The 55,736-nt window shown below is 71.7% G+C and carries 55 protein-coding genes, 5 tRNA genes and 1 pseudogene (1 of these 61 running past the window's edge); 51 read left to right on the forward strand and 10 right to left on the reverse strand.

What is annotated here, in order from left to right:
- Positions 1-149 precede the first annotated feature (149 nt).
- From ACFCZ1_RS19890 to ACFCZ1_RS19915, 6 genes are all read left to right on the forward strand, one after another.
- Positions 150-878: an HAD family hydrolase gene (locus ACFCZ1_RS19890; protein WP_376679590.1), complete on the forward strand. Its 729-nt coding sequence runs from the start codon at positions 150-152 to the stop codon at positions 876-878.
- Positions 879-965: 87 nt separating this feature from the next.
- Positions 966-1,037: transfer RNA gene (locus ACFCZ1_RS19895), tRNA-Gln, on the forward strand.
- 27 nt (positions 1,038-1,064) lie between these two features.
- Positions 1,065-1,137: transfer RNA gene (locus tag ACFCZ1_RS19900), tRNA-Glu, on the forward strand.
- A gap of 61 nt (positions 1,138-1,198) precedes the next feature.
- A tRNA-Glu gene (locus tag ACFCZ1_RS19905) sits at positions 1,199-1,271 on the forward strand.
- 24 nt (positions 1,272-1,295) lie between these two features.
- Positions 1,296-1,367, forward strand: a tRNA-Gln gene (locus tag ACFCZ1_RS19910).
- Between the two features lie 23 nt (positions 1,368-1,390).
- A tRNA-Glu gene (locus ACFCZ1_RS19915) sits at positions 1,391-1,463 on the forward strand.
- Between the two features lie 178 nt (positions 1,464-1,641).
- On the opposite strand, the gene ndgR is transcribed toward ACFCZ1_RS19915, so the two are convergent.
- On the reverse strand, positions 1,642-2,358 hold the full coding sequence (ndgR, locus tag ACFCZ1_RS19920) for an IclR family transcriptional regulator NdgR (protein ID WP_007266782.1): 717 nt from the start codon (positions 2,356-2,358) through the stop codon (positions 1,642-1,644).
- A 119-nt stretch (positions 2,359-2,477) separates the two neighbouring features.
- Here ndgR and leuC point away from each other — a divergent pair, with 119 nt between their 5' ends.
- From leuC to ACFCZ1_RS19940, 4 genes are all read left to right on the forward strand, one after another.
- Positions 2,478-3,902, forward strand: coding sequence for a 3-isopropylmalate dehydratase large subunit (leuC, locus tag ACFCZ1_RS19925; RefSeq protein ID WP_376679591.1), 1,425 nt, complete (start codon positions 2,478-2,480; stop codon positions 3,900-3,902).
- A gap of 5 nt (positions 3,903-3,907) precedes the next feature.
- Entirely contained in the window at positions 3,908-4,501 is a 594-nt protein-coding gene (gene leuD / locus ACFCZ1_RS19930; RefSeq protein WP_376679592.1) for a 3-isopropylmalate dehydratase small subunit, read from the forward strand.
- A 137-nt stretch (positions 4,502-4,638) separates the two neighbouring features.
- A complete protein-coding gene (locus ACFCZ1_RS19935) occupies positions 4,639-4,866 on the forward strand; it encodes a hypothetical protein (protein WP_030009267.1) in 228 nt (75 codons plus the stop codon).
- 145 nt (positions 4,867-5,011) lie between these two features.
- Complete coding sequence (locus ACFCZ1_RS19940) at positions 5,012-5,689, forward strand: HU family DNA-binding protein (protein ID WP_376679593.1); 678 nt, start codon at positions 5,012-5,014, stop codon at positions 5,687-5,689.
- Between the two features lie 269 nt (positions 5,690-5,958).
- On the opposite strand, the pseudogene cofC reads toward ACFCZ1_RS19940, so the two are convergent.
- Positions 5,959-6,621 (reverse strand): annotated as a pseudogene (gene cofC, locus ACFCZ1_RS19945) (2-phospho-L-lactate guanylyltransferase); the annotation flags it as partial.
- 210 nt (positions 6,622-6,831) lie between these two features.
- Between cofC and ACFCZ1_RS19950 the strand changes: the two are divergent.
- From ACFCZ1_RS19950 to ACFCZ1_RS19960, 3 genes are read left to right on the forward strand one after another with little or no spacing between them, the layout of a single operon-like run.
- A complete protein-coding gene (locus ACFCZ1_RS19950) occupies positions 6,832-7,584 on the forward strand; it encodes a lysophospholipid acyltransferase family protein (RefSeq protein WP_376679594.1) in 753 nt (250 codons plus the stop codon).
- Positions 7,581-8,591, forward strand: a complete 1,011-nt coding sequence (locus tag ACFCZ1_RS19955) for an NAD(P)H-dependent glycerol-3-phosphate dehydrogenase (protein ID WP_376679595.1) — start codon at positions 7,581-7,583, stop codon at positions 8,589-8,591. The genes ACFCZ1_RS19950 and ACFCZ1_RS19955 overlap by 4 nt, the downstream gene beginning before the upstream one ends.
- Positions 8,592-8,630: 39 nt before the next feature.
- Positions 8,631-9,788: a D-alanine--D-alanine ligase family protein gene (locus ACFCZ1_RS19960; protein ID WP_376679596.1), complete on the forward strand. Its 1,158-nt coding sequence runs from the start codon at positions 8,631-8,633 to the stop codon at positions 9,786-9,788.
- 74 nt (positions 9,789-9,862) lie between these two features.
- On the opposite strand, the gene ACFCZ1_RS19965 is transcribed toward ACFCZ1_RS19960, so the two are convergent.
- Both ACFCZ1_RS19965 and ACFCZ1_RS19970 read right to left on the reverse strand, forming a co-directional pair.
- Positions 9,863-10,372, reverse strand: coding sequence for a DUF3515 domain-containing protein (locus ACFCZ1_RS19965; RefSeq protein WP_376679704.1), 510 nt, complete (start codon positions 10,370-10,372; stop codon positions 9,863-9,865).
- A 23-nt stretch (positions 10,373-10,395) separates the two neighbouring features.
- Positions 10,396-10,629 (reverse strand): Lrp/AsnC family transcriptional regulator, encoded by a 234-nt coding sequence (locus ACFCZ1_RS19970; protein ID WP_215013032.1) that lies wholly within the window; start codon positions 10,627-10,629, stop codon positions 10,396-10,398.
- A gap of 245 nt (positions 10,630-10,874) precedes the next feature.
- On the opposite strand from ACFCZ1_RS19970, the gene ACFCZ1_RS19975 reads away from it, so the two are divergent.
- Entirely contained in the window at positions 10,875-11,858 is a 984-nt protein-coding gene (locus tag ACFCZ1_RS19975) for a thiamine-phosphate kinase (RefSeq protein WP_376679597.1), read from the forward strand.
- Positions 11,855-12,655 carry a bifunctional hydroxymethylpyrimidine kinase/phosphomethylpyrimidine kinase gene (thiD, locus tag ACFCZ1_RS19980; RefSeq protein ID WP_376679598.1) on the forward strand — a complete coding sequence of 267 codons (801 nt, stop codon included), beginning with the start codon at positions 11,855-11,857 and terminating at the stop codon, positions 12,653-12,655. Before ACFCZ1_RS19975 ends, thiD begins: the two co-directional genes overlap by 4 nt.
- Before the next feature lie 97 nt (positions 12,656-12,752).
- Here thiD and rpmB read toward each other — a convergent pair whose 3' ends face one another.
- Positions 12,753-12,938: a 50S ribosomal protein L28 gene (rpmB, locus tag ACFCZ1_RS19985; protein WP_007266795.1), complete on the reverse strand. Its 186-nt coding sequence runs from the start codon at positions 12,936-12,938 to the stop codon at positions 12,753-12,755.
- Positions 12,939-13,180: 242 nt separating this feature from the next.
- Here rpmB and ACFCZ1_RS19990 point away from each other — a divergent pair, with 242 nt between their 5' ends.
- The 9 genes from ACFCZ1_RS19990 (at position 13,181) to mutM (ending at position 22,217) form a co-directional block, all read left to right on the forward strand.
- Positions 13,181-14,836: a DAK2 domain-containing protein gene (locus ACFCZ1_RS19990; protein WP_376679599.1), complete on the forward strand. Its 1,656-nt coding sequence runs from the start codon at positions 13,181-13,183 to the stop codon at positions 14,834-14,836.
- Between the two features lie 37 nt (positions 14,837-14,873).
- Positions 14,874-17,069: an ATP-dependent DNA helicase RecG gene (recG, locus tag ACFCZ1_RS19995; protein WP_376679600.1), complete on the forward strand. Its 2,196-nt coding sequence runs from the start codon at positions 14,874-14,876 to the stop codon at positions 17,067-17,069.
- Between the two features lie 44 nt (positions 17,070-17,113).
- Positions 17,114-17,692, forward strand: a complete 579-nt coding sequence (gene rsmD / locus ACFCZ1_RS20000) for a 16S rRNA (guanine(966)-N(2))-methyltransferase RsmD (RefSeq protein ID WP_376679601.1) — start codon at positions 17,114-17,116, stop codon at positions 17,690-17,692.
- Positions 17,693-17,706: 14 nt separating this feature from the next.
- Positions 17,707-18,186, forward strand: a complete 480-nt coding sequence (gene coaD, locus ACFCZ1_RS20005; RefSeq protein ID WP_328930438.1) for a pantetheine-phosphate adenylyltransferase — start codon at positions 17,707-17,709, stop codon at positions 18,184-18,186.
- 103 nt (positions 18,187-18,289) lie between these two features.
- On the forward strand, positions 18,290-19,390 hold the full coding sequence (locus ACFCZ1_RS20010) for a DivIVA domain-containing protein (protein WP_376679602.1): 1,101 nt from the start codon (positions 18,290-18,292) through the stop codon (positions 19,388-19,390).
- Between the two features lie 111 nt (positions 19,391-19,501).
- On the forward strand, positions 19,502-20,170 hold the full coding sequence (locus ACFCZ1_RS20015; RefSeq protein WP_376679603.1) for a DUF177 domain-containing protein: 669 nt from the start codon (positions 19,502-19,504) through the stop codon (positions 20,168-20,170).
- 2 nt (positions 20,171-20,172) lie between these two features.
- Positions 20,173-20,346 carry a 50S ribosomal protein L32 gene (gene rpmF / locus ACFCZ1_RS20020; RefSeq protein WP_003965982.1) on the forward strand — a complete coding sequence of 58 codons (174 nt, stop codon included), beginning with the start codon at positions 20,173-20,175 and terminating at the stop codon, positions 20,344-20,346.
- 19 nt (positions 20,347-20,365) lie between these two features.
- Positions 20,366-21,226, forward strand: a complete 861-nt coding sequence (rnc, locus tag ACFCZ1_RS20025) for a ribonuclease III (RefSeq protein ID WP_376679604.1) — start codon at positions 20,366-20,368, stop codon at positions 21,224-21,226.
- A 130-nt stretch (positions 21,227-21,356) separates the two neighbouring features.
- Positions 21,357-22,217, forward strand: a complete 861-nt coding sequence (mutM, locus tag ACFCZ1_RS20030) for a bifunctional DNA-formamidopyrimidine glycosylase/DNA-(apurinic or apyrimidinic site) lyase (protein WP_376679605.1) — start codon at positions 21,357-21,359, stop codon at positions 22,215-22,217.
- Here the strand turns inward: mutM and ACFCZ1_RS20035 are convergent.
- Positions 22,190-22,597, reverse strand: a complete 408-nt coding sequence (locus ACFCZ1_RS20035; RefSeq protein ID WP_376679606.1) for a winged helix-turn-helix transcriptional regulator — start codon at positions 22,595-22,597, stop codon at positions 22,190-22,192. The genes mutM and ACFCZ1_RS20035 overlap by 28 nt on opposite strands.
- Before the next feature lie 125 nt (positions 22,598-22,722).
- Between ACFCZ1_RS20035 and ACFCZ1_RS20040 the strand changes: the two genes are divergently transcribed.
- On the forward strand, positions 22,723-23,328 hold the full coding sequence (locus tag ACFCZ1_RS20040) for a flavodoxin family protein (protein WP_376679607.1): 606 nt from the start codon (positions 22,723-22,725) through the stop codon (positions 23,326-23,328).
- A 64-nt stretch (positions 23,329-23,392) separates the two neighbouring features.
- Here the strand turns inward: ACFCZ1_RS20040 and ACFCZ1_RS20045 are convergent, their stop codons facing one another.
- The gene (locus ACFCZ1_RS20045; RefSeq protein WP_376679608.1) at positions 23,393-24,343 is read right to left on the reverse strand and encodes a CAP domain-containing protein; all 951 of its coding nucleotides are present in this window, start codon (positions 24,341-24,343) and stop codon (positions 23,393-23,395) included.
- A 135-nt stretch (positions 24,344-24,478) separates the two neighbouring features.
- On the opposite strand from ACFCZ1_RS20045, the gene ACFCZ1_RS20050 reads away from it, so the two are divergent.
- The 4 genes from ACFCZ1_RS20050 to ACFCZ1_RS20065 all read left to right on the forward strand — a co-directional run bounded on the left by ACFCZ1_RS20050 (position 24,479) and on the right by ACFCZ1_RS20065 (position 30,948).
- On the forward strand, positions 24,479-24,760 hold the full coding sequence (locus tag ACFCZ1_RS20050; RefSeq protein WP_376679609.1) for an acylphosphatase: 282 nt from the start codon (positions 24,479-24,481) through the stop codon (positions 24,758-24,760).
- Positions 24,761-25,109: 349 nt separating this feature from the next.
- The gene (locus ACFCZ1_RS20055) at positions 25,110-25,328 is read left to right on the forward strand and encodes a hypothetical protein (RefSeq protein ID WP_073911092.1); all 219 of its coding nucleotides are present in this window, start codon (positions 25,110-25,112) and stop codon (positions 25,326-25,328) included.
- A 182-nt stretch (positions 25,329-25,510) separates the two neighbouring features.
- A complete protein-coding gene (locus tag ACFCZ1_RS20060) occupies positions 25,511-29,299 on the forward strand; it encodes an AAA family ATPase (protein WP_376679610.1) in 3,789 nt (1,262 codons plus the stop codon).
- A gap of 218 nt (positions 29,300-29,517) precedes the next feature.
- On the forward strand, positions 29,518-30,948 hold the full coding sequence (locus tag ACFCZ1_RS20065) for a sugar porter family MFS transporter (protein ID WP_376679611.1): 1,431 nt from the start codon (positions 29,518-29,520) through the stop codon (positions 30,946-30,948).
- Positions 30,949-30,989: 41 nt separating this feature from the next.
- On the opposite strand, the gene ACFCZ1_RS20070 is transcribed toward ACFCZ1_RS20065, so the two are convergent.
- Positions 30,990-31,976, reverse strand: a complete 987-nt coding sequence (locus ACFCZ1_RS20070; RefSeq protein WP_376679612.1) for an LLM class flavin-dependent oxidoreductase — start codon at positions 31,974-31,976, stop codon at positions 30,990-30,992.
- A 363-nt stretch (positions 31,977-32,339) separates the two neighbouring features.
- On the opposite strand from ACFCZ1_RS20070, the gene ftsY reads away from it, so the two are divergent.
- Entirely contained in the window at positions 32,340-33,563 is a 1,224-nt protein-coding gene (ftsY, locus tag ACFCZ1_RS20075; RefSeq protein WP_376679613.1) for a signal recognition particle-docking protein FtsY, read from the forward strand.
- Positions 33,564-33,653: 90 nt separating this feature from the next.
- Here the strand turns inward: ftsY and ACFCZ1_RS20080 are convergent, their stop codons facing one another.
- On the reverse strand, positions 33,654-34,322 hold the full coding sequence (locus tag ACFCZ1_RS20080; protein WP_376679614.1) for a bifunctional DNA primase/polymerase: 669 nt from the start codon (positions 34,320-34,322) through the stop codon (positions 33,654-33,656).
- Positions 34,323-34,729: 407 nt separating this feature from the next.
- On the opposite strand from ACFCZ1_RS20080, the gene ACFCZ1_RS20085 reads away from it, so the two are divergent.
- The 6 genes from ACFCZ1_RS20085 (at position 34,730) to ftsH (ending at position 44,589) form a co-directional block, all read left to right on the forward strand.
- On the forward strand, positions 34,730-36,247 hold the full coding sequence (locus tag ACFCZ1_RS20085) for a hypothetical protein (protein WP_376679615.1): 1,518 nt from the start codon (positions 34,730-34,732) through the stop codon (positions 36,245-36,247).
- Between the two features lie 407 nt (positions 36,248-36,654).
- Positions 36,655-37,995: an ammonium transporter gene (locus ACFCZ1_RS20090; protein ID WP_376679616.1), complete on the forward strand. Its 1,341-nt coding sequence runs from the start codon at positions 36,655-36,657 to the stop codon at positions 37,993-37,995.
- Entirely contained in the window at positions 37,992-38,330 is a 339-nt protein-coding gene (locus ACFCZ1_RS20095) for a P-II family nitrogen regulator (RefSeq protein ID WP_362394082.1), read from the forward strand. The genes ACFCZ1_RS20090 and ACFCZ1_RS20095 overlap by 4 nt, the downstream gene beginning before the upstream one ends.
- A 17-nt stretch (positions 38,331-38,347) precedes the next feature.
- The gene (locus tag ACFCZ1_RS20100) at positions 38,348-40,774 is read left to right on the forward strand and encodes a [protein-PII] uridylyltransferase (protein ID WP_376679617.1); all 2,427 of its coding nucleotides are present in this window, start codon (positions 38,348-38,350) and stop codon (positions 40,772-40,774) included.
- Positions 40,775-40,942: 168 nt separating this feature from the next.
- Complete coding sequence (ffh, locus tag ACFCZ1_RS20105; RefSeq protein WP_376679618.1) at positions 40,943-42,526, forward strand: signal recognition particle protein; 1,584 nt, start codon at positions 40,943-40,945, stop codon at positions 42,524-42,526.
- Between the two features lie 128 nt (positions 42,527-42,654).
- Positions 42,655-44,589 (forward strand): ATP-dependent zinc metalloprotease FtsH, encoded by a 1,935-nt coding sequence (gene ftsH / locus ACFCZ1_RS20110; RefSeq protein WP_376679619.1) that lies wholly within the window; start codon positions 42,655-42,657, stop codon positions 44,587-44,589.
- 10 nt (positions 44,590-44,599) lie between these two features.
- Here ftsH and ACFCZ1_RS20115 read toward each other — a convergent pair whose 3' ends face one another.
- Positions 44,600-45,286, reverse strand: coding sequence for a methyltransferase type 11 (locus ACFCZ1_RS20115; protein ID WP_376679620.1), 687 nt, complete (start codon positions 45,284-45,286; stop codon positions 44,600-44,602).
- A 131-nt stretch (positions 45,287-45,417) separates the two neighbouring features.
- On the opposite strand from ACFCZ1_RS20115, the gene proS reads away from it, so the two are divergent.
- From proS to ACFCZ1_RS20190, 15 genes are all read left to right on the forward strand, one after another.
- A complete protein-coding gene (gene proS, locus ACFCZ1_RS20120) occupies positions 45,418-46,830 on the forward strand; it encodes a proline--tRNA ligase (RefSeq protein WP_376679621.1) in 1,413 nt (470 codons plus the stop codon).
- A gap of 199 nt (positions 46,831-47,029) precedes the next feature.
- Positions 47,030-47,626, forward strand: a complete 597-nt coding sequence (locus ACFCZ1_RS20125; protein WP_376679622.1) for a hypothetical protein — start codon at positions 47,030-47,032, stop codon at positions 47,624-47,626.
- A 285-nt stretch (positions 47,627-47,911) separates the two neighbouring features.
- Positions 47,912-48,352, forward strand: a complete 441-nt coding sequence (gene rpsP / locus ACFCZ1_RS20130; RefSeq protein ID WP_030386406.1) for a 30S ribosomal protein S16 — start codon at positions 47,912-47,914, stop codon at positions 48,350-48,352.
- Positions 48,353-48,354: 2 nt separating this feature from the next.
- Complete coding sequence (locus ACFCZ1_RS20135; protein ID WP_007266827.1) at positions 48,355-48,594, forward strand: RNA-binding protein; 240 nt, start codon at positions 48,355-48,357, stop codon at positions 48,592-48,594.
- A 95-nt stretch (positions 48,595-48,689) separates the two neighbouring features.
- Positions 48,690-49,250 (forward strand): ribosome maturation factor RimM, encoded by a 561-nt coding sequence (gene rimM, locus ACFCZ1_RS20140; protein WP_376679623.1) that lies wholly within the window; start codon positions 48,690-48,692, stop codon positions 49,248-49,250.
- Positions 49,250-50,071 (forward strand): tRNA (guanosine(37)-N1)-methyltransferase TrmD, encoded by an 822-nt coding sequence (gene trmD / locus ACFCZ1_RS20145; RefSeq protein ID WP_376679624.1) that lies wholly within the window; start codon positions 49,250-49,252, stop codon positions 50,069-50,071. The genes rimM and trmD overlap by 1 nt, the downstream gene beginning before the upstream one ends.
- Positions 50,072-50,204: 133 nt before the next feature.
- Positions 50,205-50,555 (forward strand): 50S ribosomal protein L19, encoded by a 351-nt coding sequence (gene rplS, locus ACFCZ1_RS20150; RefSeq protein WP_376679625.1) that lies wholly within the window; start codon positions 50,205-50,207, stop codon positions 50,553-50,555.
- Between the two features lie 44 nt (positions 50,556-50,599).
- The gene (lepB, locus tag ACFCZ1_RS20155; protein ID WP_376679626.1) at positions 50,600-51,343 is read left to right on the forward strand and encodes a signal peptidase I; all 744 of its coding nucleotides are present in this window, start codon (positions 50,600-50,602) and stop codon (positions 51,341-51,343) included.
- Positions 51,336-52,235 carry a signal peptidase I gene (gene lepB / locus ACFCZ1_RS20160; RefSeq protein ID WP_376679627.1) on the forward strand — a complete coding sequence of 300 codons (900 nt, stop codon included), beginning with the start codon at positions 51,336-51,338 and terminating at the stop codon, positions 52,233-52,235. The genes lepB (ACFCZ1_RS20155) and lepB (ACFCZ1_RS20160) overlap by 8 nt, the downstream gene beginning before the upstream one ends.
- Positions 52,236-52,347: 112 nt before the next feature.
- Positions 52,348-53,244 (forward strand): signal peptidase I, encoded by an 897-nt coding sequence (gene lepB / locus ACFCZ1_RS20165; RefSeq protein WP_376679628.1) that lies wholly within the window; start codon positions 52,348-52,350, stop codon positions 53,242-53,244.
- A gap of 42 nt (positions 53,245-53,286) precedes the next feature.
- Positions 53,287-54,069: a signal peptidase I gene (lepB, locus tag ACFCZ1_RS20170; RefSeq protein ID WP_376679629.1), complete on the forward strand. Its 783-nt coding sequence runs from the start codon at positions 53,287-53,289 to the stop codon at positions 54,067-54,069.
- Entirely contained in the window at positions 54,059-54,565 is a 507-nt protein-coding gene (locus ACFCZ1_RS20175) for an NUDIX hydrolase (RefSeq protein ID WP_376679630.1), read from the forward strand. Before lepB (ACFCZ1_RS20170) ends, ACFCZ1_RS20175 begins: the two co-directional genes overlap by 11 nt.
- A gap of 55 nt (positions 54,566-54,620) precedes the next feature.
- Positions 54,621-54,929, forward strand: a complete 309-nt coding sequence (locus ACFCZ1_RS20180) for a DUF2469 domain-containing protein (RefSeq protein WP_055510545.1) — start codon at positions 54,621-54,623, stop codon at positions 54,927-54,929.
- Positions 54,930-55,052: 123 nt separating this feature from the next.
- Positions 55,053-55,424: a YraN family protein gene (locus ACFCZ1_RS20185; protein ID WP_376679631.1), complete on the forward strand. Its 372-nt coding sequence runs from the start codon at positions 55,053-55,055 to the stop codon at positions 55,422-55,424.
- On the forward strand, positions 55,424-55,736 hold the 5' end (the start) of the coding sequence (locus tag ACFCZ1_RS20190) for a YifB family Mg chelatase-like AAA ATPase (protein WP_376679632.1). 1,310 nt of this gene lie beyond the right edge of the window; 313 of the gene's 1,623 nt are visible here — the first part of the coding sequence; it begins with the start codon at positions 55,424-55,426; its stop codon lies off the right edge, out of view. The genes ACFCZ1_RS20185 and ACFCZ1_RS20190 overlap by 1 nt, the downstream gene beginning before the upstream one ends.

Raw genomic sequence — 55,736 nt, forward strand, 5'->3', positions numbered from 1 at the left:
GGCCGGACCACCGGCCGCCGCCCCCTGCGGCGTTCTCCGGCGTCCCCCGCGCCGCTGCGGAGGCCGTCCCGGGACCGTCCCGGCTCGCAGCCGATCTTTCTTTTCCGTACCGCCCACGGGGGACGGGCGTCCGGCGTAGGCTCGGCCCCATGCCGATCCGCGCCGTTCTGTGGGACATCGACGACACCCTCTTCGACTACACGGGGGCCGATGCCGCCGGGCTCGCGCGGCAGCTGGAGGCCGACGGGATCGCGGAGCGCTACGGGACCCCGGCGCAGGCGCTGGCGCTGTGGCGGCAGATCACCGACCGGCACTGGGCGCGCTTCGCGGCCGGCGAGGGCACCTTCCAGGGGCAGCGCCGGGAGCGGGTGCGGGAGTTCCTCGGGATGCCCGGGATGACGGCGGACGAGGCGGACGCCTGGTTCGCCCGGTACGTCGAGCACTACAAGACCTACTGGGCCGTCTTCCCCGACGTGGTGCCCGCGCTGGACGCCCTCGCCGGCGACTACCGGCACGGGGTGCTCTCCAACTCCTCCACGGCCAACCAGGACCCCAAGCTGCGTGACCTCGGCCTGCGCGACCGCTTCGAAGTGCTGGTCTGCGCCGTCGACCTCGGGGTCAGCAAGCCCGACGCGGGGGCCTTCCTGGCCGCCTGCGAGGCGATGGCGCTGGCTCCGGACGAGGTGGCGTACGTGGGTGACCAGCCGGAGATCGACGCGCGCGGGGCGCGGGACGCCGGGCTGCTGGCGATCTGGCTCGACCGCGACGGCGGCCGCGGGGACGGTCCCGACGGCGTGCACCGCCTCGCCGGTCTTGAGGGGCTGCCGGAGCTGCTGGCAGGGGATACCCGTTTTGGAGCACGGTCAGGCATCCGGTAATGTTCTTTCTGCGCCGCCGGAGCGGGCCGAAAGGCCGGACGGAGGCGCCACCAAAGAAGGAAAACCCCGCAGGGGGTTGACTTTTGGTGGGGTATAGTGTAATTGGCAACACGAGGGTTTCTGGTTCCCTTATTCTAGGTTCGAGTCCTGGTACCCCAGCGCAGTGCAGCAGTAACGCAGTGCTTTGCCCCCGTTGTGTAGCGGCCTAGCACGCCGCCCTCTCAAGGCGGTAGCGCCGGTTCGAATCCGGTCGGGGGTACAGATCCTTCCCGCGAGATCTCCAGGGTCGCACCCGGACGTCTTGATGCAGGATCGCTAGGGCCCCCGTTGTGTAGCGGCCTAGCACGCCGCCCTCTCAAGGCGGTAGCGCCGGTTCGAATCCGGTCGGGGGTACTGTTGGTCTGGTCTAGACCACTTTGGGCTATAGTGTAATTGGCAACACGAGGGTTTCTGGTTCCCTTATTCTAGGTTCGAGTCCTGGTAGCCCAGCGCAGTAACAGCAGCACCAGCTAGCCCCCGTTGTGTAGCGGCCTAGCACGCCGCCCTCTCAAGGCGGTAGCGCCGGTTCGAATCCGGTCGGGGGTACGCATCGAAGAGGCCCTCCGCGTCCATCGCGGAGGGCCTCTTCGTCGTTCGCCGCCACCGTGTGCGCCGGTGCGGGCCTCCGGCGGGACGCAAGTACGGGCCCGACGGCGCGTGTTCGGACGTGTGCGGCGTCTCACGCGCCCCCGGGCCCGGGGGTGGACGAAAGGGTCGGGGCGGGTCAGCCGGAGCGGCGCAGCGCCTCCGTGAGGCGGGCGGCCGCGTCGATGACGGCCTGGGCGTGCATCCGGCCGGGGTGGCGGGTCAGGCGCTCGATCGGCCCGGAGACCGACACCGAGGCCACCACACGGTTCGACGGCCCGCGCACCGGCGCCGAGACGGAGGCCACGCCGGGCTCCCGCTCGCCGATCGACTGCGCCCAGCCGCGGCGCCGTACGCCCGAGAGGGCCGTCGCCGTGAAGCGCGCGCCCTGCAGGCCGCGGTGGAGCCGCTCGGGCTCCTCCCAGGCCATCAGGATCTGCGCGGCCGAGCCCGCCTTCATGGGCAGGGTCGAGCCCACCGGGACGGTGTCCCTGAGGCCCGACAGCCGCTCCGCGGCCGCCACGCAGATGCGCATGTCTCCCTGACGGCGGTAGAGCTGCGCGCTCTCGCCCGTCACGTCGCGGAGGTGGGTGAGCACCGGTCCGGCCGTGGCCAGCAGGCGGTCCTCGCCGGCCGCGGCGGCGAGCTCCGCCAGCCGCGGACCGAGGATGAACCGGCCCTGCATGTCCCTCGCCACCATCCGGTGGTGTTCCAGTGCCACGGCGAGGCGATGTGCCGTGGGTCGTGCGAGCCCTGTCGCCGCGACCAGCCCGGCGAGGGTGGCCGGACCGGACTCCAGTGCGCTCAGTACCAGAGCTGCCTTGTCGAGAACGCCGACGCCGCTAGAGTTGTCCATGAAACGATATTCACGTCTCACACTGTGAAACGCAAGTTCAATTTTTCCAAGAACCAGCGAGTCTGTATGTACGGGTCCACGAACCACTGGGTCCGGGACGGTGAGCCGGAGGGAAAGCGATGGGTAGGACACTCGCGGAGAAGGTCTGGGACGACCATGTCGTCCGGCGCGCCGAAGGCGAGCCCGACCTCCTCTTCATCGATCTGCACCTGCTGCACGAGGTGACCAGCCCCCAGGCCTTCGAAGGCCTGCGCCAGGCCGGCCGCAAGGTCCGACGCCTCGACCTCACCATCGCGACCGAGGACCACAACACCCCCACCCTGGACATCGACAAGCCGATCGCGGACCCGGTCTCCCGGGCCCAGCTGGAGACGCTGCGCAAGAACTGCTCCGAGTTCGGCGTCCGGCTGCACTCGCTCGGTGACGTCGAGCAGGGCGTCGTCCACGTCGTGGGACCGCAGCTGGGCCTGACCCAGCCCGGCACCACCGTGGTCTGCGGTGACTCCCACACCTCCACGCACGGCGCCTTCGGCGCGCTGGCCTTCGGTATCGGCACCAGCCAGGTCGAGCACGTGCTGGCCACCCAGACGCTGCCGCTGGCCCGCCCGAAGACGATGGCGATCACCGTCACCGGCGCGCTGGCCGAGGGCGTCACCGCCAAGGACCTGATCCTGGCGATCATCGCCAGGATCGGCACCGGCGGCGGTCAGGGCTACATCCTGGAATACCGCGGCGAGGCCATCGAGAAGCTGTCGATGGAAGCCCGCATGACCATCTGCAACATGTCGATCGAGGCCGGCGCCCGCGCGGGCATGATCGCCCCCGACCAGACCACCTTCGACTACCTGGAGGGCCGCGACCACGCCCCGCGGGGCGAGGAGTGGGACGCGGCGGTCGCGTACTGGAAGACGCTGCGCACCGACGACGACGCGGTATTCGACGCCGAGGTCGTCATCGACGGCACGAAGCTTGCCCCGTTCGTCACCTGGGGCACCAACCCGGGCCAGGGCGCGCCGCTGTCGGCCAGCGTCCCCGACCCCGCTTCGTACGAGGACGCTTCGGAGCGCCACGCCGCCGAAAAGGCCCTGGAGTACATGGGGTTGACCGCCGGACAGCCGCTGCGCGACATCAAGGTCGACACCGTCTTCGTAGGTTCCTGCACCAACGGCCGCATCGAGGACCTGCGCGCCGTCGCCGGGATCATCGAGGGCCGCAAAGTCGCCGACGGCGTACGGATGCTGGTCGTCCCCGGCTCGGTCCGGGTCGCCCTGCAGGCCGTGGAGGAGGGCCTGGACAAGGTCTTCAAGGAGGCCGGCGCCGAATGGCGGCACGCGGGATGCTCGATGTGCCTGGGCATGAACCCCGACCAACTGGCCCCCGGTGAGCGCTCCGCGTCCACCTCCAACCGCAACTTCGAGGGCCGCCAGGGCAAGGGCGGGCGCACGCACCTGGTCTCCCCGCAGGTGGCCGCCGCCACCGCGGTACTGGGCCATCTGGCCTCGCCCGCCGACCTGTCCGACGCCCACGCGACCGCCGGAGTCTGAGAACCATGGAAGCCTTCACCACCCACACCGGCCGGGCCGTTCCGCTGCGCCGCAGCAACGTCGACACCGACCAGATCATCCCGGCCCACTGGCTGAAGAAGATCACCCGCGACGGGTTCGAGGACGGGCTCTTCGAGGCCTGGCGCAAGGACCCGGAGTTCATCACCAACCGTCCGGAGCGCGCCGGCGCCACCGTGCTGGTCGCCGGACCCGACTTCGGCACCGGCTCCTCGCGCGAGCACGCCGTCTGGGCCCTGCAGAACTTCGGCTTCAAGACGGTCATCTCCTCCCGCTTCGCCGACATCTTCCGCGGGAACTCGCTCAAGAACGGCCTGCTGACCGTCGTCCTGCCCCAGGAGACCGTCGACCGGCTGTGGCAGCTGACCGAGGCCGACCCCACCGCCGAGATCACCGTCGACCTGGTCGACCGCCAGGTGCGGGCGGAAGGCGTCGAGGCGGAGTTCGAACTCGACGACAACGCCCGGTGGAGGCTGCTGGAGGGGCTGGACGACATCTCGCTCACCCTTCAGAACGAAGCGGACATCGCCACGTACGAAAGCGCCAGGCCGCCCTACAAGCCGCGTACGATTCAGGCCTGATTCCTGCCTGATCAGCGCTTATTCACCTTTGGGTGATCACATCGACAACACTGTGCCCCCCACCGGACGGTGGGGGGCACAGCTGTGTGTTGAGGCCCCGTGAGGCGACAACTCGCCCCAGATGGCACAATCTGTGCATGGAACGCGACAGTCAACTTGAGCTCTACGAGCTCGTCGCGGACCGGTTGAAAGAAGCACACACAAGGGTTCGCTCACTGCAAGTCCCGGAGGGCGTAAGGATGGCGCTGTCCCGGAAGCTGTTGGTCGTCACGGCCGCGGCGAAGCATGATCTCGCCGATGCGGCAAGGCGCCTGGACAGGTTGATGAAGGACCTCGACGAGGGTCGATTCCCTGAAGGCGACTGATGCGAAGGAACTCCGTAACGGCCTACAGCGTTGCGGCACTAGGGTGATTAGCCCGTTTCGTGTTTGATTTGCGGTATATATCCGCCTAACGTGCGAAATAAGCTTGAACACATTCGTTCTGGCGAAGTCTCCGAAGGGGAAGACGTTGAACAAGGCGCAGCTCGTAGAAGCGATTGCCGACAAGCTGGGCGGCCGCCAGCAGGCCGCGGACGCTGTCGACGCGGTACTGGACGCCATCGTCCGCGCTACCGTCGCGGGCGACCGGGTCTCGGTCACGGGCTTCGGCTCGTTCGAGAAGGTCGACCGTCCGGCCCGTTACGCCCGCAACCCGCAGACCGGAGAACGTGTCCGGGTCAAGAAGACCTCGGTGCCCCGCTTCCGTGCGGGCCAGGGGTTCAAGGACCTGGTCAGCGGCACCAAGAAGCTGCCCAAGGGCGGCGAGGTGTCGGTGAAGAAGGCGCCCAAGGGCAGCCTCACGGGTGGTGCCTCCGCGACGGTCAAGAAGGCCGCCGCGAAGAAGGCCACCACCGCCAAGAAGGCGGCGGCGAAGACCACGGTCGCGAAGACGGCCGCCGCCAAGAAGACCACCGCGACCGCGAAGAAGGCGGCGGTGAAGAGCACGGCCACCGCGAAGAAGGCGACGGCCACGGCGAAGAAGGCCGCAGCCGCCAAGAAGGCCGCCCCGGCCGCGAAGAAGACCGCCACCGCCGCGAAGAAGACCGCTCCGGCCGCCAAGAAGGCCACCGCGGCGACGAAGGCGCCCGCCAAGAAGACGACGACGCGCAAGGCCACCGCGAAGAAGACCACCGCCCGCAACAAGTAAGGGCACGAGTCACACACGCCGGGCCGGTTTCCCGTCGGGGAAGCCGGCCCGCGGTGCGTCTTCGCAGGTCAGAACGTCTGCAGAGTGACCAGGACGATCCGCAGGGCGGCGCCCTCGCCGTCCGTCTCGATCCGCACCCGCTGCCCGGGCCGCAGCAGCCGCAGACCGCCCGCGTCGAAGGCCGTCGCCTCGAAGGGCACCGGGGTGCCGTCGTCCAGCAGCACACTGCCGCTGCGGGTCTGGGAGTCGTACGTGTACGCGGTCGCCTGCATACCGGCACTGTATCGGGCCGTGTGGGGGCCCACACCGAGGGCGAGCGCCGTCCGCAGGTCCCGTGCCGTGTCCACGTCCCGGCGCACGCTGTCCACTCCCGACAGGGCGATTTCCACCGCCCCCGAGGCCGAATGCCTGGCCCGCGAGGGACCGCCGAACGCGGGTGCCAATTCCACGTCCGGCGCAGCGGAAAGCAACGTCGTGCCGATTCCGGCCGCATCCGCCAGAAATGCCCGGGGAAATACCGAGGCGGTTTCGAGCACGCGTAGCAATTCGGGCGGCCGCAGCGCCGGCAGATCGGCGTTCATCGCGGCCACGGCCGCCCCGGGCCGGGCCGCCCGTACCGCCCGCGCCCCGTGGGCCAGCGCCGCGTTGAGCCCGGCCCCCGGGGTGTCCGCGACGATCCGCGCGCCGAGGCGGGCCAGTTCCGTACGGGCCTGCGCGTCGTCCGTGACGACCACCACATCCGCGACCGCGGCGCAGGCCAGCGCCCCCACCACGGTGTCCTGGGCGAAGGCGAGCGCGAGCCCCGGGCGGGACCCGCCGACGGCCGCCGCGAGACGGCTCTTGGCCACCGCCAGAGGCTTCAGCGGGACCACCAGGCTCCAGACGGCGTTCGTGACCGACCCCTTCCCTCCGGTGAGCTCCGGCACAACCACGGCCCATGGTCAGGTCATGGCCGGGTCATGTGTCGGCCCATTGTCCCCTCCGCCCCTGCGGCCCGGGGGTCCGGTGGCGTGAGCGGGGCGTACGGTGTTCTCGACAGAGACTGGGCCTGGGGCGACACTTGTCCGGCCGACGAGGTGCCCAAGCTCCCCCAGCCACCGCTGGGAGGTACCCCACCACCGGTCCAGAGGAAAGGTGTCCGAGTGTCCCGCCGCAGAATCGGCTTCTGGTACCGCCTGGCGGCGGTCATCGCAAAACCGCCGCTGGTAGTGCTCTTCAAGCGGGACTGGCGGGGAATGGAGCACATTCCGGCCGAGGGCGGATTTATCACCGCCGTCAATCACAACTCGTATCTGGATCCGCTCTCCTACGCGCACTTCCAGTACAACACCGGCCGGGTGCCCCGATTGCTCGCCAAGGCGGCCCTCTTCAAGGTCCCCATTGTCGGCGCGATCCTGCGGGGCAGCGGGCAGATCCCCGTCTACCGGGAGAGCACCAACGCCCTGGACGCATTCCGGGCCGCCGTGGAAGCGATCGAGCGCGGCGAATGCGTGGCCTTTTACCCGGAGGGCACTCTCACCCGTGACCCCGACATGTGGCCGATGGCCGGCAAGACCGGCGCCGCCCGCGTCGCGCTGATCACCAGGGCTCCCGTCATTCCGGTGGCCCAGTGGGGCGCGAACCTCGCGATGCCGCCCTACGCGCGGGAGAACAAGGTCCGGCTCTTCCCGCGCAAGACCCTCCAGGTGCTGGCCGGACCGCCCGTCGACCTTTCCGCCTTCTACGACCGGGAACCCACCCCGGAAGTGCTCAAGGAGGTCACCGAGGTCATCATGGCGGCCATCACCGCGCTGCTGGAGGAGGTGCGGGGAGAGACCGCGCCCGAGCAGCCGTACGACCATCGCAATGCCAGGGCGGAACAGCGGCGCAAGGCCGCGGGGGAGGGCAAGAAGTGACACGTCCCGTGAAGGCAGCCGTATTCGGAACCGGCTCCTGGGGCACGGCCTTCGGCATGGTGCTCGCCGACGCCGGCTGCGAGGTGACCCTGTGGGGCCGCCGCCAGGAGCTGGCCGACGCCGTCAACACCGGCCGGACCAACCCCGACTACCTCCCGGGGATCGAACTCCCCGCGAACCTCCGCGCCACCACCGACCCGGCCGAGGCCGCGCGCGGCGCCGACTTCACCGTCCTCGCCGTCCCCTCCCAGACCCTGCGCGGCAACCTCGCCGAATGGGCGCCGCTGCTGGCCCCCGACACCGTGCTCGTCTCCCTGATGAAGGGCATCGAACTCGGCACCGCCAAGCGGATGAGCGAGGTCATCGAAGAGGTGGCCAAGGTCCCCCCGGCGCGCGTCGCCGTCGTCACCGGCCCCAACCTGGCCCGTGAGATCGCCGCCCGGCAGCCCGCCGCCTCCGTCGTCGCCTGCGTGGACGAGGCCGTCGCCCAGCGGCTCCAGGCCGCCTGCCACACCCCGTACTTCCGCCCGTACACCAACACCGACGTCGTCGGCTGCGAGCTCGGCGGCGCCGTCAAGAACGTCATCGGCCTCGCCGTCGGCATCGCGGACGGCATGGGCCTGGGCGACAACACCAAGGGCTCGCTCATCACCCGCGGCCTCGCCGAAACGACCCGGCTGGGCCTGGCGATGGGCGCCGACCCGCTGACCTTCTCCGGCCTCGCGGGCCTCGGCGACCTGGTCGCCACCTGCTCCTCGCCGCTCTCCCGGAACCACACCTTCGGCACCAACCTCGGCCGCGGAATGACCCTGGAGGAGACCATCGCGGTCACCAGGCAGACCGCCGAGGGAGTCAAGTCCTGCCAGTCCGTGGCCGATCTGGCCCACCGGTACGGAGTGGACATGCCCATCACCGAGACGGTCGTGGACATCGTCCACCACGGCAAGCCGACCCTGGTCGCGCTGAAGGAACTGATGGGACGCAGTGCCAAACCGGAACGGCGCTGACTCCATTCCGGACGTCTGAGCGGGTACCCTCGTGGCGATATGAGCAGCGAGAACCTCCCCCAGACCCCTGAGCAGCAGGGCCGCAAGCCCCGCGTGGCCGTCGTGTTCGGCGGCCGCAGCTCGGAACACGCCATCTCGGTCGTCACGGCGGGCGCGGTGCTGCGCTCCATCGACCGCACCAAGTACGAGGTGCTGCCCATCGGCATCACCACGGACGGCCGGTGGGCACTGACCGCCGACGAGCCCGCGCGGATGGCCATCGCCGACCGCAAGCTCCCGAGCGTCGAGGAGCTGGCCGACTCCGAGGACGGCGCCGTCGTGCTCTCGGTCGACCCCGCCAGCCGCGAGGTCGTCTACACCGAGCCGGGCGCCGTCCCCAAGGCCCTGGGCGAGGTCGACGTCGTCTTCCCCGTACTGCACGGCCCGTACGGCGAGGACGGCACCCTGCAGGGCCTCCTGGAGCTCTCCGGGGTCCCGTACGTCGGCTCGGGCGTCCTCGCCTCGGCCGTCGGCCAGGACAAGGACTACATGAAGCGGGTCTTCACGTCCTTCGGCCTGCGCGTCGGCCCGTACGTGACCATCCGCCCCCGCGAGTGGGAAGCCGACCGGGACGCCGCCGAGGCGAAGATCCTGGACTTCGCCGCCGAGCACGGCTGGCCCCTGTTCATCAAGCCCGCCCGGGCCGGCTCCTCCATCGGCATCACCAAGGTCGACGACGCCTCCGGGCTGGAGGAGGCGATCCTGGAGGCCCGCCGCCACGACCCGAAGATCATCGTGGAGGCGCTGCTGCGCGGCCGCGAGATCGAGTGCGGCGTCCTGGAGTTCGAGGACGGTCCGCGCGCGAGCGCGCCCGCCGAGATCCCGCCGGTCTCCAGCCACGACTTCTACGACTTCGAGGCGAAGTACATCGACTCCGCCTCCGGGATCGTCCCCGCCCCGCTCACCCCGGAGCAGACCGCCGAGGTGCAGCGGCTCGCGATCGAGGCCTTCGAGGCCGCGTCCTGCGAGGGCCTGGTGCGCGCCGACTTCTTCCTCACCGAGGACGGCGAGTTCGTCATCAACGAGATCAACACGATGCCGGGCTTCACCCCGATCTCCATGTACCCGCGGATGTGGCAGGAGTCGGGCATCGAGTACCAGGAGCTCGTGGACCTCCTGATCCAGGCCGCGCTCCGCCGCTCCACCGGGCTGCGCTAGCCGCCCGGGACGCCCGTAGCCGACCGCCCGCCGAGCCCGCTCTCAAGAGCAGGGTTCGGCGGGCGGCGGTGTGCTCAGTAGGACGAGATGCCCTCGGGCACGGTCTTGGCGATGACGTCGGACAGCCCGACAAGCATCCCCGCGTCCGTGGCATGCTCCTTGTCGACCCGCACCTCCGTGTACGCCTTCCGCAGCCCGGTGGTGAACCGGAACCCGCCTCCCGGGAGCTTCTCCAGCAGCCAGGCCACCTCGTTCACGTGGACGCCCTCCTGCTTCGGATCGGCCATCTCGGGGGGTTTGGGGATACCGCACCGCAGTACGATCGCCGAGCCGCCCCACGCGGCCGTCAGACCGGACTGCGGCTCGGTCGGGGTCCGCGCCAGGCCGGCCACCGTCTCGGGGAGCTCCTCGTGCAGTGCTGCACAGAACCCCGCGATGTCGGCGGGCGGCGTGGGCGGCGGATCGACCCGGGCCTGTGAACCGCCCGGGGAACAAGCCACGAGGGCCAGCAGGACCGACACGGCGGGCACGGCGGACAAGGCCGACGGAACACGGACGCGGACGGGCCGGCGGTGGAGGGTCATCACCGGCCAAGAGTAGACGGGGGCTACAGATGGACCACCGGGCAGGTCAAGGTGCGGGTGATCCCCTCCACCTGCTGGACCTTGGCCACGACCAGGCGGCCGAGGTCGTCCACGGTGTCGGCCTGGGCGCGCACGATCACGTCGTACGGGCCCGTCACGTCCTCGGCCTGGATCACCCCCGGGATCTGGCCGATGGACTCGGCGACGAACGACGCCTTGCCCACCTCGGTCTGGATAAGGATGTACGCCTGTACCACGGAACCTCCAGGGCGGCCACGAGGATCATTTCCCCTAACCTTCGGGTGGGCCCCACACGATCGCAAGGGCCGGGGGAAGAAGGGACGCCACGGTACCGCGTCGCCGTGCGCCGCGGGGAGACCTGCGGGCCCGGCGCCACGCACAGCGGGGCGTACGGAGAGCAGAAGTTGACGTATCTGTTGACGGTACCCAGAGCTGTGACGGCTCGCGACCGCAAGCGGACTGGGCAAGAAGGGGCACAGCGATGAAGGGCACTGTGGGCGAGCTGGGGGAGTTCGGGCTCATTCGGGAGCTCACCTCACGGCTCACCACCACCCCGGCGGTCCGGCTCGGTCCGGGCGACGACGCCGCGGTGGTGTCGGCCCCCGACCGGCGGGTCGTGGCGAGCACCGACCTCCTGCTGGAGGGCAGGCACTTCCGGCGCGACTGGTCCACGGCCTACGACGTCGGCCGCAAGGCCGCCGCCCAGAACCTCGCCGACATCGCCGCCATGGGCGCGGTGCCGACCGCGCTGCTGCTCGGCCTCGTCGTCCCGGCCGAGCTGCCGGTCACCTGGCCCACCGAGCTGATGGACGGCATCCGCGACGAGTGCCAGGTCGCCGGCGCGGCCGTGGTCGGCGGAGACGTGGTGCGCGGCGACACCATCACCGTCGCCATCACCGCCCTCGGCGACCTGCGCAACCACGAGCCCGTCCTGCGCTCCGGCGCCCAGCCCGGCGACGTCGTCGCCGTCACCGGCTGGCTGGGCTGGTCCGCGGCGGGCTTCGCCGTGCTCTCGCGGGGCTTCCGCTCCCCGCGGGCCTTCGTGGAGGCCCACCGGCGCCCCGAGCCGCCGTACCACGCGGGTCCCGCGGCCGCTGGGCTCGGCGCCACCGCCATGACCGACGTCAGCGACGGCCTGATCGCCGACCTCGGGCACATCGCCGAGGCCAGCAAGGTCCGGATCGACCTGCGCTCGGCGGCCGTCGACATCCCGACCCAGATGCACGACATCGGGCAGGCCGTCGGCGTGGACCCGCTGCAGTGGGTGCTCACCGGGGGAGAGGACCACGCGATCGTGGCCACCTTCCCGCCGGACGTGAAGCTCCCCGCGCGCTGGAAGGTCATCGGGGAGGTGCTGAACCGCTCCGCGCTGCCCCAGGTGACCGTGGACGGCGCCCCGTGGACGAGCACCGGCGGCTGGGACCACTTCGGGGCCGACCCGGCCGCCGAGGACGGCGCACCGTGACCGGCGCCCCGCCGCGGTGCCTGACCGTCGCCGGATCCGACTCCGGCGGCGGCGCCGGCATCCAGGCCGACCTCAAGACCATGCTGGCGCTCGGCGTGCACGGGATGAGCGTGGTGACCGCTGTGACCGCGCAGAACTCCCTCGGGGTACGCGGGGTCTGGGAGCTGTCCGCCGAGGCCGTGACGGCCCAGTACCGGGCCGTGGTGGACGACATCGGCGTGCAGGCCGTGAAGACCGGGATGCTGTCCTCGGCCGTGCTGGTGGAGACGGTGGCCGCGCTGCTGGCCGCCACCCCCGCCCCGGTCGTCGTCGACCCCGTGGGCGTCTCCAAACACGGGGACGCCCTGCTGGCCGCCTCGGCGCTGGACGCCGTGCGCACGGAGCTCCTCCCGGCGGCCACCGTGGCCACGCCCAACCTGGACGAGGTGACGCAGCTCACTGGGGTCGTGGTGGAGACCGAGGACGACATGCGGCGGGCCGCCGACGCGATCCTCGGCCACGGGCCCCGCTGGGTGCTGATCAAGGGCGGACACCTCGCGGCACACGGGGGCGAGGCCGTGGACCTGCTGACCGACGGAACCGGCGAACGGTGGCTGCGGGCCCCCCGGCACGCCGGCGCGCACACCCACGGCACGGGCTGCACGCTGGCGAGCGCCGTCGCGGCGGGGCTGGCGAAGGGGTGGTCCGTCCCGGAGGCGGTCACGGCCGCCAAGGAGTACGTCACGGGCGCCATCGCCGGCGGGTTCGCGCTCGGCCGGGGCATCGGCCCGGTGGATCACGCCTGGCGGTGGCGCTGAGCCCCACCCGGTCCGGGAAAGGCAGAAGGCCGGTTCACCAGAGGTGAACCGGCCTTCCTTTTGGCAACCGAGAAGGGCTGCGCTACGACGTGAGGCGTCAGCGCGAGACCTTGCCGGCCTTGATGCACGAGGTGCAGGCGTTGAGGCGCTTCGGCGTCCCATTGACCACGGCACGGACGCGCTGGATGTTCGGGTTCCAGCGACGCGAGGTGCGGCGGTGCGAGTGGGAGATGTTGTTGCCGAAGCTCGGCCCCTTGGCGCAAACGTCGCAGTTGGCAGCCACAGGTCACTCCAAAGACTTCAGATGCAATTACAGTGAAACCGGCGCACCGGAATCAGAGAGTCTGAAGTGGTTTGCCGGGGGAATGGCCCGACTCGCATCGGGCAACCGGAGCAGCATACAACGACTGCGTCCGTCCAAGAAAACTACCATGACCGCCGCTGCCCCCGCCCCGTGGTCCGGACGCCCGGGCAGTCCTTGGTTACCCTGCGGTGAACCCCGGCCCGCACAAGGAGGAACGCCCGGTGCCCCACGAGCCGCAGCCGCAGCCCCCTGACGAGCTCGACGCCGAAGCGGTGCGCACCTGGAGCTCGCTGGCCCTGGCCGCACTGGGCCGGGCCCGCGAGGACATCGACGCGATCAACGTCTACCCCGTGGCCGACGCGGACACCGGCACCAACCTCTACCTCACCGCCGAATCGGCCGCCCGCGCCCTGGCGGCGGCCTTCGAGGACGAGGCCCACGCCGAGGCCGGGACCTCCCGGGCCCGGGCCGTACGGGCCTTCGCGCACGGGGCGCTCATCGGGGCCCGGGGGAACTCCGGGACGATCCTGGCGCAGCTCCTGCGCGGAGTGGCCGACGTACTCGGTGACGAGCCTGCGGGGCGGGAGCCCGGCAGGCTGCTGGCCGAGGCGCTGACCCGGGCTGCCCAGGAGGCGTACGCGGCCGTCGCCCACCCGGTGGAGGGCACCATGCTGACCGTCGCCGCCGCGGCCGCGCGGGCCGCCGAGCAGGCCGCCGAGCAGGCCGCCGGGACCGCCGCCGACGTGGCCGGGGCCGCCTACGACGCGGCCCGCGACGCCCTGGCCGAGACGCCCGGGCAGCTGGCCGTGCTGGGCCGGGCAGGGGTGGTCGACGCCGGGGGCTGCGGCCTCGTCGCCGTACTCGGGGCCCTGTGGCAGGCGCTCTCCGGCCGGGAGCCGGCCGCCGAGCCGGTGCGCGGCCGGGCCGTACCCCTACCGCAGCCGCCCGAGCCCTGCGCGCAGGAGCAGGACGGGCCGGCGTACGAGGTGATCTACCTGCTGGAGGCCTCCGACGCGGCCGTCGCGGAGCTGCGCGCACGGCTCGACGGGCTCGGCGACTCCCTGGTCGTGGTCGGCGGCGACGGGTTGTGGAACGTCCACGTCCACGTCGACGACCCGGGCGCGGCCGTGGAGGCCGGGGTCGTCGCCGGTCGGCCGTACCGGATACGCATCACGCACTTCGGCGACGAGCGGCGCCGGGGCCGGGGCGAGCGCGCCCAGCGGGCCGTGGTCGCCGTCGTCCCCGGCGAGGGGCTGGCCGTGCTGTGCGGGGAGGCGGGGGCGACCACCGTGCTGGTGCCGCCCGGCGAGGTCCCTGCCGTCGCGGAGCTGGTCGACGCCGTCCGGCGCGCCCACGCCCGCGAGGTGGTCCTCCTGCCGGGCGGCGCCGAACTGCGCGCCGTCGCGGCCGCGGCGGCCGAACAGGCCCGCGCCGACGGCGTACGGGTGGCCGTGATCCCCACCCGGTCCGCGGTACAGGGCCTGGCGGCCCTCGCCGTGCACGACCCGGACGGCAGCTTCGACGAGGACGTCGTCGCCATGACGGCGGCGGCCGGCGCCACCCGCTACGCGGAACTGGCCGTCGCCGAACGGCAGTCCTTCACCTCGGCCGGCATCTGCCAGGCCGGCGACGTGCTCGGCCTCATCGACGGCGACGTCGCCGTCATCGGCGTGGGACTCACCGAGACCGCCGAGGCCGTACTGGAGCGGATGCTGGGCTCCGGCGGCGAACTCGTCACCCTGGTCCTGGGGCCCGAGGTGCCGGACGCCCTCGCGGAGCGCCTGGAGGCGTACGTACAGCACGGGCACCTGGCCGTGGACACCGTCACCTACCGGGGCGGGCGCCATTCGGCGCCGCTCCTCATCGGCGTGGAGTGAGGGCCGAACCGCGGTCCTGTCAGCGGCATGGTGTGCAATGGAAGACGTGCCCGCGCTCGACGAAGACCTCAAGAAGACGCTCGGCCCCGCCACCGCCAAGGTGCTGGCCGAGCAGCTCGGCCTGCACACGGCCCTGGACCTGCTGCACCACTACCCCCGGCGGTACGCCGAGCGCGGCGAGCTGACCTCGCTGGCCGAGCTCGCCGACCAGATCGACGAGCACGTGACCGTCGTCGCCCAGGTCGCCGACGCCCGGATCCTGACCTTCAACGGGGGCCGCGGCAAACGGCTGGAGGTGACCATCACCGACGGCAGCGGCCGGCTCCAGCTGGTCTTCTTCGGCGCCGGGGTGCACAAGCCGCACAAGGACCTGCTGCCCGGCAGCCGTGCGATGTTCGCCGGCAAGGTCTCGAAGTTCAACCACAAGCTCCAGCTGGCGCACCCCGCGTACGAGCCGCTCGGCGCGGACGCCTCCGACCGTGACGCCGCCACCGCCTTCGCCGGCCAGCTCATCCCGATCTACCCGGCGTGCGCGAAGCTGGAGTCCTGGAAGATCGCCAAGTGTGTGGACGCGGTGCTGCCCGGCGTCCAGGAGGCCGTGGACCCGCTGCCCGCGGCCCTGCGCGAGGGCCGCGGACTGGTCCCGCTCACCGAGGCCCTGCTGAAGATCCACCGGCCGGCCACCAAGGCCGACATCGAGGACGCCCGCCAGCGCCTGAAGTGGGACGAGGCCTTCGTCCTGCAAGTGGCCCTCGCCCGCCGTCGGCACGCCGACTCCCAGCTCCCGGCCGTCCCCCGCCGCCCCGCCCCCGGCGGCCTGCTCGACTCCTTCGACGCCAAGCTGCCCTTCACACTCACCGAGGGCCAGCGCACCGTCTCGAAGGAGATCTTCGACGACCTCTCCACCAGCCACCCCATGCACCGCCTCCTCCAGGGCGAGGTCGGATCGGGGAAGACCCTGGTCGCGCTGCGGGCCATGCTCGCCGTCGTGGACTCCGGCGGGCAGGCCGCGATGCTCGCGCCCACCGAAGTGCTCGCCCAGCAGCACCACCGCTCCATCACCGAGATGATGGGCGAGCTCGCCGAGGGCGGCATGCTCGGCGGCTCCGACCAGGGCACCAAGGTCGTCCTGCTCACCGGGTCCATGGGGATGCCCGCGCGGCGCCGGGCACTGCTCGACCTCGTCACCGGCGAGGCCGGGATCGTGATCGGCACGCACGCGCTGATCGAGGACAAGGTGCAGTTCCACGACCTCGGTCTGGTCGTCGTCGACGAACAGCACCGCTTCGGCGTCGAGCAGCGCGACGCACTGCGGTCCAAGGGGAAGCAGCCGCCGCACCTGCTGGTGATGACCGCGACCCCGATCCCGCGCACCGTCGCCATGACCGTCTTCGGCGACCTGGAGACCTCCGTCCTCGACCAGCTCCCCGCCGGGCGCTCCCCGATCGCCACCCACGTGGTGCCCGCCAAGGACAAGCCGCACTTCCTCGCCCGCGCCTGGGAGCGGGTCCGCGAGGAGGTCGGGAACGGCCACCAGGCGTATGTGGTCTGCCCGCGGATCGGCGACGCCGAGGACGACCCGAAGAAGAAGGCCTCCGCCGAGGACGACGCCGAGAAGCGGCCCCCGCTCGCCGTCCTGGACATCGCCGAGCAGCTCACGCGCGGACCGCTCGCCGGGCTGTCGGTGGAGGTGCTGCACGGCCGGATGGACCCGGCCGACAAGGACGCCGTGATGCGCCGGTTCGCCGCGGGCGAGGTCAAGGTGCTGGTGGCCACGACCGTCATCGAGGTCGGCGTGAACGTGCCGAACTCCACCGTCATGGTGATCATGGACGCGGACCGCTTCGGCGTCTCCCAGCTCCACCAGCTGCGCGGCCGCGTGGGCCGTGGCTCCGCGCCCGGCCTGTGCCTGCTGGTCAGCGAGATGCACGAGGCGAGCCCCGCCCGGGCCCGGCTGGCCGCCGTCGCCGCCACCCTCGACGGCTTCGAGCTCTCCCGGATCGACCTGGAGCAGCGCCGCGAGGGCGACGTGCTCGGCCAGGCCCAGTCGGGGGTGCGCTCCTCGCTGCGGATGCTCGCCGTCATCGAGGACGAGGAGGTCATCGCCCAGGCCCGGGAGGAGGCCACCCGCGTCGTCGCCGACGATCCCGAGCTGGAGCGGCTGCCCGGCCTGCGGACGGCTCTGGACGCCCTGCTGGACACCGAGCGGGAGCAGTACCTGGAGAAGGGCTGACAATGGGGGTGCCCGATCCCTCCGACGATTGAAGGACCCCCCAGATGACCCGCGTGATCGCCGGCAGCGCCGGCGGGCGACGGCTGACCGTGCCCCCGGGCACCGGGACCCGGCCGACCTCGGACCGGATGCGCGAAGGGCTCTTCTCCACCTGGGAGTCGCTGCACGGCGTCGAAGGGGCCCGGGTGCTCGACCTGTACGGGGGCTCCGGAGCCGTCGGCCTGGAGGCCCTCTCGCGGGGCGCGGCCCACGCCCTGCTGGTCGAGGCCGACGCCAAGGCCGCCAAGGCGATCCGGGACAACATCAGGACGCTGGGCCTGCCCGGCGCCGAATTCCGGTCGGGCAAGGCCGAGCAGGTCGTGGCGGCCACCGCGGCCGGGGAGCCGTACGACATCGTCTTCCTGGACCCGCCGTACGCCGTGGACCACGGGGATCTGCGCGAGATCCTCCTCACACTCCGGTCCAATGGCTGGCTCACCGGCGATGCGCTCGTCACCGTGGAGCGCAGCACCAGGAGCGGTGCCTTCCCGTGGCCCGAGGGCTTCGAGCCGCTCCGGTCGCGGAAGTACGGCGAGGGCACCCTTTGGTACGGTCGCGCCGCCTTCACCAGCGAAGACTCATGAACGAGGGAGTTCAGTTGCGCCGCGCCGTCTGTCCGGGATCCTTCGACCCCATCACCAACGGACACCTCGACATCATCGGACGCGCCTCCCGGCTCTACGACGTGGTCCACGTCGCCGTGATGATCAACCAGTCCAAGCAGGGTCTGTTCACCGTCGAGGAGCGGATCGAGCTGATCCGCGAGGCGACGGCCGACTACGGGAACGTCCAGGTCGAGTCCTTCCACGGCCTGCTCGTCGACTTCTGCAAGCAGCGGGACATCCCGGCCATCGTCAAGGGCCTGCGCGCCGTCAGCGACTTCGACTACGAGCTCCAGATGGCCCAGATGAACATGGGGCTGTCGGGCGTCGAGACGCTCTTCGTGCCGACCAACCCCACCTACAGCTTCCTGTCGTCCTCGCTGGTCAAGGAGGTCGCCGCCTGGGGCGGCGACGTGGCCCACCTGTTGCCGGCGCACGTGCACACGGCGCTGATGGAGCGGCTGCGCGACCGCTGAGCAGCTGACGGTCCGTCAGCCAGTGTCGGGGGCCCGCCCGCTGGCCTTAAAGTCGACCCGTCCGTCTCAGGAACCGCCCGAGGCCGAGAGAGTGCGAGCCCCCATGGACGTGCAGAAGAAGCTCGACGAGATCGTCGCGGCCGTCGGCGGCGCCCGGTCCATGCCGATGTCGGCCTCCTGCGTGATCAACCGCGCCGAGCTGCTCGCCCGGCTCGAAGAGGTCCGCCAGGCGCTCCCCGGCTCGCTCGCGCAGGCGCAGGAGCTCATCGGCGGCCGGGAGCAGATGGTCGAGGAGGCCCGCCGGGAGGCGGAGCGGATCATCGAGTCCGCCCACAGCCAGCGCGGTTCGCTGATCTCCGACACCGAGATCGCGCGGCGCTCCCGGGCCGAGGCGGACCGGATCCTCGACGAGGCCCGCCGCGAGGCCGAGGAGATCCGGGCCGAGGCCGACGACTACGTCGACAGCAAGCTCGCCAACTTCGAGGTCGTGCTGACCAAGACCATCGGTTCGGTGGACCGGGGCCGCGAGAAGCTGCTGGGCCGCGGCCCCGGGCTGGACGACCAGGGCTACCCCGACGCGGACGCGCCCGAGCGCAGCCACGACCCCGAGACGCAGCGGCAGCAGGCGGACGCGTACGTGGACACCAAGCTGGCGACCTTCGAGGCGGTGCTCTCCAAGACCCTGGAGGCCGTCGGGCGGGGCCGGCAGAAGCTGCTGGGCCGGGTGCCCACGGACGACCTCGGCGCGCACATGGCCGCCCAGGACGCGGCGGGCGCGCAGCAGGCCCGCTCGTCGAGCGACGCGGACTTCCTGGCCGGACTGGCCGAGCCCCAGCAGCCCCAGGCGCCGGTCCCGGCGCAGCCGGAGCCGGTGTACGACCCGTACCCCGGTGCAGGCACCGGCTCCACCGGAGCGGGCTACGCCGCGCCGTATGCCGGGCAGCTTCAGCAGCAGGACGGCTACGCCTACCAGGGCCACCAGGACCCCTACGCGGGCTACCAGCAGCAGCCCGACCCGTACTCCGGTGCAGGCACCGGCTCCACCGGAGAGGCTTACGCCGCGCACTACGATGCGCAGCAGCCGGATCCGTATGCCGCGTACCAGGAGCCGCAGGGCCGGCAGCCCTCGCTCGACGAGACCAGCCTCTTCGACACGAGCATGATCAACCTGGACCAGCTGCGCCAGTACGAGCAGGGGCGCTAGGGCCGGATTGGGCGCAGAGCGCGGCGCCGGGTATCCTGGCTGTTCGGTCGCGCGTATGCACCGCGGTCCATGCTGCCCGCGCGCGGCGGAAATTTTGATCTTTAGCAATCCGTGAAAGCAGGAACGGCCCTGAATACCCGCCTCGACCACCGCAACCCCCTCGTGTTCGACACGCACGAGCTGGGTCGGCGTCCTGGTGCCATGCAGCGGCTGTCCCGTGAGATCGCGGCACCGGCGGACCTCGGTCTCGCCGGGGTCATCGGGGTACCGGAAGGCAGCCCGCTGAAGCTCAAGCTCCGCCTGGAGTCGGTCATGGAAGGGGTGCTTGTCACAGGCACCGCCCGTGCATCGGCCGTAGGGGAGTGCGTAAGGTGTCTGGAGTCCGTCGAGCGCGAGCTCAAGGCGGATTTCCAGGAGATGTTCTCGTACCCTGACGCCGACGACCGGAGCCGCTCCAAGGCGGAACCGGCCGACGACGCCGAGGACGACGAGGACACGCTTTTCCTCGAGGACGGTTTGTTCGACCTCGAACCCGTGCTGCGCGACGTGGTGGTGCTCGCACTGCCGCTGCAGCCGGTGTGCCGGGAGGACTGTCTCGGACTGTGCCCCGATTGCGGGCTCAGCCTGAACGACGACCCGGACCACCACCATGACGCCGTCGACATCCGTTGGGCGGCATTGCAAGGACTCGTCGTGACCGATCAGGACGGCGAGAAGGACAACATGAGCGGCACTGCCTCTGACGGAGTTCAGGGCGCCGCCGAGAAGCAGGAGAAGTAGCCGTGGCTGTTCCGAAGCGGAAGATGTCGCGCAGCAACACGCGCCACCGCCGGTCGCAGTGGAAGGCTGCGGTCCCCACCCTGGTTTCGTGTGAGCGTTGCCAGGAGCCGAAGCTCCAGCACATCGCGTGCCCGAGCTGCGGCACCTACAACAAGCGCCAGGTCCTCGAGGTCTGAGCGGCTGGTGAGAGGCGCAATGTCTGAGCTGTCCAGCGCTGAGAAGCAGGCAGACAGTAACAACGCGGCCTCGTCCCACACGCTTCTGGAAGGGCGGCTCGGGTATCGACTCGAGTCCGCCCTTCTGGTGCGTGCACTGACCCACCGCTCGTACGCGTACGAGAACGGCGGTCTGCCCACCAACGAGCGCCTGGAGTTCCTCGGGGACTCCGTGCTCGGCCTGGTGGTCACGGACACGCTGTACACGACCCACCCGGATCTTCCCGAAGGCCAGCTGGCCAAGCTTCGGGCCGCGGTGGTCAACTCGCGCGCACTGGCGGAGGTCGGGCGCGGCCTCGAACTCGGCTCCTTCATCCGGCTCGGCCGGGGCGAAGAGGGCACGGGTGGCCGGGACAAGGCCTCCATCCTCGCCGACACCCTTGAAGCGGTGATCGGCGCGGTCTACCTCGACCAGGGCCTCGACGCGGCCTCGGAGCTGGTTCACCGGCTCTTCGACCCGCTCATCGAGAAGTCCTCGAACCTCGGGGCCGGCCTGGACTGGAAGACCAGTCTCCAGGAACTCACGGCGGCCGAAGGTCTTGGCGTACCGGAATACCTGGTCACCGAGACCGGTCCGGACCACGAGAAGACCTTCACTGCTGCCGCCCGCGTCGGTGGTGTCTCGTACGGCACCGGCACCGGCCGCAGCAAGAAGGAAGCGGAACAGCAGGCGGCGGAATCCGCCTGGCGCGGTATCCGTACCGCGGCGGACGAGCGGATCGCGGCCGAGGCCGCTGCCGCCGCCGCTCCTGCGGTCGAGGTCCCGGCTTCGGCCGCGGCGGAGACCGGTGCCGAGGACGGCGGGGCGCCGAAGCCCGCCGGCACGGCGCAGGACGCCTGACCCTTCCTTCGGGATTCCCCCGCCCCGCCCTTGCCCCGCAAGGGCGGGGCGGTCCCGTTTCCCGGGGGCCGGGGCGGGGCCGGTAGGCTCGGCGGCAGCGCCCAGACCGCATCGCCACCGGAGGAACACCGTGCCCGAGCTGCCCGAGGTCGAAGTCGTGCGGCGGGGGCTGGAGCGCTGGGTGGCCGGGCGGACCGTCGCGGCCGTGGAGGTCCTGCACCCGCGGGCCGTACGGCGCCACCCGGGCGGCGGGGCCGACTTCGCGGCCCGCCTCGGCGGGCAGACCTTCGGGGTGCCGCAGCGGCGCGGGAAGTACCTGTGGCTGCCCCTGCTGGAGCGGGACCTGTCCGTCCTGGGGCATCTGGGGATGAGCGGACAGCTGCTCGTGCAGCCGCAAGGGGCACCGGACGAGAAGCACCTGCGGATCAGGGTGCGCTTCGGCGACGGCGCCGGGACCGAGCTGCGCTTCGTGGACCAGCGGACCTTCGGCGGACTCTCGTTGCACGAGAACACCCCCGACGGGCTGCCCGACGTCATCGCGCACATCGCGCGCGACCCCCTGGACCCGCTGTTCGACGAGGGCGCCTACCACCTGGCGCTGCGCGCCAAGCGGACCACGGTCAAGCGGGCGCTGCTGGACCAGTCCCTGATCAGCGGGGTCGGCAACATCTACGCGGACGAGGCGCTGTGGCGCGCCAAGCTGCACTACGAGCGCCCGACCGCCACCCTCACGCGCCCCCGGAGCGCGGAACTCCTCGGCCATGTCCGGGACGTCATGAAGGCCGCCCTCGACGTGGGCGGCACCAGCTTCGACAGCCTCTACGTCAACGTGAACGGCGAGTCCGGCTACTTCGACCGTTCGCTCGACGCCTACGGGCGCGAGGACGAGCCCTGCCGGCGCTGCGGCACGCCGATGCGCCGCCGCCCCTGGATGAACAGGTCCAGCTACTTCTGTCCGCGGTGTCAGCGGGCTCCGCGCGCGTCGTCGTAGGTCTGCCGGGCGGTCAGCACCTCCGGCATGCTCCCCTCCAGGAAGTGGATGAGGGAGAGCAGACGGTCCGCCACCTCGACGCCGAGCGGGGTCAGTTCGTAGTCCACGCGGGGCGGGTTGGTCGGCTGCGCCTCGCGGTTGACGATGCCGTCGCGCTCCAGCGCGTGCAGGGTCTGGGAGAGCATCTTCTCGCTCACGCCCTCCACCCGGCGGCGCAGCTCGTTGAAGCGGCACGGGCCCTCGCGCAGCGCGCCCACGGTGAGACTGCCCCAGCGGCCGGTGACGTGCTCCAGGGTCTCGCGGGACGGGCAGGTGCGCGCGAAAGCGTCGAACGGCAGTTCGGATCCGCTGGCCTCGGTGCAGAACGCTGGTGTGTCCATGAGTAGAGCGTACCCTCGGGCAGCGCTATCCAGTGGGTTGCGCTTTCTAAAAGTTAGTGATTGTCTTTCCTTCGTCGCACCACGCCCCGTGTGCGGCGAGAACTTCCCTGAGGGAGAGATCCGCCTTGTCCGCAACCACGCACACCCCCGTTGTCTCGATCGCCTACCACTCCGGCTACGGCCACACCGCCGTCGTCGCCGAGGCGGTCCGCAACGGCGCCGCCGAGGCGGGCGCGACGGTCCACCTGATCAAGGTCGACGAGATCGACGACGCGCAGTGGGCGCTGCTCGACGCGTCCGACGCCATCGTCTTCGGCTCCCCGACCTACATGGGCACGGCCTCCGGCGCCTTCCACGTCTTCGCCGAGGCCACCTCGAAGCGCTGGTTCGGCGACGTCTGGCAGGACAAGGTGGCGGCCGGCTTCACCAACTCGGCCTCCAAGAGCGGCGACAAGCTGCACACCCTGCAGTTCTTCCAGATCCTGGCCGCGCAGCACGGCATGAGCTGGGTCAACCTCGGCCTGAAGCCGGGCTGGAACTCCAGCACCGCCTCGGAGAACGACCTCAATCGCCTCGGCGTCTTCGCCGGCGCGGCCGCGCAGTCCAACTCGGACGAGGGCGCGGACGCGGTCCACAAGGCGGACATCGCGACCGCCGAGCACCTGGGCCGGCGCGTCGCGGAGCACACCCGCGTCGTCGTCGCGGGCCGCGCGGCGCTGGCCGCGCTCTGATCCCCCTCCGGCCGTAGGCCCCGTCGTCACAGCGGGCGGGCGGGGCCCTGACGCCAGGACCTGGTCAGAAGCCGAAGTCCTGCGTCCACCAGGGGCCGCCGGCGGCGAAGTGGGCGCCGACGCCCAGGGTGCGGAACTCGCAGTTGAGGATGTTCGCCTTGTGGCCCGGGCTGTTCATCCAGGCCTTCATCACGGCCTCGGCGTCGCCCTGGCCGCGGGCTATGTTCTCGCCGCCGAGGCCCGAGAGGCCGGCCTTGGCCGCGCGGTCCCAGGGGGTGTTGCCGTCCGGGTCCGTGTGGTCGAAGAAGCCGCGGACGGCCATGTCCTTGCTGAAGGATCCGGCCAGCGCCGCGAGCGGCGGGTTCGCCCGGACCGGACCGCATCCGGCCTGAGCGCGCTCCTGGTTCACCAGGGCCACCACCGCCGCTTCCTCGGCGGAGTGACCGTCAGAGGGTGCCGGCGCGGCGGCCGGCACCTGGACGGGCGGCTTCGACGGCACGGGAGCGGGCTTCGCCGGGGCCTTGGAGGGCGGGGCGGAGGGCTTCGGCGTGGGCTTCGGCGTGGGCTTCGCAACGGGCTTCGCAGCGGGCTTCGCCGGGGCCGAGGCGGTCGGCGAGGGCGAGGGCGAGGCGGAAGCCGACGCGGAGGCCGACGCGGACGGGCTCGGCGAGGCGGACGGGATGACGGAAGGGGAAGGGGAGGGGGAGGCCGACGGGCCGGAGGTGGTACCCGTGCCCGCGGAGGCGCGACCGGACAGGTTGGCGAGGCCCCCCTGCTGATCCGGCGTGCTGCGGACGCGGCTCGGCGAGGGCTTCGCCACCGCCTCCGTCTTGTCGGCGGAACCCGGGCCGGCGATTCCCACATAGGGGAAGGAACTGCCGACCGGCACCATGCCGGTGGTCACGGCCGCCGTCCCGAGGGCCACGGCCACCGAGACGCCCAGCAGGCCGGTGCGCAGGGCGGTGCCGCGCTTGCCGCCGCGGTTCGGTGCGGCGTGGAGTCGGTGGCGTCCCATCGGCGTCGTGCCTTCCTTACCAGGTCAAGATCGTCCTAACTCACCCAAACGGGTGAGTTCATTGGTGCGCGACTGTACGGCATGGGGCCGGGGGGCGATGTGACCCAAAAGTGTTTGCCCCGTTAGCGTTCACGCATGAATGAAGACGTCCGCCTGATCGCCTGGGTGCGGGGCCGTGTGCAGGGAGTGGGCTTCCGCTGGTTCACCAGGGAGAACGCGCTGGAGATCGGCGGGATCGTCGGCTTCGCGCTCAATCTCGACGACGGGCGGGTGCAGGTGGTGGCGGAAGGTCAACGTGAGAATTGCCACCGGCTGCTCGACTGGCTGCAGTCGGCCGACACGCCCGGCCAGGTCGACGGAGTGACAGAGATCTGGGGCACACCGCGCGGTGGCTACGACGGGTTCGCGATGCGATGACGGATCGCCTGATCATGTACTGATCACACCCTGAGATCGTCCGCACACGGTCGGATCTGCGCATTCTCCGCCGACGCGTTGCCGGCGCGGCCGATCCGTGGAAGGCTCGGAGATGAGGATGATCTCCACGCCCCTTGCGGGGCCCGGGCTGCCCGCCGATACGGGGCGTGATCGTGTTGACCGTCAAACTTTTTGGTGAGACGCTGGAAGCCCCGCGCACCTGAGCTGTTTGGCAGTGTTGGCAGTAGTAAGCGCAGTGACTGTCAGTCGCTGCCGGACATCCGCGGGTGCGATTCCCTCACGACCCACACCGCTTCGGTCGGTCACTCAGTGTGGAGGACCATCCATCATGGCAAAGGCGCTTCTCGGTTACGTCGGCGGTTCCGATCCGCGACTCCTCGCCGAGATGCGACGGCTTCAGCAGCGCGTCCAGGACCTCGAGTCCGAGCTCGTACGGATTCAGTCCGAAAATGACGCGCTGAACGCGGCCGCCGCTCAGCACGACGGAGACTCGCTGCTCGACAGCATCGGGATCGACGTACCCCAGGCGGAGCCTGCGCTCACCTGATCCGCTCAATTCGTCGCTCGACTCCAGCCCCGCATGATCTGCAAGGGACGCTCCGGCGTCCCTTCTTTCTTTCGACGCCGCGCCTCGCGGCGTGAGGCCAGGTGGGGCTGATTCCTTTTAAGGTCGGTTGTGCCCTGCACCTTCATGGGTGAAACCGAACGCGAAAGGTAGAGTCCGGCGGCGTGCACCTCAAGTCCCTGACCCTGCGCGGCTTCAAATCCTTTGCATCCGCCACCACCCTGCGCTTCGAACCCGGCATCACCTGTGTCGTGGGTCCGAACGGCTCCGGCAAGTCCAATGTGGTGGACGCGCTGTCCTGGGTCATGGGTGAACAAGGGGCCAAGTCCCTGCGCGGCGGGAAGATGGAAGACGTCATCTTCGCCGGGACCACCGGACGTCCGCCGCTCGGCCGCGCCGAGGTCTCCCTCACGATCGACAACTCCGACGGCGCGCTGCCCATCGACTACGCCGAAGTCACCATCACCCGGATCATGTTCCGCGGCGGCAGCAGCGAGTACCAGATCAACGGTGACACCTGCCGCCTGCTCGACATCCAGGAGCTGCTCTCCGACTCAGGCATCGGCCGCGAGATGCACGTCATCGTCGGACAGGGCCAGCTGGACTCCGTCCTGCACGCCGATCCCATGGGGCGCCGCGCCTTCATCGAGGAAGCGGCCGGCGTACTGAAGCACCGCAAGCGCAAGGAGAAGGCGCTGCGGAAGCTGGACGCGATGAAGGCCAACCTCGCACGCGTGCAGGACTTGAACGAAGAGCTGCGGCGCCAGCTGAAGCCCCTCGGACGGCAGGCCGCGGTGGCCCGCCGGGCGGCCGTCATCCAGGCGGACCTGCGGGACGCGCGGCTGCGGCTGCTCGCCGACGACCTGGTCACGCTCCGCCGCGCGCTCGACGCGGAGATCGCGGACGAGACGGCGCTGAAGGAGCGCAAGGAGGCCGCCGAGGCCCGGCTCGCCGAGGCGCTGCGGCGCGAGGCGGAGCTGGAGGTGGCCGTACGGGAGCTCGCGCCGCGGCTCCAGCGGGCGCAGCAGACCTGGTACGAGCTCTCGCAGCTCGCCGAGCGGGTACGGGGGACCGCGTCCCTGGCCGACGCTCGGGTCAAGAGCGCGACCGCCCCCGTGGAGGAGGAGCGGCGGGGGCAGCGGGACCCCGAAAGCATGGAGAGGGAAGCCGTCCGGATCCGCGAGCAGGAGGCGGAACTGGCGGCGGCGCTGGAAGCGGCCTCCCACGCGCTGGAGGACACGGCCGCGCACCGGGCGGAGCTGGAACGGGCACTGGCCGCGGAGGAGCGGCGGCTGCGGGACGCCGCGCGGGCCATCGCGGACCGGCGCGAGGCGTTGGCCCGGCTGACGGGGCGGCTCGGCGCGGCCCGCTCCCGGGCGGGCGCCGCGCAGGCCGAGATCGGCCGGCTCGTCGAGGCGCGGGACGGGGCGGCGGCCCGGGCGGTGGCCGCGCAGGAGGAGTACGAGGCCCTGGCGGATGAGGTCGGCGGCCTCGACGACGCCTCGGTGGAGGGCGACCACGAGGCCGCCCGGACCGCACTCGCGGCGACGGAGGCCGAACTGACGGCGGCGCGGGACGCGCTGACGGCGGCGGAGCGCTCGCGCGCGGCGGTGTCGGCGCGGCGGGACGCGCTGGCGCTCGGGTTGCGGCGCAAGGACGGTACGGGCGCGCTGCTCGCGGCGCGGGAACAGCTGGCCGGGCTGCTGGGTCCGGCGGCGGAGCGGCTGTCGGTGACCCCGGGGTACGAGACCGCGGTGGCCGCCGCGCTGGGCTCGGCGGCGGATGCGCTGGCCGTGGCCTCGCCGGGGGCGGCGGCCGCGGCGATCCGCCACCTGCGCGGTGCGGACGCCGGCCGCGCCACCCTCCTGATCACCCCGCCGCCCGCCCTTCCGGCCCAGAGCCAGGCCCCGGGCGATCCGTCGGCCCCGCTCCCGCCCCTGCCGGGCCAGGTCCCGGGCCAGGCCTCGGGCCAGGCCCCGGCCGATCCGCCGACCCTGCTTCCGCCCCTGCCGGACCAGGCCTCGGGCCCGGGCGCGGCCGTCCCCGGCCGGGCCGCGGCTGCGGCCGAGGCGGCGGGAGTCTCCTCCCACCCCGCCGTTTCCCGGCACCGGGTTCTGCCCGGACCCGAAGACCGGCCCGAAGACCGGCCCGACGGCCAATCCGCCGCCGGGCTGGTCGGAGGCGATGCAGAGGCGCGGCGTGCCGTGGCATGGGTCCTGCGGGACCACTTCGTCGTCGGGACGCTCGACGAGGCCGAGGCCCTGGTGGCCGCGCGGCCGGACGCGGTGGCCGTGACCGTGGACGGGGACGTCCTCGGCGCGCACCTCGCCCACGGCGGCTCCGTCGGTGCGCCCAGCCTGATCGAGGTGCAGGCGGCCGTCGACGAGGCCGCGGCGGAGCTGGCCCGGCTGGACGAGCGGTGCCTGGAGCTCGGCGGGGTACAGGAGGCAGCCCGGGCACGGCGGGAGGACGCGGCGGCCCTGGTCGAGGAGCTGGCCGAGCGCCGGCGGGCCGGGGAGCAGGCCCGCGCCGGGGTCGCGCAGCAGCTCGGACGGCTCGCCGGGCAGGCGAAGGGGGCCGCGGGTGAGGCCGAGCGCAGCGCCGCCGCCGCGGCCAAGGCCCAGGACGCGCTGGAACAGGCGCTGATGGACGTGGAGGAGTGCGCGGAGCAGCTCGCGACGGCCGAGGAGATGCCGGTCGAGGAGGAGCCCGACTCCGCGGTGCGCGACCGGCTCGCCGCCGACGGGGCCAACGCCCGCCAGACCGAGATGGAAGCCCGGCTGCAGCTGCGGACCCACGAGGAGCGGGTCAAGGGGCTGGCCGGAAGGGCCGACGCGCTCGACCGGGCGGCCTGCGCGGAACGCGAGGCCCGCGCCCGCGCCGAGCGTCGCCGGGCCCGGCTGCGGCACGAGGCGGAAGTGGCGCGGGCGGTCGCCGACGGGGCCCGGCAGCTGCTCGCGCACGTGGAGGTGTCGCTGCGCAGGGCCGACGAGGAGCGCGCCGGGGCCGAGTACGCCAAAGGTCTGCGCGAGCAGGAACTCGCCGCGGCCAGGAACGGCGGCCGGGACCTGAAGGACGAGCTCGACAAGCTCACCGACTCCGTGCACCGCGGGGAGGTGCTGGGCGCCGAGAAGCGGCTGCGCATCGAGGCGGTGGAGGCCAAGGCGCTGGAGGAGTTCGGCATGGAGGCCGTCGGCCTCGTCGCCGAGTACGGTCCCGACCAGCCGGTGCCGCCGTCCCCTCCCGCCGAGGGCGAGACGCTGCCCCAGGACGCCGAGCACCCGCGGAACCTGCCCGGCCCCTTCGTCCGCGCCCAGCAGGAGAAGCGGCTGAAGGCGGCCGAACGCGCCTACCAGCAGCTCGGCAAGATCAACCCGCTCGCGCTGGAGGAGTTCGCGGCGCTGGAGGAGCGCCACCAGTTCCTCAGCGAGCAGCTGGAGGACCTGCGCAAGACGCGCGCCGACCTCCTTCAAGTGGTGAAGGAGGTCGACGAGCGCGTCGAACAGGTATTCACCGAGGCGTACCGGGACACGGCCCGGGAGTTCGAGGGCGTCTTCTCGCGGCTGTTCCCCGGCGGCGAGGGCCGGCTCGTCCTCACCGACCCCGACAACATGCTGACCACGGGGGTCGACGTCGAGGCCCGCCCGCCGGGCAAGAGGGTCAAGCGGCTGTCGCTGCTCTCGGGCGGCGAGCGCTCGCTGACGGCCGTGGCCCTGCTGGTGTCCATCTTCAAGGCGCGCCCCAGCCCCTTCTACGTGATGGACGAGGTCGAGGCCGCGCTCGACGACACCAACCTGCAGCGGCTGATCCGGATCATGGAAGAGCTCCAGGAGAGTTCCCAGCTGATCGTCATCACGCACCAGAAGCGGACGATGGAGGTCGCCGACGCGCTGTACGGCGTCTCGATGCAGGGCGACGGGGTCTCCAAGGTCATCAGCCAACGGCTGCGCTGACCAGTTCAGTTCAGGAAGTGAACGCCGTGTCTCTCTTCACTCGTCTGAGACGGGTTCTTTTTCGGTATTGACTTCAGAAAGTGAAGCCATAGGCTCTGCTGTGCCGTGTCCGACGTTCAGGTGGTGGTGAGCAGTTTGCTGTGCGCCACTGGAGGAACACGCGCACAGACGCACACCCCCACACCGCCCGCCGTCGGCGCCGGGCCCAGGAGCGCATCTTGACCAGCACAGCGAACGCACCCGCGTCGGGCGGTGGCCGGGCGGCCCGCCCCGACCATCTCGGGCACGTCATCTTCATCGCCGCGGCCGCGGCGATGGGCGGCTTCCTCTTCGGCTACGACAGTTCCGTCATCAACGGCGCGGTCGTCGCCGTCCGCGAACGGTTCGACGTCGGGTCCGCGGCCCTCGCCCAGGTGATCGCCGCCGCGCTGATCGGCTGCGCCATCGGCGCCGCCACGGCCGGCCGCATCGCCGACCGGATCGGCCGCATCCGCTGCATGCAGATCGCCGCCGTCCTGTTCACCGCGAGCGCCATCGGCTCCGCCCTTCCGTTCGCCCTGTGGGACCTGGCCATGTGGCGCGTCATCGGCGGCTTCGGCATCGGCATGGCCTCCGTCATCGGCCCCGCCTACATCGCCGAGGTGTCCCCGGCCGCCTACCGCGGCCGGCTCGCCTCCTTCCAGCAGGCCGCCATCGTCATCGGCATCGCCGTCTCCCAGCTCGTCAACTGGGGCCTGCTGAACCTGGCGGACGGCGACCAGCGCGGTGAGATCGCCGGCCTGGAGGCCTGGCAGTGGATGCTCGGCGTCATGGTCGTCCCGGCCGTGGTCTACGGGCTGATGTCCTTCGTCATCCCGGAGTCCCCCCGCTACCTGATCTCCGTCGGGCGCACCGAGCAGGCCAAGGAGGTGCTGCGCGAGGTCGAGGGCACGAAGATCGACATCGACGCGCGGGCCGCCGAGATCGAGCAGGCGATGCACTCCGAGCACAAGTCCACCTTCAGGGACCTGCTGGGCGGCCGCTTCTACTTCCTGCCCATCGTCTGGATCGGCATCGGCCTCTCCGTCTTCCAGCAGCTCGTCGGCATCAACGTGATCTTCTACTACAGCTCCTCGCTGTGGCAGTCCGTGGGCATCGACCCGACCAGCTCGTTCCTCTACTCCTTCACCACGTCGATCATCAACATCATCGGCACGGTGATCGCGATGGTCCTCGTCGACCGGATCGGCCGCAAGCCGCTCGCCCTCATCGGCTCGGCGGGCATGGCCGTCTCCCTGGGCCTCTGCGCGTGGGCGTTCTCCTACAAGGAGGAGATCGGCGGCACCATCTCGATCCCCAGCGCCCAGGGCACGATCGCGCTGATCGCCGCCCACGCCTTCGTCCTCTTCTTCGCCCTCTCCTGGGGCGTGGTGGTCTGGGTGCTGCTCGGCGAGATGTTCCCCAACCGCATCCGGGCAGCGGCCCTCGGCGTCGCCGCCGCGGCCCAGTGGGTCGCCAACTGGGTCATCACCGTGTCGTTCCCGAGCCTGTCGGACTGGAGCCTGTCCGGCGCGTACGTCATCTACACCGTCTTCGCCCTGCTCTCGATCCCCTTCATCCTCAAGTGGGTGCCGGAGACCAAGGGCAAGGCGCTGGAGGAGATGGGGTAACCACCCCCGCCAACGCCCCCTCTCCTCGATGCTGCCCCGGCTCAGCCCTTGAGCCGGGGCAGTACCTGTTCACACAGCAGGTACAGACTTCGCCAGCCCTCGTCCAGCGGCATCCCGCCGCACAGCGGGTGCAGCACCAGGTTCCCCGCCTCGCCCGCGCCCCGGGCGTACGAGAGCGCCTCGTCCGGCGTGAGGACCCGGTACACGCCCTCGGCGCGCAGCTCCGCCACCGAGCGCGCGGCCGACCGTACGGCGCTGCGGATGTCCTCGGACTGCCAGGACGCGTACGTGGCCGCCTCGTGCAGGAAGCACTCGCCGTACTCGGCCCAGACCCGGTCGGGGTCCTCGGCGATGTGCAGCAGCGGGGTCTCGGCCGCCGGCATCATGCAGAAGCCCTCCGTGCCGTACTCCGCCAGCCGCGCGTTGTAGTAGGCCTCCAGCTCCGGCAGGTGGGCGCTCGGGAAGAACGGCAGCCCGAGCCGGGCCGCGCGCCGGGCGGCCGCCTGCGAACTCCCGCCGACCAGGAGCATCGGGTGCGGCCGGGTGAAGGGCCGCGGGGTGACCCGTACCGTGCGGCCGCGGAACTCGAACGGCTCGCCCGTCCACGCCTTCAGCAGCGTCTCCAGCAACTCGTCCTGGAGCCGGCCGCGCCGGCCCCACTCCACGCCGTGCTGCTCGTACTCCTCGCGCCGGTAGCCGATGCCGGCGACGGTGACCAGGCGCCCGCCGCTCAGCAGGTCCAGGACGGCGACGTCCTCGGCCACCTTGAGCGGGTCGTACAGCGGGCCGATGATCGCCGAAACGGTCACCGCGATCCGGCGGGTCGCGCCGAAGACCGCGCCCGCGAAGGCGAACGGGGAGGGCAGCCAGTTGTTGCCGGCGCCGTGGTGCTCCTCGGTCTGGACGGTGTCGATCCCGCGGTCGTCCGCGTACCGCGCCATCTCCAGCGCCTCCCTGTACCGGGCGGAGAGGGACTGGGGGGTGCCGTCGGGGTCGACGAGATTGAACCGGGCCACGGTGATGGGCATGGAGGGGTCCCCCTTCGCCGGAGGTGGGTGAGCGGGCGCAGGGGGACGTTAGCTGACGTGGCGTCAGTTGGACAGGGATCCCGCCGGCACGCGCTCCTCGGTGGCCTCCGCCGCGGGGGCCCGGGGGCGGTGCGCGGCAGCGCGCGGACCCGGCCTCCGCGCTCGCCGTCCGGGACGGGCTCCAGGCCGCGGGTCTCGATCGCGGTCTCTTCGGCAGGCATGCGGTACTCCGTGGGGAGGGCGTGGAGGGAAGTCGCCCATCATCATCGATTTGCAGCTAAAAGCACAAATTGCGGCTTACCGTCTGATGCCACCCTCCAAGGTCCGGGCTTCGGGGCGGCTGTGGCCGATACTGGGTGGGTTATGGACATCCTCATCCTTGCTGTAGTCATCGCCCTGGTCGCGGTCGGCGTGATCAGCGGGCTCGTGGTCAGCAGCCGCAAGAAGAAGCAGCTGCCGCCCCCGGCACCGCCGAGCACGCCGACCATCACTGCTCCGCCCGCCGAACCGCAGGTGGGGGAGGACGCCGTAGAGACGGCGGAAGAGCCGCGCCGCACCGTCGAGGAGGTCGATCTTCCCGACGCGGGGACCGCCCTCGAATCGCCGGTCGCGGTCGAGGACCCGCTCGTCGAGGCGCCGCCCGCGCCCCGGATCGAGATCCCCGAACCCACCGCCGGCCGCCTGGTCCGGTTGCGCGCGCGCCTCGCCCGGTCGCAGAACACCCTCGGCAAGGGGCTGCTCACGCTGCTCTCCCGGGAGCACCTCGACGAGGACACCTGGGAGGAGATCGAGGAGACCCTCCTCATCGCCGACGTCGGTGTCGCACCCACCCAGGAGCTGGTCGACCGGCTCCGCGAGCGGGTCAAGGTGCTCGGCACCCGCACCCCCGCGGACCTGCGCGCCCTGCTCAAGGAGGAGCTGCTGACCCTGGTCGGCACCGACTTCGACCGCGCCGTGAAGACCGAGAGCGGCGTCGACACCCCGGCCGTCGTGATGGTCGTCGGCGTCAACGGCACCGGCAAGACCACCACCACCGGCAAGCTGGCCCGGGTGCTCGTCGCCGACGGCCGCAGCGTGGTGCTCGGCGCGGCCGACACCTTCCGCGCCGCGGCCGCCGACCAGCTCCAGACCTGGGGCGAGCGCGTGGGGGCCCGTACCGTACGCGGCCCCGAGGGCGGCGACCCCGCCTCGATCGCCTACGACGCGGTCAAGGAGGGCATCGCCGAGGGCGCCGACGTGGTGCTCATCGACACCGCGGGCCGCCTGCACACCAAGACCGGCCTCATGGACGAGCTCGGCAAGGTCAAGCGCGTCGTGGAGAAGCACGGCCCGCTGGACGAGGTCCTCCTGGTACTGGACGCCACCACCGGACAGAACGGCCTGACCCAGGCCCGCGTCTTCGCGGAGGTCGTGGACATCACCGGCATCGTGCTGACCAAGCTCGACGGCACCGCCAAGGGCGGCATCGTCGTCGCCGTCCAGCGCGCCCTCGGCGTCCCGGTCAAGCTCGTCGGCCTCGGCGAGGGTGCGGACGACCTGGCGCCCTTCGAGCCGGAGGCGTTCGTGGACGCCCTGATCGGCGACTGAGCGCGGTCCCCGCCGTACGGACACCGCGCCCGTGCCCCCGTCCTCCGGCTGGAGGGCGGGGGCACGGGCCTGTACGGGGTGCCGGCGGGCCTATCCGCGGAAGCGGTGGCAGATGTAGGCGAGGGTGCCCAGCAGCAGCCGGGCCTGCGGCGGGCTCGCGGCGCAGTCGAGCGCCGGCGGGCGCAGCCATCCGACCTGGCCCGGACCGGCCCGGCCGGAGGACGGGGCCGTGACGTACGCCCCGTGGCCCAGCGCCCGCAGGTCGAGGTCGGCGTCGTCCCAGCCCATCCGGTACAGCAGCTGGGGCAGTTCGGCCGCCGCGCCCGGCGCCACGAAGAACTGCGCCCGGCGGTCCGCGGTCACGACGACCGGTCCGAGCGGCAGGCCCATCCGCTCCAGCCGGACCAGCGCGCGCCGCCCGGCCCCCTCCGAGACCTCGATGACGTCGAAGGACCGGCCCACGGGCAGCAGCACCGCCGCGCCCGGGTACTCGCCCCAGGCCTCGGTGACCTCGTCCAGGGTCGCCCCCGCTCTGACGGTGGGGGCGAGGGGCAGCGGGTGCGCCCCGGGGGCGGTGCACCCGGTGTCCCCGCAGGAGCAGTCACCGGCGGACGCGGCGGCGCGGGCGCCGGGGACCACGTCCCAGCCCCACAGTCCCGTGTACTCCGCGACCGCCGTGCATTCCCACGTCCGGCCGCGGCGCCGGGCGCCTGAGCGGAATTCCTTGGTGCCGCGGCTGCCGCCGATCGTGAAGCCCATGCCCATGCCCCCTCCAACGGGTCGGACGCGCCGGTGGTTACGACGTCGGCGCGACCGGCTGCCGGCGGTCCGCCGCGGGGGTTCCTCTGCCGCTGCCCGGCGCACTCCTCGCCGCGCGCGCCCCTGGCGCACTCCAGTCCACCCGATCTCTTTTCGCCTTGTGTCAAGTGAATCGCGCCTGGCAGGTGGCGAGTTCATTCGAAGGGGTGGCGAATGGTGGCGATTCCCGGATCTGCCTCGCGGGAGGGGTGATCGTAGGATTACTTTCGGTACACGAACCCCCAAGGCAGGCCCGTCCGTGGGTATGCCGGAGGCAATGCGTGAAGGACTCGTGAAGGTCCGTGGCGGCGCTCGCCGCTCCCGCCAGGGTTTCGTGTGGAAGATGCTGAGCGGATGGGGGCGTTCCAGTGAGCGGCAACGACGCAAGCGGAACGAGCGACGAATGTGCTGACCGCAATGATCAGCTGACGTCGTGGTTCGTCCGCAGCGGCTGGTCGAAGGGCGAGCTCGCCCGCCAGGTCAACCGTCGTGCCCGCCAGATGGGCGCCCACCACATCAGCACGGACACCTCCCGGGTGCGCCGCTGGCTCGACGGCGAACAGCCCCGCGAGCCCGTGCCGCGGATCCTCTCCGAGCTGTTCTCGGAGCGCTTCGGCTCCGTGGTCGCCATCGAGCAGCTCGGCCTGCGCACCGCCCACCAGACGCCCTCCGTCTCCGGCGTCGACCTGCCCTGGGCGGGCCCCCAGACCGTCGAACTGCTCGGCGAGTTCTCCCGCAGCGACCTGATGCTGGCCCGCCGGGGCTTCCTCGGGACCTCACTCGCCCTGTCCGCCGGCCCCGCCCTGATCGAGCCCATGCAGCGGTGGCTCGTCCCGGCCCCGGCCGCCGACCCGGGACCGCGCGCGGTGGGGGTCCCCCCAGCGGAGCGAGGGGGAGGGACGGCGGGCGCCCTCGGTGGCCACCGGCCGCCCCGGCTCTCCGAGCCCGAGCTCGCCCTCCTCGACGCCACCACCGTGATGTTCCGCCAGTGGGACGCCCAGTGCGGCGGCGGACTGCGCCGCAAGGCCGTCGTGGGCCAGCTCCACGAGGTCACCGACCTGCTCCAGGAGAACCACCCGGCCCGGGTCATGAGGCGGCTCTTCAAGGTCGCGGCGGAGCTCGCCGAACTCGCCGGCTGGATGAGCTACGACATCGGCCTGCACCCCACCGCGCAGAAGTACTTCGTCCTCGCGCTGCACGCCGCGAAGGAGGCCGGGGACAAGCCGCTCGGCTCGTACATCCTCTCCGGCATGAGCCGCCAGATGATCCACCTCGGCCGCCCCGAGGACGCGCTGGAACTCATCCACCTCGCGCAGTACGGCAGCCGCGACTGCGCCGGCCCGCGCACCCAGGCCATGCTGTATGCGATGGAGGCCCGTGCCTACGCCAACATGGGCCAGCCCAGCCGCTGCAAGCGGGCCGTGCGGATGGCCGAGGACACCTTCTCCGACGTCGGCTTCGCGGGCGAGCCGGAACCGGACTGGATCCGCTTCTTCTCCGAGGCCGAGCTCAATGGCGAGAACTCGCACTCGTACCGCGATCTGGCCTACGTCGCCGGGCGCAGCCCCACGTACGCCTCCCTCGCCGAACCCGTCATGGCGAAGGCCGTCGCACTCTTCGAGAAGGACGAGGAGCACCAGCGCTCCTACGCCCTCAACCTGATCGGCATGGCCACCGTGCACCTGCTCCAGCGCGAGCCCGAGCAGGCCACCGTCCTCGTCGGCCGGGCCATCGACGTGGCGGGAAAGGTTCGGTCCGAACGGGTGAACACGCGACTGCGCAAGACCGTCGACACCGCCGCCCGTGAGTACGGTGACGTCGATGACGTGGTCCGGATCACCGACCTCCTCGCCGCCCGCCTCCCCGAAGCCGCGGAGGCCGTGTAGCGGCCCGGGCGGCCGCCCCCAGGAACCCCGGCCGCGGCAGTCACCCCGTGAAGCCCGATCAGGCTCCCCCAGCCAGGACATCCGGGTCACCGCCGCGGCCGGCCCCTCCCTTGCGGCGGGGCCTCCCCCGGCTACCGCCGGGAGGTGCCCCCAGCCGCTCTCGCGGAGGCGGTGGCCCGCCGTCGCGGAGCCTCACGCGGGGGATCGCCGTGTTCATCGGGCTGTAACAGCCCGGACGCCTTCGTCATCGGCGCGAAACACCGAGCGGCGCCGCCGGAAACCGGCCTGCGCGAATCTCAGGGGCATTAACCGGCCAGTCCCGGCCAGCCCCCCGGCCGGACCCCTTAACGCCGCTCAGGTTTTCACGATCGCCCGCACGCGAACGTACCGACGACGAGGAGACGCCGATGGCATCAGCCATCACGACCCTCGCGGCAGACGCCCCGACGCTGTCTGCCGCGAACACCGGGTTCATGCTCATCTGCTCCGCCCTGGTCATGCTGATGACCCCGGGACTCGCCTTCTTCTACGGAGGCATGGTCCGCGTCAAGAGCAGCCTCAACATGCTGATGATGAGCTTCATCAGCCTCGGGATCGTCACGATCCTGTGGGTCCTCTACGGCTTCAGCCTCGCCTTCGGCACCGACTCGGGCTCCCTCATCGGCTGGAACTCCGACTACGTGGGCCTCAGCGGCATCGGCATCACCGAGCTGTGGGACGGCTACACCATCCCGGTCTACGTCTTCGCCGTCTTCCAGCTGATGTTCGCCGTCATCACCCCGGCCCTGATCAGCGGCGCCCTCGCCGACCGCGTGAAGTTCAGCGCCTGGGTCCTGTTCACCGCCCTGTGGGTCACCGTCGTCTACTTCCCCGTCGCCCACTGGGTGTGGGGCGCGGGCGGCTGGCTCTTCGAGCTCGGCGTCATCGACTTCGCGGGCGGCACCGCCGTCCACATCAACGCCGGCGCCGCAGCCCTCGGCGTGATCCTGGTCATCGGCAAGCGCGTCGGCTTCAAGAAGGACCCGATGCGCCCGCACAGCCTCCCCCTCGTGATGCTCGGCGCCGGTCTGCTCTGGTTCGGCTGGTTCGGCTTCAACGCGGGCTCGTGGCTCGGCAACGACGACGGCGTCGGCGCGGTCATGTTCGTCAACACCCAGGTCGCCACCGCCGCCGCCATGCTCGCCTGGCTCGGCTACGAGAAGCTGCGCCACGGCTCCTTCACCACCCTCGGCGCCGCCTCCGGCGCGGTCGCCGGCCTCGTGGCGATCACCCCCTCCGGCGGTGCGGTCAGCCCGCTCGGCGCGATCGCCGTCGGCGCCATCGCCGGTCTGCTCTGCGCCATGGCCGTGGGCCTCAAGTACAAGTTCGGCTACGACGACTCCCTCGACGTCGTCGGCGTCCACCTCGTCGGCGGTGTCGTCGGCTCCCTGCTCGTGGGTCTCTTCGCCACCGGCGGGGTCCAGTCCGACGTCGCCGGCCTCTTCTACGGCGGCGGCCTGGAGCAGCTCGGCAAGCAGGCCATCGGAGTCTTCTCGGTCCTGGCCTACTCTCTCGTGGCGTCCGCGATCCTCGCCTTCCTGCTCGACAAGACGATCGGGATGCGGGTCCCCGAGGACGACGAGGTCTCCGGCATCGACCAGGTCGAGCACGCCGAGACCGCCTACGACTTCAGCGGGGCCGGCGGCGGATCCTCCTCACGCAGCACCGCCCCCGCCCCCGCCGCCGCGAGCAAGAAGGTTGACGCATGAAGCTGATCACCGCGATCGTCAAGCCCCACAAGCTGGACGAGATCAAGGAAGCCCTCCAGACCTTCGGAGTCCAGGGGCTCACGGTCACCGAGGCCAGCGGCTACGGTCGCCAGCGCGGTCACACCGAGGTGTACCGCGGCGCCGAGTACACCGTGGACCTCGTACCCAAGATCCGCATCGAGGTGCTCGTCGACGACGCCGACGCCGAAGAGGTGATCCGGGTCATCGTGAGCGCCGCCGCCACCGGCAAGATCGGTGACGGCAAGGTGTGGAGCGTCCCCGTGGACTCGGTCGTCCGGGTCCGCACCGGCGAGCGCGGCGCTGACGCGCTCTAGGTGACGGGAGCTCCTGGGTGACGAGCGTCGACAAGACCACGGACCACACGGCCGACTCGGGACCCAGCGGATACGCCGCGGCCCGGCTGCGACTCCTCCAGGAGGAGTCGCGGTCCGGGCCTTCGCGGCGTTCCGCCCTGGCCGGGCTGACCGACGAATGGCTGAGCGCCCTGTTCACGACCGCCGTACGGGAGACGGGCGTGCGCGGCGCCGCCCTGGTGGCCGTCGGCGGCTACGGCCGGAGTGAACTGTCCCCGCGCAGCGACCTCGACCTGGTGCTGCTGCACGACGGCAAGGCCGAGCCGCGGGCCCTCGGCGCGCTGGCCGACCGCCTCTGGTACCCGGTGTGGGACCTGGGCGTGGCCCTCGACCACTCGGTGCGGACCCCGGGGGAGGCCCGCAAGACCGCCGCCGAAGACCTCAAGGTGCACCTCGGACTGCTGGACGCGAGGCCCGTCGCGGGCGACGCCGGCCTCCTCGCCGGCCTGCGGACCTCCGTACTGGCCGACTGGCGCAACCAGGCGGCCAAACGGCTCCCGGAACTGCACGCCCTGTGCCGGGAACGGGCCGAACGGGCCGGGGAGCTGCGCTTCCTGCTCGAACCCGACCTCAAGGAGGCCCGCGGCGGGCTCCGGGACGTCACCGCGCTGCGGGCGGTGGCGGCGTCCTGGCTCGCCGACGCCCCGCGCGAGGGCCTCGCCGAGGCCCGGCGCCGGCTCCTGGACGCCCGGGACGCCCTCCACCTGGTGACGGGCCGCGCCACCGACCGGCTCTCGCTCCAGGAACAGGACCAGGTCGCGGCCCAGCTCGGGCTGCTCGACGCGGACGCGCTGCTGCGCGAGGTGTACGAGGCCGCGCGGGTCGTCGCGTACGCCGGAGACGTGACCTGGCGGGAAGTCGGCCGGGTCCTGCGGGCCCGCGCGGCCAGGCCGAGGCTGCGGGGGCTCCTCGGCACCCGCGGGGCCCCCGCCGTCGAACGGGCACCCCTGGCCGAGGGCGTCGTGGAGTCGGACGGCGAAGCCGTGCTGGCGCTCGCCGCGCGCCCCGACCGGGACCCCGTGCTGCCCCTGCGGTTCGGCGCGGCCGCCGCGCAGGCCGGGCTCCCCGTCTCCCTGCACGCCCTGCGCAGGCTCGCCGTCCAGGCGAAGGCGCTCCCGGTGCCGTGGCCGGCCGAGGCCCGGGAGCAGCTCCTGACCCTGCTGGGCGCCGGTGAGCCGACCATCGCAGTCTGGGAGGCCATGGAGGCGGAGGGCCTGATCACCCGGCTGCTGCCCGACTGGGAACGGGTGCGGTGCCGCCCGCAGCGCAACCCCGTCCACACCTGGACGGTGGACCGGCACCTCATCGAGACGGCCGTGCGGGCCTCGGCCCTCACCCGCCGGGTCGGCCGCCCCGACCTGCTCCTGATGGCGGCCCTCCTGCACGACATCGGCAAGGGCTGGCCCGGGGACCACTCCGTGGCGGGGGAGACCATCGCGCGCGACGTCGCCGCGCGGGTCGGCTTCGACGCGCGGGACACCGGCGTCCTGGGCACGCTCGTACGGCACCACCTGCTGCTGATCGACACCGCGACCCGGCGCGACCTGGACGACCCGGCGACCGTCCGCGCGGTCGCCGAGGCCGTGGGGTCCGTGGGCACGCTGGAGATACTGCACGCCCTGACGGAGGCGGACGCCCTCGCCACCGGGCCCGCGGCCTGGAGCGCATGGCGGGGATCGCTGGTCGCGGACCTCGTCCTGCGGGTCGCCGCCGTGCTGCGCGGCACGCCCCCGGCGGAGCGCGAGCCGGAGATCGCCTCGACCGAACAGGAACGCCTGGCGGTGGAGGCGCTGCGCACCGGGGAGCCGGTGCTCGCGCTCCACACCCGGCACGAGGAGGACGCGGTCGGCGTGGAACTCGTCGTGGCCGTCCCCGACCAGCCCGGGGTCCTTCCGGCCGTGGCGGGGGTGCTGGCCCTGCACCGGCTCACCGTGCGGGCGGCCGACCTGCGCTCCGTGGAGCTCCCGGACCGGCTGGGCGAGGTCCTGGTGCTGCGCTGGCGGGTGGCGGCCGAGTACGGCTCGCTGCCGGAGGCCGCGCGGCTGCGCACCGACCTGGTCCGCGCCCTGGACGGCTCGCTCGACGTACCGGCCAGGCTGGCGGACCGCGAGGCGGCCTACCCGCGCCGCCGCGGGGTCGTCCCGCCGCCGCCCCGGGTCGCGGTGGTCCCGGACGTCTCCGCGCTGGCCACGGTCCTGGAGGTCCGCGCCCCCGACGCGGTGGGCCTGCTGCACCGGATCGGGCGGGCGCTGGAGTCCGGCGGGGTCCGGGTCCGCAGCGCGCACGTCTCGACCCTCGGCGCCAATGCCGTGGACACGCTGTACGTGACCACCCCGGAGGGCAAGCCGCTGGAACCCGTGCAGGCGGCGGCGCTGGCCGGATCGGTGCAGGAGGCGCTGGCATAGCGACGGGGCCGGATCGCCCCCACGGCGATTGCGGCCCCATCGGCGTTCCGGGCCCCGGATCCGGGGGCGGAGCCCCGGGAAAAGCTGCCCGCAGGGCCGGGCCGGTGGCGCGGCCCGATACCCTGGGGGACGACCACAACGCCCCCGACCCGAGGAATCGCGACCACCGTGTTCGATACGCTCTCCGACCGCTTGGCGAATACCTTCAAGGGCCTGCGCGGCAAAGGCCGGCTGTCCGAGGCTGACATCGACTCCGCGGCCCGGGAAATCCGTATCGCCCTCCTCGAGGCCGACGTCGCCCTGCCGGTCGTCCGCTCCTTCATCGCGAACGTCAAGGAGAGGGCCCGCGGCGAGGAGGTCAGCAAGGCGCTGAACCCCGGCCAGCAGGTCCTCAAGATCGTCAACGACGAGCTCGTGACGATCCTCGGCGGCGAGACCCGGCGGCTGCGCTTCGCCAAGACCGCCCCCACCGTGATCATGCTGGCCGGTCTCCAGGGTGCCGGTAAGACCACCCTCGCCGGCAAGCTCGGCCTCTGGCTCAAGGGGCAGGGCCACACCCCGCTCCTCGTCGCCTGCGACCTCCAGCGGCCCAACGCCGTCAACCAGCTCTCCGTCGTCGCCGACCGCGCGGGCGTGGCCTTCTACGGCCCCCAGCCCGGCAACGGCGTCGGCGACCCGGTCCAGGTCGCGAAGGACTCCGTCGAGTACGCGCGGACCAAGCAGCACGACATCGTCATCGTCGACACCGCCGGCCGCCTCGGCATCGACGCCGAGCTGATGCAGCAGGCCGCGGACATCCGTGACGCCGTCAGCCCCGACGAGATCCTCTTCGTCGTCGACGCCATGATCGGCCAGGACGCGGTCAACACCGCCGAGGCCTTCCGCGACGGCGTCGGCTTCGACGGCGTCGTGCTCTCCAAGCTCGACGGCGACGCCCGCGGTGGTGCCGCGCTCTCCATCGCGCACGTCACCGGCAAGCAGATCATGTTCGCCTCGAACGGCGAGAAGCTCGACGAGTTCGACGCCTTCCACCCGGACCGCATGGCCGGCCGGATCCTCGACATGGGTGACATGCTCACCCTCATCGAGCAGGCCGAGAAGACCTTCTCGCAGGCCGAGGCCGAGAAGATGGCGGCCAAGCTCGCCAAGGGCCCCAAGGAGTTCACGCTCGACGACTTCCTGGCCCAGATGGAGCAGGTCCGCAAGATGGGCTCCATCTCCAAGCTGCTCGGCATGCTGCCCGGCATGGGGCAGATCAAGGACCAGATCAACAACATCGACGAGCGCGACGTGGACCGCACCGCCGCGATCATCAAGTCGATGACCCCGGCCGAGCGCCAGGACCCGACGATCATCAACGGCTCGCGCCGTGCCCGTATCGCCAAGGGCTCCGGCACCGAGGTCAGCGCCGTCAAGTCGCTCGTGGAGCGGTTCTTCGACGCCCGCAAGATGATGTCCCGTATGGCTCAGGGCGGCGGCATGCCCGGGATGCCCGGCATCCCCGGGATGGGCGGTGGCCCCGGCCGGCAGAAGAAGCAGGTCAAGCAGGCCAAGGGCAAGCGCAAGAGCGGTAACCCGATGAAGCGCAAGGAAGAGGAGGCCGCGGCCGCGGCCCGCCGCGAGCAGGGCCCGCAGGCGATCGAGCCCGCGGCCGGCGCCAACCCCTTCGGGCTTCCCGCGGGCGGCGGTCAGCAGGGTCGGTCCGCCGATGAGTTCGACCTTCCGGACGAGTTCAAGAAGTTCATGAAGTAAGACGCGCGCGGGTACGCGGGCGTGGGCCCCGGCTGTGTTCGCACAGCCGGGGCCTTCTGCTTCCTGCGGGGGCAACGTACGGGTTTGTCGCTTATGGTCGGCCGGGAGGACGGCAGAAGGAGACGCCCGTGCCCAGCCCCAGCTCCGTACCGCCGCGCGACCGGGCCGACACGCCCTGGCGCTCGGAGGGCGCGCCGCCCGCCCCCGCCCCGAAGAAGCGGATGCCGGGCTGGCGGTGGCTGATCCTCGCCGCCCTGATCGTCTACCTGATCACCAACCTGGTGCTGTCCTTCTTCAACGAGGGCGACGAGCCGACGATCTCGTACACCGAGTTCAGCAAGCAGGTCGCCAACGGCAACGTCTCGAAGATCTACGCCAAGGGCGACGCCATCCAGGGCCAGCTGAAGGCCGCGCAGCCGCTGCCCGACGGGGACAAGGGCGACTACACCAAGTTCGTCAGTCAGCGGCCGGCCTTCGCCGACGACGACCTGTGGGCCGAGCTCACCAGGCAGAACGTGACCGTGACGGCCTCCCCGGTAGTGGAGCAGCGCAGCTTCCTGGCCAATCTGCTGCTCTCCCTCGCCCCGATACTGCTGCTCGTCCTGCTGTGGGTCTACTTCTCCCGCCGCATGAGCGCGGGGCCGGGCGGCATGGGCGGGCTGGGCCGCAAGGCCCCGCCCAGGCCGGTGGAGCACGTGGAGGGCGCCAAGCGCACCACCTTCGAGGACGTGGCCGGCATCGACGAGGTCGCGGGGGAGCTGAACGACGTCGTCGACTTCCTCAAGAACCCGCAGAACTACCGGAGGATGGGTGCCCGGATGCCCGGCGGCGTCCTGCTGTCCGGACCACCCGGCACCGGGAAGACCCTGCTGGCGCGTGCGGTCGCGGGCGAGGCCGGGGTCCCGTTCTTCTCCGCCTCGGCCTCCGAGTTCGTCGAGATGATCGTCGGCGTGGGAGCCTCCCGGGTCCGCGAGCTGTTCACGGAGGCGCGCAAAGTGGCCCCCGCGATCATCTTCATCGACGAGATCGACACCATCGGCCGGGTGCGGGGCGGCGGCGCGGCGATGGGCGGCCACGACGAGCGCGAGCAGACCCTCAACCAGATCCTCACCGAGATGGACGGCTTCTCGGGTTCGGAGGGCGTCGTCGTACTGGCCGCCACCAACCGGGCCGACGTCCTGGACCCCGCCCTGACCCGCCCCGGCCGCTTCGACCGCACGGTGGTCGTCTCACCGCCCGACCGGGGCGGCCGCGAGGCCATCCTGCGCATCCACACGCGGGACATCCCGCTCGCCGAGGGCGTCGACCTGGCCCAGGTGGCCCGCACCACCCCCGGAATGACCGGCGCCGAACTGGCCAACCTGGCCAACGAGGCCGCGCTGCTGGCCGTCAAACGGCAGCAGGACCAGGTCACCCAGTCCGACCTGTCGGACGCTCTGGAGAAGGTCCAGCTCGGCGCGGAACGGTCCCTGGTGATGCCGCTGGAGGAGCGCCGCCGTACGGCCTACCACGAGAGCGGCCACGCCCTGCTGGGCATGCTCCAGCCCGGCGCCGACCCCGTCCGCAAGATCACCATCGTCCCCCGCGGCCGCGCGCTCGGCGTCACCCTCTCGACTCCGGACGCGGACCGGTACGCGTACACCGAGGAGTACCTCCGCGGCCGCATCATCGGCGCCCTGGGCGGCATGGCGGCCGAGCACACCGTCTACGACGTGATCACCACGGGCGCGGAGAACGACCTCGAACAGGTCACCAACATCGTCCGCGGCATGGTGGGCCGCTGGGGCATGAGCGACCGCGTCGGAAAGCTCACCGCGATCCCCTCCGACGGCCAGGGCCCGTACGGCCTGTCCGCGGCGCCCGCCACCCTCGACGTGGTCGACCACGAGATGCGGCGGATCGTGGACGAGTGCTACGAGGAGGCCTGCCGGCTGCTGCGCGAGCACCGGCCGCAGCTCGACGCCCTGGCCGAGGCCCTGCTCGCCGCCGAGACCCTGGACGAAGCGGCCGCCTACGCCGCCGCCGGGATCCCGCGCCCGGCCAAGGGGCACGGCCCGGAGTGAAGGGCCCCGGTCACGCCACCCGGGCGATCACGTACCGGAAGATGTTCGGCAGCCACACCGCCCCGTCGGGTCGCTCGAACGGGTGAAGGGCCTCGGCGAGTTCCTTCTCCGCGAGCGCGGGATCGGCCGCGCCGTCGAAGAGCCCCGTCGACAGCAGCCCGCGCACGGCGCTGTCCACATCCGCGTACCCGAACGGGCAGAACACCCGCCCCGACCCGTCCGGCCGCATCCCGGCCCGTTCCACGAGCGCGTCCAGGTCCTGGGGCGCGGGTCCGCCGCCCAGGACCGCCGGCACCGTGCACCGCTCCGCCGGACCCCAGTCGGCCAGCACCACCGCCCCGCCGCGCCGGACCGCGGGCAGCGCCCGGGCCAGCTCCGCCGGGGCCGGCGAGAAGGCCAGCAGGGCGTCGTACGGGCCGGCCGCGACCGGTACCGCAGGCGGAGCCGCCAGCACCTCCAGCAGCCGTTCACGGGCCAGTGCCCGCCGTGCCGGATCCGCCTCCACCCCCGTGGCCACGGCTCCCCTCCCGGCTGCGAGCAGCAGGGGCAGCCCGGCCCCGCAGCCGAGGTTCAGCAGCCGGTCCCCCGGCCCGATCTCCAGCCGGTCGTAGACCGCCTCGTACAGCGGTACCAGCATCCGTTCCTGGATCTCCGCCCAGTCCCGGGCGACGAGTGTCGGCGTCGGCGTCGGTGTCATCGAAAGAGCGCTCCTGATTCCATGTCGCCCCCTTGCCCCCGTTGACAGAGAACTCCCCATCGGCCCCCGCGTCCAGAGGAGCGTGCCACCCGATTCACGCATCGAGCGCCGGGCGCCGTACCATTCGCGCCATGGCAAAGGCACCCGTTCTCACCCCGCAGGCGGAGGATTTCCCCCGCTGGTACCAGGATCTGATCAACAAGGCCGAGCTGGCCGACAACGGTCCGGTCCGAGGCACCATGGTCATCCGGCCGTACGGCTACGGCCTGTGGGAGCGGATGCAGCAGGAGATGGACGCGCGCATCAAGGACGCGGGCGCCCAGAACGCGTACTTCCCGCTCTTCATCCCGCAGTCGTACCTGACGAAGGAGGCGGAGCACGTCGAGGGCTTCGCCCCCGAGCTCGCGGTCGTCACGCACGGCGGCGGCAAGGAGCTGGAAGAGCCGGTCGTCGTCCGGCCCACCTCCGAGACGATCATCAACGACTACTTCTCCAAGTGGGTCCAGAGCTACCGCGACCTGCCCCTGCTGATCAACCAGTGGGCCAACGTGGTCCGCTGGGAGATGCGCCCGCGCGTGTTCCTGCGCACGAGCGAGTTCCTGTGGCAGGAGGGCCACACGGCCCACGCCACCTACGAGGACGCCCGTGACTACGCCTCCCGCATCCACACGGACGTGTACGGCGACTTCATGACGAACGTGCTCGGCATCGACGTCGTGCTCGGCCGCAAGACCGCCAAGGAGCGCTTCGCCGGCGCCATCAACACCCTCACCCTCGAGGGCATGATGGGCGACGGCAAGGCCCTGCAGCTGGGCACGAGCCACGAGCTCGGCACCAACTTCGCCAAGGCCTTCAACACGCAGTACCTGTCGAAGGAAGGCAAGCAGGAGCTCGTCTGGCAGACCTCGTGGGGCGTCTCGACGCGCATGGTCGGCGGCCTGATCATGTCCCACGGAGACGACAACGGCCTGCGGGTCCCGCCGCGCCTGGCCCACGTCCAGGTCGTCGTCATGGCGATCAAGGGCGACGAGGCCGTCGCCAAGGTCCGTGAGCTCGGCGCCCAGCTGAAGGCCGCGGGCATCCGCGTGCAGGTCGACGACCGCGTGGACACCCCCTTCGGCCGCCGCGCCGTGGACTGGGAGCTCAAGGGCGTACCGGTCCGCATCGAGATCGGCCCCCGCGACCTGGAGGCCGGCACCGCGATGCTGGCCCGCCGGATCCCGGGCGGGAAGACCCCGGTGCAGATCGACGCGCTCGCCGACCTGCTGCCCAAGGTGCTCGAGGAGGACCAGGCGCAGCTGCTGCGCGAGTCCCGCGAGCGCCGCGAGGCCCGCACGTCGGACGTCTCGACCATCGAAGAGGCCGCCGAGGCCGCCATCGCCGGCGGCTGGGCGCGCATCCCGTGGGCGGACCTCGGCCCGGAGGGCGAGGCGAAGCTGGCCGAGCAGGCCGTCTCCGTGCGCTGCCTGATCGCCGCCGACGGGTCGGTTCCGGAGACGGACGACGCCCCCGGGACGCTCGCGATCGTCGCGCGCTCCTACTGAGTGACTCCTGCGCCCCGGCGCACGGCCCGTGCCGTGCGCCGGGGCTGACGCTTTCCGGTCGTCATTACGTACCGACTCATCCTGGGATCGACGCACCCGTCCTCGTCAGGACGCATGAGGCTGAACTGACTGGTACGTGCAAAAAATTTGGAATGGCCCGGAATCGGAACACCGGGGCACCCCGGCTCGTTGTCACGACGTGAGCACGACACCCCCTGTTCTCGCCGCAGAGCTGGCGCAGGCGTGGGCCGATATTCAGCGGTACCACCCCGAGCTGCCTGACCTTGCCGCGCCCGAGTCCCTGATCGGAGAGTCCTCGTCCGCCTGCGGCGCCGAGCTCTCCTTCGAGCGACTGCTGCACGAGGCAGTCCACGGCATCGCCGCCGCCCGCGGAGTCCGCGACACCTCGCGCGCCGGCCGCTACCACAACCGCAGATTCCTCGCGATCGCCGAGGAGATGGGGCTGGACCACTCCGAAGAGCCGCACGCCAGCAGCGGCTTCTCGCTGGTCACGCTCAACCCCGAGGCGAAGCGGCGCTACCGCCCCACGATGGAGCGGCTCCAGCGCGCGCTGAAGGCCCACAGGGCCGCCACGGCCGCGGACACCAAGCGCAGCTTCCGCGGACCGGCCGCCCGGCACGGCTCGTCCGGCGGCGGCGTGCGCGTCAAGGCGGTCTGCGACTGCGGGCGCAACGTGCGGGTGGTCCCCTCCGTGCTCGCCCAGGCGCCGATCGTGTGCGGCGGCTGCATGAAGCCCTTCCGCATCCCCGAGGTGGCCATCGCGGCGGCCTCCTGACCGTCGGGGCCGGCCCGCGCCGACACCCCGGCGGGCCCAGCCGTGCCACTGCGGCGGCGGCCGAAGCCGGGGCCGCGGTCAGTCGCGCCCGCAGGGCGGGCGGGGTGGATGCACCCCGCCCGGCTGAGCACGCGGCAGGCGTATGGCACAATGGCTAGCTGTACTCGACAGTCGCATAGGACCCCTCTCTCCTCCGGCTGACGCGTCCATCGGGCACCCGAGTACCGCAACCCCACGTGGCATCTCATGTGCCCAACCACGTCAAGTTCAGGAGACACCACTCCAGTGGCAGTCAAGATCAAGCTCAAGCGCCTCGGCAAGATTCGCCAGCCGCACTACCGCATCGTCGTCGCCGACGCCCGCACCCGCCGGGACGGTCGCGCGATCGAGGAGATCGGTATCTACCACCCGACCTACAACCCGTCGCGCATCGAGGTCAACGCCGAGCGTGCGCAGTACTGGCTGTCCGTCGGTGCCCAGCCCACCGAGGCTGTGCTCGCCATCCTGAAGCTGACCGGTGACTGGCAGGCCCACAAGGGTCTCCCCGCCCCCGCGCCGCTCCTGCAGCCGGAGACGAAGGAGAGCAAGCGTCGCTCCTTCGACGAGTTCGCCAAGGCCCTCGAGGGCATCGGCGAGGGCAAGGGCGAGGCCATCACGCAGAAGGCCAAGAAGGCCGACAAGAAGGCGGACGAGGCTGAGGCCGCCGCCGAGTCGACCGAGGCCTGATCATGCTCGAGGAGGCTCTTGAGCACCTCGTGAAGGGCATTGTGGACAATCCCGACGACGTGCAGGTCGCCTCGCGCAACCTGCGCCGCGGGCAGGTGCTCGAGGTCCGGGTCCACCCCGACGACCTCGGCAAGGTGATCGGCCGCAACGGCCGCACCGCGCGTGCTCTGCGTACCGTCGTGGGCGCCATCGGCGGCCGGGGCATCCGCGTCGACCTCGTCGACGTGGACCAGGTCCGCTGAGACCGGGTCCATTGCAAGAGTGATCACCGGCACGGGCCGGGGAGGGCATACGTGCCCGCCCCGGCCCGTCGTCGTCTGAACAGGAGAGACACACAGTGGAGCTGGTAGTCGCGCGGATCGGCCGCGCCCACGGCATCAAGGGCGAGGTCACCGTCGAGGTGCGCACCGACGAGCCGGAACTGCGGCTCAGTCCCGGCGCCGTGCTCAAGACGGAGCCCGCGTCGGCGGGACCGCTGACCGTCGAGACGGGCCGGGTGCACAGCGGCAGGCTGCTGCTCCGCTTCGCGGGCGTCAAGGACCGCACCGGCGCCGAGGCGCTGCGCAACATCCTGCTGATCGCGGAGGTGGACCCGGCGGAGCTGCCGGAGGAGCCGGACGAGTACTACGACCACCAGCTGATGGACCTGGACGTGGTCCTCGCCGACGGCACCGAGATCGGCCGGATCACCGAGATCTCCCACCTGCCCTCGCAGGACCTCTTCATCGTCGAGCGGCCGGACGGCTCCGAGGTGATGATCCCCTTCGTCGAGGAGATCGTCGCCGAGATCGACCTGGAGGAGCAGCGCTGTGTCATCACCCCGCCGCCGGGCCTGATCGACGAGCGCGAAGCGATCATCGACTCGACCCGTGACGAGGACTCCGGGGAAGAGGCCTGATGCGTCTCGACGTCGTCACGATCTTCCCCGAGTACCTGGAGCCGCTGAACGTCTCCCTCGTCGGCAAGGCCCGCGCCCGCGGCCAGCTCGACGTGCACGTCCACGACCTGCGGGACTGGACGTACGACCGCCACAACACCGTCGACGACACCCCGTACGGCGGCGGCCCCGGCATGGTCATGAAGACCGAACCGTGGGGCGAGGCCCTGGACGCGGCGCTGGCCGACGGCTACGAGGCGGGCGCGCACGGGCCCGTCATGGTCGTCCCCACCCCCAGCGGCCGGCCGTTCACCCAGGAACTGGCCGTCGAGCTCTCCGAGCGGCCCTGGCTGATCTTCACACCGGCCCGGTACGAGGGCATCGACCGCCGCGTCATGGACGAGTACGCCACGCGCATGCCGGTGTACGAGGTCTCCATCGGCGACTACGTCCTGGCGGGCGGCGAGGCCGCCGTGCTCGTCGTCACCGAGGCCGTGGCCCGGCTGCTGCCGGGCGTGCTCGGCAACGCCGAATCGCACCGCGACGACTCCTTCGCGCCCGGCGAGATGGCCAATCTGCTGGAGGGGCCCGTCTACACGAAGCCGCCCGAGTGGCGCGGCCGGGGCATTCCCGAGGTGCTGGTCAGCGGCCACCACGGGAAGATCGCCCGCTGGCGGCGGGACGAGGCCTTCCGGCGGACCGCGCGGAACCGCCCCGACCTGATCGAGCGCTGCGAGGCCTCCGCCTTCGACAAGAAGGACCGGGAGATCCTCTCCATCCTGGGCTGGAAGCCGTCGGCCGACGGCCGATTTTGGCGCAGGCCCCCGGCCGTGGAAGAATAGGCGGCTGCTGTGTGCTCGCGGACGCCCCTGCCACAGGGGGACCGTCGCCCGCCGGGTTCCACGGCTCCCGAATTCTCTACGGAAACCCGCACTGGCGACCTGTGGCGTCATGCGAAGAAAGCAGACGAAGAACATGTCTCACCTGCTCGACGGCGTCAACGCCGCCACGCTCCGCTCGGACGTCCCGGCCTTCCGCCCGGGTGACACGATCAACGTGCACGTCCGCGTGATCGAGGGCAACCGCTCCCGTATCCAGCAGTTCAAGGGTGTCGTCATCCGCCGCCAGGGCGCCGGTGTCTCCGAGACCTTCACCGTTCGCAAGGTCTCCTTCAGCGTCGGTGTGGAGCGTACCTTCCCGGTCCACTCCCCGATCTTCGAGAAGATCGAGCTCGTCACCCGCGGTGACGTGCGCCGCGCCAAGCTGTACTACCTCCGTGAGCTCCGCGGCAAGGCCGCGAAGATCAAGGAGAAGCGCGACAACTGAGGTCCCCTACGGGGTCCCGGGGCGGCCGGATAGGCTCGCCCCCGATGGACACCGAAGCACCTCACACGCAGCGCGGCCACTCTTCCCCTCGCGAAGGGGAGGGGCGGTCGCGTTGTGCGTTTCCGTGGTCGCGGACGCGGCGGCAGCGGCCGGCCTGGCGGCTGACGTGGCGGCGGGCCGGTGTGCTCGGCGTGCTCTGCACCGTCTTCCTGCTCCTGCTCAGCAACTTCGTGGTGCAGCCCTTCCTGATTCCGAGCCGCTCGATGGAGCCGACGCTCAAGGTCGGGGACCGGGTGCTGGTCGACAAGCTGGCGTACCGTTTCGGCGATCAGCCCCGCCGCGGGGACCTGGTGGTCTTCGACGGCACGGGGTCCTTCGTACGGGAGCGTCCCGCGGGCCGTCCGGTCGGGGAGGCCCTGCACGGCGCGGCCTCGGCGCTCGGGCTCGCGGAGCCGTCCGACACCGACTTCGTCAAGCGGGTCGTGGGCGTCGGCGGGGACGACGTGGTGTGCTGCGACGCGGGCGGACGCGTCAAGGTCAACGGCGTCCCGCTGGAGGAGCCGTACCTGTATCCGGGTGACGCGCCCTCGAAGGTGCCCTTCCGGATCGTCGTTCCGGTTGGGACCCTGTGGGTGATGGGTGACCACCGTTCCCAGTCCCGGGACTCGCGGGACCACCTGGGAGAACCGGGCGGGGGGATGGTGCCGGTGGAGAAAGTGATCGGGCGGGCCGCGTGGATCGGCTGGCCCGTCTCGCGCTGGGGCACGACCGGGGGCGGGCATGGGTAGCCGCGGGCGGCCGCGCGGCCGGCGCAGGAGCGGGCCCGACTGGGAATCCGACTGGGAAGCCGAGTGGGAACCCGAGCCGCAGCCGGAACCCGAGCCGGAGCCCGTCCCCGTGGTGGAGGGCGGCCGGGCCGAGCGCCGCAGACTGGCCCGCCGCGTGCGGCGGCGCCGCCGCACGCGCCGGGCCGGTGAGCTGCCCCTGCTGGTGGTCGTCGCGCTGTGCATCGCCCTGGTCCTCAAGACCTTCCTGGTGCAGGCCTTCTTCATCCCGTCGGGCTCGATGGAGCAGACCATCCGGATCGGCGACCGGGTGCTGGTCGACAAGCTGACCCCGTGGTTCGGCTCCAAGGTGGAGCGCGGCGACGTCGTCGTGTTCAAGGACCCCGGCGGCTGGCTCAAGGGCGAGGCCGCGCGGCCCGCCCCCGCCCCGGTCGGCGTCAAGCAGATCAAGCAGACGCTCACCTTCATCGGGCTGCTGCCCTCCGCCGATGAGCAGGACCTGATCAAGCGCGTCATCGGCGTCGGCGGGGACACCGTCGTGTGCTGCGACGCCAGGGGCCGGGTCACCGTCAACGGCTCGCCGCTCGATGAGCCGTACGTGAACGAGGGCAACACGCCCTCGGACATCCGCTTCGAGGTGCAGGTGCCGCCGGGCCGGCTCTTCGTCATGGGCGACCACCGGGCGAATTCGGCCGACTCCCGCTTCCACCTCGACGAGGCCTTCGACGGGACCATCGACGAGAACGGGGTCGTGGGGGAGGCCGTGGTCATCGCCTGGCCCTTCGGGCACTGGCGCCGGCTGGAGACGCCCGCCACCTTCCGGATGGTGCCCGATCAGGCGCGCCGCGAGGAGCGCGTGCGACGTCGTCGACGACGGGGCCCGCCGTTCGCATAGTGTGTCCTGGGTCTCCCGCGCCTTAGGGAACTCCCGCTCGTTAAGGGAGGGGAGGGCCCGTTTCCGATCCGGAGCGGGCGTGGATCCGAGCGAGGGAGTGGATGTGGGGGATGTGGCGGTAGGCGCACGTTCCGGACGCGACGAGGGCGAGGAGCGGCCGGAGGACGCCGTCGAGCGCGAGGCCGAGGACGACGGTACCGCGGCGCGCCCGCAGCGCTCGTTCTGGAAGGAGCTTCCGCTCCTGATCGGTATCGCCCTGCTGCTGGCCCTGCTGATCAAGACCTTCCTGGTCCAGGCGTTCTCGATCCCGTCCGACTCGATGCAGGACACCCTGCAGCGGGGGGACCGGGTGCTGGTGGACAAGCTGACCCCGTGGTTCGGCTCCGAGCCCGAGCGCGGCGAGGTCGTCGTCTTCCACGACCCCGCGAACTGGCTGTCCGGAGAGCCCACCCCGGAGCCGAACCTCGCCCAGCAGATCCTCAGCAAGATCGGCCTGATGCCGGACGCCGCCGAGAAGGACCTGATCAAGCGGACCATCGCCATCGGCGGGGACACGGTCGAGTGCAAGAAGGGGGGACCGGTCGTCGTCAACGGCAAGAAGCTCGACGAGCCGTACATCTACCCCGGCAACACCCCGTGCGACGACGCCCCGTTCGGCCCGATCACCGTGCCCAAGGGCAAGATCTGGGTGATGGGCGACCACCGGCAGAACTCCCAGGACTCCCGCTACCACATGCAGGACTCCACCCAGGGCTTCGTGCCGGTCGACAAGGTCGTCGGGCGGGCCGTGGTGGTCGCGTGGCCGATCACCCGCTGGTCCACCCTGCCGATCCCGGACACCTTCGACCAGCCGGGCATCGGCAACCAGACCAAGGCCGCCGCGCTCGGTCTCGGTGCCTCCGGGCTCGCGCCGGCGGGGCTCGGCCCGGCCGCGCTGGGACTCACCGGCGTTGTGCCGCTCGTCATGTGGCGCCGCCGGAGGCTGACTGGCGGACGTACCGCCGGGTAGGGTGCCGCCCAGGTCGACGATCTCCGACGTGGGGGCGCTGCAATGGGCGGAACACAGGCAATACGCAGTGGCAAGGGCGGCCACGGTGGTCTCGGCAACGTGTTGTCGGGCATCGCCGTGGCCGTCGGCTTCGCGCTCTTCCTCGGCGGTTTCGTGTGGGGGGCGCTCGTCTACCAGCCCTACACCGTGCCCACCGACTCGATGATGCCCACCGTGGTGCCCGGGGACCGGGTCCTGGCGCAGCGCATCGACGGCGGTGAGGTGCGGCGCGGGGACGTGGTCATCTTTACTGATTCCATGTGGAGCGATTCGCCCATGGTCAAGCGGGTCGTCGGCATCGGCGGCGACACCGTGAAGTGCTGCGGCGCCGCCGGCGAGCTCACCGTGAACGGCACCGCCCTCGACGAGCCCTACATCGACGCCACCGCGGCCGACCCGGGGCTGCCCATGCCCCCCGGTCAGGGCCCCGCCCCCGGCACGCCGTTCGAGGTGACCGTGCCGGAGGGCAACCTCTTCCTGATGGGCGACCGCCGGAACGCCTCCCTGGACTCCCGGGCGCATCTCCAGGAGGCCGGACAGGGCACCGTTCCCCGGTCGGCCGTCAGCGCCCGCGTCGACGCGCTCGCCTGGCCCTCCGTGAAGATGCTGGAGCGGCCGTCGACGTACGCCGGGCTGCCCGGCGGGGTCTCCCGGCCCGGGCCGCTGCGGCTCCAGCTGGCGGCGGTGGTGGCGGGCGCCGCCCTGGTGGTGCTGGGGGCCGCGTACGGGCCGCTCGTACGGGTCCTCGGGCGCGGGCGGCGGCGGGAGCGGGCCGGTGCCCGCTGAAGCGGCGCCCGCGCCGGGCCCCCGGAAGGTGTCGCGGGTGATCCTGCTGGACCCCGCGGACCGCATCCTGTTGCTGCACGGCTTCGAACCGGAGGATCCCGCGGACCACTGGTGGTTCACCCCGGGCGGCGGGCTGGAGGGCGACGAGAGCCGGGAGGACGCCGCGCTGCGGGAGCTCGCGGAGGAGACGGGGATCACACAGGTCGAACTGGGGCCCGTGCTGTGGCACCGGTACTGCTCGTTCCCCTTCGACGGCCGCCGCTGGGAGCAGGACGAGTGGTACTTCCTGGCCCGTACCGCCCAGACGGCGACCGTGACGGGCGGCCTCACCGAGCTGGAGCGACGCAGCGTCACCGGAGCCAGGTGGTGGACCTCCGAGGAACTTCTCGCGGCCCATGAGACGGTGTACCCGACCAGACTCGCCGAGCTGCTCCGGACGCTGCTCGACGACGGTCCTCCGGGTGCGCCGGTGGTCCTGGCCCCGGAAATCGTTTAGGGGCGCAGGGGCCTGGCGCACAATAGGGGGACGCACGGCTGAAGGGGAACATGCCATGAGTGCCGAGGACCTCGAAAAGTACGAGACCGAGATGGAGCTGAAGCTCTATCGGGAGTACCGCGACGTCGTCGGGCTGTTCAAGTACGTGATCGAGACCGAACGTCGTTTCTACCTCACCAACGACTACGAGATGCAGGTGCACTCGGTCCAGGGGGAGGTCTTCTTCGAGGTCTCCATGGCCGACGCGTGGGTCTGGGACATGTACCGGCCGGCCCGGTTCGTCAAGCAGGTGCGGGTGCTGACCTTCAAGGACGTGAACATCGAGGAGCTCAACAAGAGCGACCTCGAACTGCCGAGCAGCTGAGTTTCCTCCGTCGTGTTTCCTCCGTCGTACGGGTGACCGGGTTGTCCACAACGGCGGAGTTGTCCACCAAGATCCACACGGTGGGCGGGGGCGCGCGATCGTCGGTACCGGAGGTGGTGCCGGATGAACGCGAAGGGCGTGGCACAGCAGGCATTGGGGCGGTACGGCGAGGAACTCGCGGCCCGGCGGCTGACCGAGGCCGGGATGACCGTGATCGCGCGGAACTGGCGGTGCCGCGGCGGGGAGATCGACATCGTCGCCCGGGACGGTGACGCCCTCGTGGTGTGCGAGGTGAAGACCCGCCGGGCGGGAGACTTCGAGCATCCCATGGCCGCCTTACGGGCGGGCAAGGCCGCGCGCTTGCGGACGCTCGCCGAGCGCTGGCTCGCCGACCACGGCGGACCACCCCCGGGCGGGGTGCGCATCGACCTCGTCGGAGTCCTGCTGCCGCGGCGCGGTGCGCCCTTGGTGGAGCACGTCAGGGGGGCGGCCTGATGGGGTTCGCCCGAGCCTGTTCGGTGGCCCTGGTGGGCGTCGACGGCGTGGTGGTGGAGGTCCAGGCGGACCTGGAGCCCGGGGTCGCGGCCTTCACCCTGGTGGGACTGCCCGACAAGACGCTGGTGGAGAGCCGGGACCGGGTGCGGGCCGCCGTGGTCAACTCGGGCGCGGCGTGGCCGCAGAAGAAGCTCACGGTCGGGCTCAGCCCGGCTTCCGTACCGAAGGGCGGATCGGGCTTCGACCTCGCGGTGGCCGCCGCGGTCCTCGGCGCCGCGGAGGTGGTGGACCCGGCCGCGATCACCGACCTCG

Origin of the sequence: Streptomyces sp. NPDC056224 (assembly GCF_042267665.1) — a bacterium.
Classification (GTDB): domain Bacteria; phylum Actinomycetota; class Actinomycetes; order Streptomycetales; family Streptomycetaceae; genus Streptomyces.

Bases quoted from the DNA above. Each gene is read 5' to 3' on its own strand.
- ACFCZ1_RS20070 (WP_376679612.1), bottom strand. From the start codon at position 31,976: ATGCCCATCACCGTGGCCCGGTTCAATCTCGTCGACCCCGACGGCACC.
- ACFCZ1_RS20095 (WP_362394082.1), top strand. From the start codon at position 37,992: ATGAAGCTGATCACCGCGATCGTCAAGCCCCACAAGCTGGACGAGATC.
- ACFCZ1_RS20035 (WP_376679606.1), bottom strand. From the start codon at position 22,597: ATGGACACACCAGCGTTCTGCACCGAGGCCAGCGGATCCGAACTGCCG.
- ACFCZ1_RS20050 (WP_376679609.1), top strand. From the start codon at position 24,479: ATGAATGAAGACGTCCGCCTGATCGCCTGGGTGCGGGGCCGTGTGCAG.
- ndgR (WP_007266782.1), bottom strand. From the start codon at position 2,358: ATGGACAACTCTAGCGGCGTCGGCGTTCTCGACAAGGCAGCTCTGGTA.
- rsmD (WP_376679601.1), top strand. From the start codon at position 17,114: ATGACCCGCGTGATCGCCGGCAGCGCCGGCGGGCGACGGCTGACCGTG.
- recG (WP_376679600.1), top strand. From the start codon at position 14,874: ATGGAAGACGTGCCCGCGCTCGACGAAGACCTCAAGAAGACGCTCGGC.
- ACFCZ1_RS20045 (WP_376679608.1), bottom strand. From the start codon at position 24,343: ATGGGACGCCACCGACTCCACGCCGCACCGAACCGCGGCGGCAAGCGC.
- ACFCZ1_RS19935 (WP_030009267.1), top strand. From the start codon at position 4,639: ATGGAACGCGACAGTCAACTTGAGCTCTACGAGCTCGTCGCGGACCGG.
- ACFCZ1_RS20010 (WP_376679602.1), top strand. From the start codon at position 18,290: ATGGACGTGCAGAAGAAGCTCGACGAGATCGTCGCGGCCGTCGGCGGC.
- ACFCZ1_RS20180 (WP_055510545.1), top strand. From the start codon at position 54,621: ATGAGTGCCGAGGACCTCGAAAAGTACGAGACCGAGATGGAGCTGAAG.
- leuD (WP_376679592.1), top strand. From the start codon at position 3,908: ATGGAAGCCTTCACCACCCACACCGGCCGGGCCGTTCCGCTGCGCCGC.
- proS (WP_376679621.1), top strand. From the start codon at position 45,418: ATGGCAAAGGCACCCGTTCTCACCCCGCAGGCGGAGGATTTCCCCCGC.
- ACFCZ1_RS20055 (WP_073911092.1), top strand. From the start codon at position 25,110: ATGGCAAAGGCGCTTCTCGGTTACGTCGGCGGTTCCGATCCGCGACTC.
- trmD (WP_376679624.1), top strand. From the start codon at position 49,250: ATGCGTCTCGACGTCGTCACGATCTTCCCCGAGTACCTGGAGCCGCTG.
- ACFCZ1_RS19960 (WP_376679596.1), top strand. From the start codon at position 8,631: ATGAGCAGCGAGAACCTCCCCCAGACCCCTGAGCAGCAGGGCCGCAAG.
- ACFCZ1_RS19965 (WP_376679704.1), bottom strand. From the start codon at position 10,372: ATGACCCTCCACCGCCGGCCCGTCCGCGTCCGTGTTCCGTCGGCCTTG.
- ACFCZ1_RS20115 (WP_376679620.1), bottom strand. From the start codon at position 45,286: ATGACACCGACGCCGACGCCGACACTCGTCGCCCGGGACTGGGCGGAG.
- lepB (WP_376679629.1), top strand. From the start codon at position 53,287: ATGGGCGGAACACAGGCAATACGCAGTGGCAAGGGCGGCCACGGTGGT.
- ACFCZ1_RS19890 (WP_376679590.1), top strand. From the start codon at position 150: ATGCCGATCCGCGCCGTTCTGTGGGACATCGACGACACCCTCTTCGAC.
- rplS (WP_376679625.1), top strand. From the start codon at position 50,205: ATGTCTCACCTGCTCGACGGCGTCAACGCCGCCACGCTCCGCTCGGAC.
- ACFCZ1_RS20135 (WP_007266827.1), top strand. From the start codon at position 48,355: ATGCTCGAGGAGGCTCTTGAGCACCTCGTGAAGGGCATTGTGGACAAT.
- lepB (WP_376679627.1), top strand. From the start codon at position 51,336: ATGGGTAGCCGCGGGCGGCCGCGCGGCCGGCGCAGGAGCGGGCCCGAC.
- leuC (WP_376679591.1), top strand. From the start codon at position 2,478: ATGGGTAGGACACTCGCGGAGAAGGTCTGGGACGACCATGTCGTCCGG.
- ACFCZ1_RS20080 (WP_376679614.1), bottom strand. From the start codon at position 34,322: ATGGGCTTCACGATCGGCGGCAGCCGCGGCACCAAGGAATTCCGCTCA.
- ACFCZ1_RS20185 (WP_376679631.1), top strand. From the start codon at position 55,053: ATGAACGCGAAGGGCGTGGCACAGCAGGCATTGGGGCGGTACGGCGAG.
- rnc (WP_376679604.1), top strand. From the start codon at position 20,366: ATGTCTGAGCTGTCCAGCGCTGAGAAGCAGGCAGACAGTAACAACGCG.
- ACFCZ1_RS19975 (WP_376679597.1), top strand. From the start codon at position 10,875: ATGAAGGGCACTGTGGGCGAGCTGGGGGAGTTCGGGCTCATTCGGGAG.
- ftsY (WP_376679613.1), top strand. From the start codon at position 32,340: ATGGACATCCTCATCCTTGCTGTAGTCATCGCCCTGGTCGCGGTCGGC.
- lepB (WP_376679626.1), top strand. From the start codon at position 50,600: ATGGACACCGAAGCACCTCACACGCAGCGCGGCCACTCTTCCCCTCGC.
- ACFCZ1_RS20090 (WP_376679616.1), top strand. From the start codon at position 36,655: ATGGCATCAGCCATCACGACCCTCGCGGCAGACGCCCCGACGCTGTCT.